The sequence below is a fragment of the Pseudomonas crudilactis genome (assembly GCF_013433315.1).
Lineage (GTDB): Bacteria > Pseudomonadota > Gammaproteobacteria > Pseudomonadales > Pseudomonadaceae > Aquipseudomonas > Aquipseudomonas crudilactis.
In genome coordinates, this window is the sequence record NZ_WXVV01000006.1 from 113,419 (window position 1) to 171,089 (window position 57,671).

Annotated in this window: 52 protein-coding genes (2 of these 52 only partly in view); 19 read left to right on the forward strand and 33 right to left on the reverse strand. The window is 55.0% G+C overall.

All coding sequences use genetic code 11. The features are described 5' to 3' along the window. The 3 genes from GTU76_RS08645 to GTU76_RS08655 all read right to left on the reverse strand — a co-directional run. Nucleotides 1-700: the 5' portion of a dCTP deaminase gene (locus GTU76_RS08645; protein WP_180698439.1), read on the reverse strand. Its footprint begins 179 nt before the window's first position; the window shows 700 of its 879 coding nt (coding positions 1-700); its start codon is at nt 698-700; the stop codon falls past the left edge of the window. Between the two features lie 381 nt (nt 701-1,081). Then, nucleotides 1,082-2,038: a putative 2-dehydropantoate 2-reductase gene (locus GTU76_RS08650; protein ID WP_180698440.1), complete on the reverse strand. Its 957-nt coding sequence runs from the start codon at nt 2,036-2,038 to the stop codon at nt 1,082-1,084. Then, nucleotides 2,035-2,421 (reverse strand): thioredoxin family protein, encoded by a 387-nt coding sequence (locus GTU76_RS08655; RefSeq protein WP_016985503.1) that lies wholly within the window; start codon nt 2,419-2,421, stop codon nt 2,035-2,037. The genes GTU76_RS08650 and GTU76_RS08655 overlap by 4 nt, the downstream gene beginning before the upstream one ends. Here GTU76_RS08655 and GTU76_RS08660 point away from each other — a divergent pair. Together GTU76_RS08660 and GTU76_RS08665 are read left to right on the forward strand one after the other, a co-directional pair. Next, a complete protein-coding gene (locus GTU76_RS08660; protein ID WP_016985504.1) occupies nt 2,420-2,863 on the forward strand; it encodes a PilZ domain-containing protein in 444 nt (147 codons plus the stop codon). The genes GTU76_RS08655 and GTU76_RS08660 overlap by 2 nt on opposite strands. A 130-nt stretch (nt 2,864-2,993) precedes the next feature. Then, the gene (locus GTU76_RS08665; protein WP_016985505.1) at nt 2,994-4,070 is read left to right on the forward strand and encodes a 3-deoxy-7-phosphoheptulonate synthase; all 1,077 of its coding nucleotides are present in this window, start codon (nt 2,994-2,996) and stop codon (nt 4,068-4,070) included. Between the two features lie 60 nt (nt 4,071-4,130). On the opposite strand, the gene GTU76_RS08670 is transcribed toward GTU76_RS08665, so the two are convergent. After that, nucleotides 4,131-4,412 carry a GNAT family N-acetyltransferase gene (locus GTU76_RS08670; protein ID WP_003226804.1) on the reverse strand — a complete coding sequence of 94 codons (282 nt, stop codon included), beginning with the start codon at nt 4,410-4,412 and terminating at the stop codon, nt 4,131-4,133. A gap of 638 nt (nt 4,413-5,050) precedes the next feature. Between GTU76_RS08670 and oprI the strand changes: the two genes are divergently transcribed. Then, nucleotides 5,051-5,302 carry an outer membrane lipoprotei OprI gene (oprI, locus tag GTU76_RS08675; RefSeq protein ID WP_003199355.1) on the forward strand — a complete coding sequence of 84 codons (252 nt, stop codon included), beginning with the start codon at nt 5,051-5,053 and terminating at the stop codon, nt 5,300-5,302. Between the two features lie 126 nt (nt 5,303-5,428). Here oprI and GTU76_RS08680 read toward each other — a convergent pair whose 3' ends face one another. The 3 genes from GTU76_RS08680 to GTU76_RS08690 all read right to left on the reverse strand — a co-directional run bounded on the left by GTU76_RS08680 (nt 5,429) and on the right by GTU76_RS08690 (nt 7,555). Beyond that, nucleotides 5,429-6,400, reverse strand: coding sequence for a L,D-transpeptidase family protein (locus tag GTU76_RS08680; protein WP_016985506.1), 972 nt, complete (start codon nt 6,398-6,400; stop codon nt 5,429-5,431). Nucleotides 6,401-6,598: 198 nt separating this feature from the next. After that, nucleotides 6,599-6,892: a hypothetical protein gene (locus GTU76_RS08685; RefSeq protein ID WP_007908575.1), complete on the reverse strand. Its 294-nt coding sequence runs from the start codon at nt 6,890-6,892 to the stop codon at nt 6,599-6,601. Nucleotides 6,893-6,949: 57 nt separating this feature from the next. After that, complete coding sequence (locus tag GTU76_RS08690; RefSeq protein WP_016985507.1) at nt 6,950-7,555, reverse strand: arylesterase; 606 nt, start codon at nt 7,553-7,555, stop codon at nt 6,950-6,952. Nucleotides 7,556-7,565: 10 nt separating this feature from the next. Between GTU76_RS08690 and GTU76_RS08695 the strand changes: the two genes are divergently transcribed. From GTU76_RS08695 to greB, 3 genes are read left to right on the forward strand one after another with little or no spacing between them, the layout of a single operon-like run. Next, nucleotides 7,566-8,249 carry an ABC transporter ATP-binding protein gene (locus GTU76_RS08695; protein ID WP_007908572.1) on the forward strand — a complete coding sequence of 228 codons (684 nt, stop codon included), beginning with the start codon at nt 7,566-7,568 and terminating at the stop codon, nt 8,247-8,249. Next, the gene (locus tag GTU76_RS08700) at nt 8,249-10,753 is read left to right on the forward strand and encodes an ABC transporter permease (RefSeq protein WP_180698441.1); all 2,505 of its coding nucleotides are present in this window, start codon (nt 8,249-8,251) and stop codon (nt 10,751-10,753) included. The genes GTU76_RS08695 and GTU76_RS08700 overlap by 1 nt, the downstream gene beginning before the upstream one ends. A gap of 34 nt (nt 10,754-10,787) precedes the next feature. Next, complete coding sequence (gene greB / locus GTU76_RS08705) at nt 10,788-11,285, forward strand: transcription elongation factor GreB (RefSeq protein WP_016985509.1); 498 nt, start codon at nt 10,788-10,790, stop codon at nt 11,283-11,285. A 6-nt stretch (nt 11,286-11,291) separates the two neighbouring features. On the opposite strand, the gene GTU76_RS08710 is transcribed toward greB, so the two are convergent. From GTU76_RS08710 to GTU76_RS08720, 3 genes are all read right to left on the reverse strand, one after another. Continuing rightward, a complete protein-coding gene (locus GTU76_RS08710) occupies nt 11,292-11,600 on the reverse strand; it encodes a hypothetical protein (RefSeq protein WP_016985510.1) in 309 nt (102 codons plus the stop codon). Nucleotides 11,601-11,848: 248 nt separating this feature from the next. Further along, entirely contained in the window at nt 11,849-12,283 is a 435-nt protein-coding gene (locus GTU76_RS08715; protein ID WP_003226822.1) for a DoxX family protein, read from the reverse strand. Nucleotides 12,284-12,394: 111 nt separating this feature from the next. Beyond that, complete coding sequence (locus GTU76_RS08720; protein ID WP_180698442.1) at nt 12,395-13,816, reverse strand: MltF family protein; 1,422 nt, start codon at nt 13,814-13,816, stop codon at nt 12,395-12,397. Nucleotides 13,817-14,052: 236 nt separating this feature from the next. On the opposite strand from GTU76_RS08720, the gene GTU76_RS08725 reads away from it, so the two are divergent. From GTU76_RS08725 to GTU76_RS08735, 3 genes are all read left to right on the forward strand, one after another. After that, nucleotides 14,053-14,859: a TatD family hydrolase gene (locus GTU76_RS08725; RefSeq protein ID WP_180698443.1), complete on the forward strand. Its 807-nt coding sequence runs from the start codon at nt 14,053-14,055 to the stop codon at nt 14,857-14,859. A gap of 214 nt (nt 14,860-15,073) precedes the next feature. Continuing rightward, nucleotides 15,074-16,555, forward strand: a complete 1,482-nt coding sequence (locus tag GTU76_RS08730; RefSeq protein WP_016985513.1) for a methyl-accepting chemotaxis protein — start codon at nt 15,074-15,076, stop codon at nt 16,553-16,555. Between the two features lie 213 nt (nt 16,556-16,768). Continuing rightward, nucleotides 16,769-17,134: a DUF962 domain-containing protein gene (locus GTU76_RS08735; RefSeq protein WP_016985514.1), complete on the forward strand. Its 366-nt coding sequence runs from the start codon at nt 16,769-16,771 to the stop codon at nt 17,132-17,134. Nucleotide 17,135: 1 nt separating this feature from the next. Here the strand turns inward: GTU76_RS08735 and GTU76_RS08740 are convergent, their stop codons facing one another. From GTU76_RS08740 to GTU76_RS08750, 3 genes are all read right to left on the reverse strand, one after another. Beyond that, nucleotides 17,136-17,930 carry an acyl-CoA thioesterase gene (locus tag GTU76_RS08740; protein ID WP_180698444.1) on the reverse strand — a complete coding sequence of 265 codons (795 nt, stop codon included), beginning with the start codon at nt 17,928-17,930 and terminating at the stop codon, nt 17,136-17,138. A gap of 237 nt (nt 17,931-18,167) precedes the next feature. Continuing rightward, nucleotides 18,168-18,938 (reverse strand): CHAD domain-containing protein, encoded by a 771-nt coding sequence (locus GTU76_RS08745; RefSeq protein WP_180698445.1) that lies wholly within the window; start codon nt 18,936-18,938, stop codon nt 18,168-18,170. Nucleotides 18,939-19,017: 79 nt separating this feature from the next. After that, nucleotides 19,018-19,296, reverse strand: a complete 279-nt coding sequence (locus GTU76_RS08750; protein ID WP_064120270.1) for a hypothetical protein — start codon at nt 19,294-19,296, stop codon at nt 19,018-19,020. Nucleotides 19,297-19,512: 216 nt separating this feature from the next. On the opposite strand from GTU76_RS08750, the gene GTU76_RS08755 reads away from it, so the two are divergent. Then, the gene (locus tag GTU76_RS08755) at nt 19,513-20,550 is read left to right on the forward strand and encodes a patatin-like phospholipase family protein (RefSeq protein WP_016985518.1); all 1,038 of its coding nucleotides are present in this window, start codon (nt 19,513-19,515) and stop codon (nt 20,548-20,550) included. 123 nt (nt 20,551-20,673) lie between these two features. On the opposite strand, the gene GTU76_RS08760 is transcribed toward GTU76_RS08755, so the two are convergent. The 6 genes from GTU76_RS08760 to kdpF form a co-directional block, all read right to left on the reverse strand. Continuing rightward, complete coding sequence (locus tag GTU76_RS08760; protein WP_180698446.1) at nt 20,674-21,372, reverse strand: response regulator; 699 nt, start codon at nt 21,370-21,372, stop codon at nt 20,674-20,676. A gap of 48 nt (nt 21,373-21,420) precedes the next feature. Continuing rightward, the gene (locus GTU76_RS08765; protein WP_180698447.1) at nt 21,421-24,072 is read right to left on the reverse strand and encodes a sensor histidine kinase; all 2,652 of its coding nucleotides are present in this window, start codon (nt 24,070-24,072) and stop codon (nt 21,421-21,423) included. A gap of 130 nt (nt 24,073-24,202) precedes the next feature. Then, the gene (gene kdpC, locus GTU76_RS08770; protein ID WP_026000637.1) at nt 24,203-24,748 is read right to left on the reverse strand and encodes a potassium-transporting ATPase subunit KdpC; all 546 of its coding nucleotides are present in this window, start codon (nt 24,746-24,748) and stop codon (nt 24,203-24,205) included. Nucleotides 24,749-25,094: 346 nt separating this feature from the next. Then, entirely contained in the window at nt 25,095-27,152 is a 2,058-nt protein-coding gene (gene kdpB / locus GTU76_RS08775; RefSeq protein WP_016986923.1) for a potassium-transporting ATPase subunit KdpB, read from the reverse strand. A 10-nt stretch (nt 27,153-27,162) separates the two neighbouring features. Beyond that, the gene (gene kdpA / locus GTU76_RS08780; RefSeq protein WP_016986924.1) at nt 27,163-28,857 is read right to left on the reverse strand and encodes a potassium-transporting ATPase subunit KdpA; all 1,695 of its coding nucleotides are present in this window, start codon (nt 28,855-28,857) and stop codon (nt 27,163-27,165) included. A gap of 8 nt (nt 28,858-28,865) precedes the next feature. Further along, complete coding sequence (gene kdpF, locus GTU76_RS08785) at nt 28,866-28,955, reverse strand: K(+)-transporting ATPase subunit F (RefSeq protein ID WP_007899818.1); 90 nt, start codon at nt 28,953-28,955, stop codon at nt 28,866-28,868. 399 nt (nt 28,956-29,354) lie between these two features. Between kdpF and eat the strand changes: the two genes are divergently transcribed. From eat to GTU76_RS08800, 3 genes are all read left to right on the forward strand, one after another. Continuing rightward, entirely contained in the window at nt 29,355-30,719 is a 1,365-nt protein-coding gene (eat, locus tag GTU76_RS08790) for an ethanolamine permease (RefSeq protein ID WP_160058933.1), read from the forward strand. Nucleotides 30,720-30,848: 129 nt separating this feature from the next. Continuing rightward, a complete protein-coding gene (locus GTU76_RS08795) occupies nt 30,849-31,016 on the forward strand; it encodes a DUF2897 family protein (RefSeq protein WP_007908505.1) in 168 nt (55 codons plus the stop codon). 137 nt (nt 31,017-31,153) lie between these two features. Then, the gene (locus tag GTU76_RS08800) at nt 31,154-31,708 is read left to right on the forward strand and encodes a TetR/AcrR family transcriptional regulator (RefSeq protein ID WP_180698448.1); all 555 of its coding nucleotides are present in this window, start codon (nt 31,154-31,156) and stop codon (nt 31,706-31,708) included. On the opposite strand, the gene fabF is transcribed toward GTU76_RS08800, so the two are convergent. The 4 genes from fabF to GTU76_RS08820 all read right to left on the reverse strand — a co-directional run bounded on the left by fabF (nt 31,705) and on the right by GTU76_RS08820 (nt 36,459). Then, on the reverse strand, nt 31,705-32,979 hold the full coding sequence (gene fabF, locus GTU76_RS08805; RefSeq protein ID WP_180698449.1) for a beta-ketoacyl-ACP synthase II: 1,275 nt from the start codon (nt 32,977-32,979) through the stop codon (nt 31,705-31,707). The two genes, GTU76_RS08800 and fabF, sit on opposite strands and share 4 nt — an antisense overlap. Before the next feature lie 22 nt (nt 32,980-33,001). Further along, complete coding sequence (locus GTU76_RS08810; protein ID WP_180698450.1) at nt 33,002-33,805, reverse strand: SDR family NAD(P)-dependent oxidoreductase; 804 nt, start codon at nt 33,803-33,805, stop codon at nt 33,002-33,004. A gap of 211 nt (nt 33,806-34,016) precedes the next feature. Beyond that, nucleotides 34,017-34,352, reverse strand: coding sequence for a ComEA family DNA-binding protein (locus GTU76_RS08815; RefSeq protein WP_016986929.1), 336 nt, complete (start codon nt 34,350-34,352; stop codon nt 34,017-34,019). 112 nt (nt 34,353-34,464) lie between these two features. Continuing rightward, a complete protein-coding gene (locus GTU76_RS08820) occupies nt 34,465-36,459 on the reverse strand; it encodes a polysaccharide biosynthesis protein (protein WP_016986930.1) in 1,995 nt (664 codons plus the stop codon). A 311-nt stretch (nt 36,460-36,770) separates the two neighbouring features. On the opposite strand from GTU76_RS08820, the gene cysC reads away from it, so the two are divergent. From cysC to GTU76_RS08850, 6 genes are all read left to right on the forward strand, one after another. Further along, entirely contained in the window at nt 36,771-37,361 is a 591-nt protein-coding gene (gene cysC, locus GTU76_RS08825; protein WP_016986931.1) for an adenylyl-sulfate kinase, read from the forward strand. Then, nucleotides 37,358-38,746 (forward strand): FAD/NAD(P)-binding protein, encoded by a 1,389-nt coding sequence (locus tag GTU76_RS08830; protein ID WP_180698451.1) that lies wholly within the window; start codon nt 37,358-37,360, stop codon nt 38,744-38,746. Before cysC ends, GTU76_RS08830 begins: the two co-directional genes overlap by 4 nt. A gap of 314 nt (nt 38,747-39,060) precedes the next feature. Beyond that, nucleotides 39,061-40,038, forward strand: coding sequence for a glycosyltransferase family 2 protein (locus tag GTU76_RS08835; RefSeq protein WP_246376023.1), 978 nt, complete (start codon nt 39,061-39,063; stop codon nt 40,036-40,038). A 279-nt stretch (nt 40,039-40,317) separates the two neighbouring features. Beyond that, complete coding sequence (gene gmd, locus GTU76_RS08840) at nt 40,318-41,349, forward strand: GDP-mannose 4,6-dehydratase (protein ID WP_175553544.1); 1,032 nt, start codon at nt 40,318-40,320, stop codon at nt 41,347-41,349. 85 nt (nt 41,350-41,434) lie between these two features. Continuing rightward, nucleotides 41,435-42,409: a GDP-mannose 4,6-dehydratase gene (locus GTU76_RS08845; protein ID WP_016986935.1), complete on the forward strand. Its 975-nt coding sequence runs from the start codon at nt 41,435-41,437 to the stop codon at nt 42,407-42,409. Between the two features lie 59 nt (nt 42,410-42,468). After that, complete coding sequence (locus GTU76_RS08850) at nt 42,469-43,887, forward strand: mannose-1-phosphate guanylyltransferase/mannose-6-phosphate isomerase (protein ID WP_180698452.1); 1,419 nt, start codon at nt 42,469-42,471, stop codon at nt 43,885-43,887. Nucleotides 43,888-43,971: 84 nt separating this feature from the next. On the opposite strand, the gene GTU76_RS08855 is transcribed toward GTU76_RS08850, so the two are convergent. The 10 genes from GTU76_RS08855 to rfbA all read right to left on the reverse strand — a co-directional run. Continuing rightward, nucleotides 43,972-44,964 (reverse strand): glycosyltransferase family 2 protein, encoded by a 993-nt coding sequence (locus tag GTU76_RS08855; protein WP_016986937.1) that lies wholly within the window; start codon nt 44,962-44,964, stop codon nt 43,972-43,974. A gap of 32 nt (nt 44,965-44,996) precedes the next feature. Further along, nucleotides 44,997-47,129, reverse strand: coding sequence for an ArnT family glycosyltransferase (locus GTU76_RS08860; protein WP_175553543.1), 2,133 nt, complete (start codon nt 47,127-47,129; stop codon nt 44,997-44,999). A 76-nt stretch (nt 47,130-47,205) separates the two neighbouring features. After that, nucleotides 47,206-48,342, reverse strand: coding sequence for a glycosyltransferase family 4 protein (locus GTU76_RS08865; protein ID WP_180698453.1), 1,137 nt, complete (start codon nt 48,340-48,342; stop codon nt 47,206-47,208). Nucleotides 48,343-48,358: 16 nt separating this feature from the next. Further along, nucleotides 48,359-51,784: a glycoside hydrolase family 99-like domain-containing protein gene (locus tag GTU76_RS08870; protein ID WP_180698454.1), complete on the reverse strand. Its 3,426-nt coding sequence runs from the start codon at nt 51,782-51,784 to the stop codon at nt 48,359-48,361. Continuing rightward, the gene (locus GTU76_RS08875) at nt 51,781-53,127 is read right to left on the reverse strand and encodes an ABC transporter ATP-binding protein (RefSeq protein WP_175553542.1); all 1,347 of its coding nucleotides are present in this window, start codon (nt 53,125-53,127) and stop codon (nt 51,781-51,783) included. Before GTU76_RS08875 ends, GTU76_RS08870 begins: the two co-directional genes overlap by 4 nt. Continuing rightward, complete coding sequence (locus GTU76_RS08880; RefSeq protein WP_175553541.1) at nt 53,117-53,935, reverse strand: ABC transporter permease; 819 nt, start codon at nt 53,933-53,935, stop codon at nt 53,117-53,119. The genes GTU76_RS08875 and GTU76_RS08880 overlap by 11 nt, the downstream gene beginning before the upstream one ends. A gap of 255 nt (nt 53,936-54,190) precedes the next feature. Beyond that, nucleotides 54,191-55,201 carry an MraY family glycosyltransferase gene (locus GTU76_RS08885; protein WP_016986944.1) on the reverse strand — a complete coding sequence of 337 codons (1,011 nt, stop codon included), beginning with the start codon at nt 55,199-55,201 and terminating at the stop codon, nt 54,191-54,193. After that, on the reverse strand, nt 55,198-56,202 hold the full coding sequence (locus GTU76_RS08890; protein WP_343057472.1) for a UDP-glucose 4-epimerase family protein: 1,005 nt from the start codon (nt 56,200-56,202) through the stop codon (nt 55,198-55,200). The genes GTU76_RS08885 and GTU76_RS08890 overlap by 4 nt, the downstream gene beginning before the upstream one ends. Then, a complete protein-coding gene (locus tag GTU76_RS08895; RefSeq protein ID WP_180698455.1) occupies nt 56,157-57,080 on the reverse strand; it encodes a glycosyltransferase in 924 nt (307 codons plus the stop codon). The genes GTU76_RS08890 and GTU76_RS08895 overlap by 46 nt, the downstream gene beginning before the upstream one ends. A gap of 52 nt (nt 57,081-57,132) precedes the next feature. Beyond that, nucleotides 57,133-57,671, reverse strand: partial view of a glucose-1-phosphate thymidylyltransferase RfbA gene (rfbA, locus tag GTU76_RS08900; RefSeq protein WP_180698456.1) — the 3' portion only. 352 nt of this gene lie beyond the right edge of the window; 539 of the gene's 891 nt are visible here — the last part of the coding sequence; the start codon falls outside the window, past its right edge; the stop codon is at nt 57,133-57,135.

Sequence of the window (57,671 nt, forward strand, 5' to 3'; positions counted from 1 at the left end):
TTTTGATTGCTTCACCATTTTTGGACTCACTATGCTTCGATTCTAATACATTTGTTAAAACCGTAGCCACACCCGGAACAGCAATAGCCAGTACAGCGATCACCAATGATACGAAGGTAAGAGCAGTAGCGAAATGGGCCCATATAGCTTTCTTTATATAACCATAAGACCTTTCCGACATATTGGCAAAATCTTTCGACAGCCTGGACAGCTGTGTTAGATTAGCCCCTCCACCTGCACCTTTCTGATATCCGGAAGAATGAGAGTTCAGCCTGAAAAGAAGTAGCGTCGCAACGACAGACCGCGACTCCATTGTAATTGCATATTTACCCATGTTTATGAGGCAAACAGTGAGCTTCCCGCTGTACCCTGGATCTATATGACCTGGATTGGTCATAATTATACCATTTTTTGTCAACGAATTTGGCGGTAAAAGTATCCCCCCAATATCCTTACTTAACTGCACCTCTTCCGCCAACTCAATAATAATAGTTTCTCCCGGATCAATATTACACTGATGCGCCGCCAAATCAGAGAAACGCTGAACCTTACTGATATCTTTTAGTTTTTCAGGAACATATATCCCCCCGACAGTCAGATCGACAGAAGATGATTGAATCTGTTTATAATTGAAATCTCCGCCAAAAATTATTTCCCCAGAGAGTTCAGCTGTTCGTATCTCAGAATCAGTTAGCAGCAAAGCACGTCCCCTAAAAACAGTTCAAGACATTGGCATGGTAGGTGAATGTTGATTATTTAAAAAGGTTTGCTTAGGCTTCATCTTCAGTTTCAGCCCCCTCTGAACCAGCGCTATCAAACCTGCCACGACCTAGGTTGGGATTTGCGTTAGCTGAGGCGACCAACGCTGCGAACTCATGAGCAGGATAAAGTAGCAATGGGATGACTGGGGCATCCGTGACTGCCGATCAGCGCAGTCCACTACCTGTCCTGCGGAACCATCACCTACATCGCTGCTGGTGACATCAGCGACACGTCAAGATGAATTTTCGTAAAGCCATTCGCGATGTGGGCTGTGGCAGGCGCGGTAGCTCCATACCTTTCTAATTTTCTCAAAACCGACTCAGACGTTGCGTCGGTCGATGAATCCCAGATTGCGGTACAACGCTTCGATACGCGGCAATTCACAGCCTGCCGCTTTCGCTGCCGCCAGTGGTCGAGCGTAGATCGCTTCGAGTTCCAGCGGACGCTTGTGTAAAAAATCGTGGTACATGCTCGGCCAGTAGTCAGGCATTTCCTCGGTCATCGTGAACAGAAACCCGGCGTAACCGGGCGGCATGTCGTGGCCGCAGGCTTTGGCGCCCTCAACTACTTCGGCCATCAATGCCTGGATGTGCGCGCGGCTGTCGGCATCTGCCATCAGCGGCATGGTGCCCGCGCCGAGCAATACCGAGAGACCGTTGTAAGGGATATTCCAGACCAGTTTTTGCCAGCGCGCCTGGTGCAGATTGGGCATCGCTTGCGAATCAAGACCGGCGGTACGGAACAGCTCTGCGCCCTCCTCGACGATCGCCATGCGCGCGACATCATCAATGGCCGAACCGCTGTGATAACCGACGTTGACTGCGCCGAGCGCCTCATGCGTCACCAGCCCCGGCCCCTCGCGATGCACGCAGATCAGGCACAGACCGCCGAGCAAATGCAGCGAATCAGGCAACAGCGCACGCAAACTGTCTTCGACATCCAGACCGTTTTGCAGCAACAGCACTTTCGCATCCGGCTTGGCGGCTTGAATGATTGCCGGCGCCAGATCAGCGTTGCTGGTGGTTTTTGCGCCCACCAGCAGCCAGTCGCACTTGGGCATGTCTTCGGCGGACGAATAGGCCTGCGCTGGATGCAACGTCAGCGGGCCATGCACCGCGCTGTTGATTTGCAAACCACGCTCAGCCACTGCCGAAAACTCGCTGCGCAACAGAAAGTGCACGTCGAAACCGGCACGCGCCAGCATCACACCGTAAAAACCACCAATCGCGCCGGTGCCGATAATTCCTACGACCGGTTTATTCACTACCCCCATCATGGCAACTCCTCTGCAATTCGACCCAGTGCCTGCGCCAGCGCTGCGTTCAGCGCAGCGGCCGTCAGGCGCGTGTGCAATGCCCCAAAGAACTCGCCGTCGCGCACCACAAACAGCGCCGGCAAATGAAAGACCTGATAGCGCTCCACCAACCCGCCGTTGTCGCCGGCATCGATCCAGCACAGGCGATCGATGGCCAACGCCATATCCGGCAACACTTCGCGGGCATAACGGCAACTGGCGCAACCGACACTGGTGAAAATCACCAGCGAAACGCCGCTCATCGCCAATAGCCGTTGATCGGCGTCGAAATCGGTCAGTTCGGATTCGACCACTATACTGGGGGAAACAATGTCAAATGGCCGACACAGGGAGTCTGTGCTCATGGGACGTTTCATTCCTCATCCGGACGAGGTGCCGGTTGAATTAACCTTGCTCAAGCCTGAGTGTATTTCCAGGCAACAGCTGCACACTATCAGCCTCGGCGGCATCGCTTGCAATTACCACCGTGCCTGGCGCCATGGCACAGCGCTGCAAGTGCGCATGCCGTCACTCAACGCCGACATCTGTTATCCGGGCTATGTGGCGTGGTGCCTGCGGCGCAAAAAAGGCTACCTGGTGGGCATCGCCTTCACCGATGAGCAGACGCTGTTCAGTGCGCGAATGGGTGAGCAGGTGTGTCAGATAGAGCGCTATTGCCGCATGCATGACACCCACGATGACCTGCAAGAAATTCAGGCGGTGGCCCTGCAATGGGTCGAGCAACACGCCGACGAGTTCTCCCACGACAGCGTGCGCAAGGCTTTTGCGCAGCCAGCGCTGGACTAAAGCACCTTTTGCCCATTGTCGAGCAGGCGCTTTACGCGCTAAGGTTCCGCTCCCCGACGCGCTTAAATCTGCTGTGCTCCGCCGCGCGGGGATCGCTGGCGGCCGGCACCCGTGACCTGACGAGTAAACGATGGCTGATTTACCGATCAACGACCTAAACGTCGCCTCTAACGAGACCCTGATCACTCCCGATCAGCTCAAGCGTGATATCCCTCTGAGCGATGCTGCCCTGCGCACCGTCACCAAGGGCCGCGAAGTCATTCGCAACATTCTTGATGGCACCGACCACCGTCTGTTCGTAGTGATCGGCCCGTGCTCGATCCACGACATCAAGGCTGCCCACGAATACGCCGATCGCCTCAAGGTGCTGGCTGCGGAGGTCTCCGACACTCTGTATCTGGTCATGCGCGTGTATTTCGAGAAGCCACGCACCACCGTCGGCTGGAAAGGCCTGATCAACGATCCGTATCTGGACGACTCGTTCAAGATCCAGGACGGTCTGCACATCGGTCGTCAGTTGCTGCTGGATCTGGCCGAAAAAGGCCTGCCGACCGCGACCGAAGCCCTCGACCCGATCTCCCCGCAGTACCTGCAGGACCTGATCAGCTGGTCGGCCATCGGCGCTCGTACCACTGAATCGCAGACTCACCGGGAAATGGCCTCCGGCCTGTCCTCGGCCGTCGGCTTCAAGAACGGCACCGACGGCGGCCTGACCGTGGCGATCAACGCTCTGCAATCGGTCTCCAGCCCGCACCGCTTCCTCGGCATCAACCAGGAAGGTGGCGTGTCGATCGTCACCACCAAAGGCAACGCCTACGGTCACGTGGTGCTGCGCGGTGGTAACGGCAAGCCGAACTACGATTCGGTCAGCGTTGCCCTGTGCGAACAGGCGCTGGACAAGGCGAAGATCAAGCCGAACATCATGGTCGATTGCAGCCACGCCAACTCCAACAAGGACCCGGCCCTGCAACCGCTGGTGATGGAAAACGTCGCCAACCAGATCCTCGAAGGCAACCAGTCGATCATCGGCCTGATGGTCGAAAGTCACCTGAACTGGGGTTGCCAGGCGATTCCGAAAGACCTCGCCGACCTGCAATACGGCGTGTCGATCACCGATGCCTGCATCGACTGGTCCGCCACCGAGAACACCCTGCGCAGCATGCACGCCAAGCTCAAGGACGTGTTGCCGAAGCGCCAGCGCAGCTGATACACGTTTTACAGGCATAAAAAAACGCCGGGCAATGCCCGGCGTTTTTCTGTGTGCGATTCAGATCTTGGCGGCGCGGCGCTGATGGCGCTCCATGTAGCGCTCGACGTAAGAGCATGACGGGATCACCGTGTAACCCATCTCTTCGGCGTACTGCAACGCACTCTCGGTCAGCGCTGCGGCAATGCCACGGCCACGCAGGGCGTTGGGCACAAACGTGCGATAGATATCCAGGGTCTGTTTTCCCAGATCCATATAGGTCAGGTAGGCACGATGACCGTCCACATTGGTCTCGAACTGATGACCAGCCTGGTCATGGTGGATGGACAACGCCTCGCTCATCACTACTCCTCGCGGGTCTTGAATTCTGACCCCTACCTTACCGATGTTTTTCCGGCGAAGGAACATCTACGCCACCCCGTGCCTGATGGACACCGAGAAGAGCCACACCGATCTCGCGCAACCTGGCACCTGATAAATAGTAGGCACCATTGGCAAAAATGCTCAAGGTACGCTCGTCATCAAGCGGGTTGACGGGGGTTGCTCCGATGGACGCAGAGGTGATTGGGGAGAAGATCTTCCCGGACCACTCACCTGAACATTGCCGGATGTTGAGACTTAAGACGTGCAGCCTTTTTTAAAGTCACCTCAACATGCACAAAGATAAGCGAAGCAGCGCGCAAAATCGGAACAAAAGTGTGGACGAATTCATCTAGACAGACTTTAGCCAAGACTGCAAAAACAGCACGTGGCAACGGGAACTTTTTCTCATTAACTCGCTCAGCTCGGGGCTTGCAGCTGGGTATTTTTTAAGCAGCGCAGTTAAAAGTTGCTCGAAAAAGAATCAACGCCTACAATTTTTTTTGCTTCTTGCCTTACGTCAGTTTACTTACTACAAGTAATGGGTAGTATGTACGCCGGCTATTTCCTCAATCGTGAGGAGACAGCCACTTAATTGAAAGTCCTTGAAGGGGAACACGATGAACAACGTTCTGAAATTCTCTGCTCTGGCTCTGGCCGCAGTTCTGGCTACCGGTTGCAGCAGCGCATCGAAAGAAACCGAAGCACGTCTGACCGCTACTGAAGACGCAGCTGCTCGCTCCCAGGCTCGTGCAGACGAAGCTTACCGTAAAGCTGATGAAGCTCTGGCTGCTGCTCAAAAAGCACAACAGACTGCTGACGAAGCTAACGAGCGTGCTCTGCGCATGCTGGACAAAGCTAGCCGCAAGTAATAATCCCTCGGGATTGTTATCGAGCCGGCCCGATTTATCGGGTCGGCTTTTTTATTGCCCACCGTTTTGTTCAGGCAATAAAAAACCCGCCGACGCTTCACGCATCGGCGGGTTCCGGGGTACGACTTACTGCTGAAGGTCGATCGGTGTATTGGCAACAATCGGTGCCGAAGTATTCGGCGTGCCGATTTCCGTTGGCAGACCATCTTCGGCCGCGACCACATCACGCACCACATCCCAGTTCACGCGCAGGTTGCTGGTGACGTCTTCACGCTTGAGCATCGCGTTGATCACTGCAGTGTGCTTGTCGACCACCGAAGGGTTGCCCTTGTCGTCGATCGGCGTGTGCGCTTCCAGATAAACCTTGCCGCCACTGCTGCCGAACTTGTACGCATCGTTGAGGATACGCACCGACGTCCCGACCGGGACCATGCTGGCCATTTCCAGTACGTTGTTGTTGAACATGCGGAAGCAGCCGTGGCTGGTGCGCATGCCGATACCGAACTTCTTGTTCGAACCGTGAATCAGGTAGCCCGGCGTACCCAGAGTGAACTTGAACGGGCCCAACGGGTTGTCCGGGCCGGCCGGTACTACGTTTGGCAGAGGATCGCCATCAGCGGCGTGTTCAGCCTTGATCGACGCGGGAGGCGTCCAGGTCGGGTTAGGCGTTTTGGCGGTGATCGAGGTGTGTGCGATCGGTGAACCCCAACCCTCACGACCGATACCCAACGGGAACGTGTACACCACGTTGCGGCCTTTCGGGAAGTAGTAGAGGCGGTATTCGGCAAGGTTGATGACGATGCCTTCACGCGGGCCCGGCGGCAGAATGAAACGGGTCGGCAAGACGATTTCGGTGCCGGCGCCCGGTAACCAGGCATCGACGCCCGGGTTGGCCGCGACCATCTCCGAGTATCCCAGATCGTACTTCGTACCCAGATCGGCGAAGGTGTCTTCGTACTTGGCTTTGATCACCTGCACCTGGCCGATGATGTCTTCACCGGGTGGTGGCAGGGGAAACTCCAATGCAGCAACGGGACCGGCCACACACAGGGCGGCAAGTGACAGGCAGCGGGTGACGGCAGGAAAGCGCGGCAACATCCGGAAAATCCTTCGCATGATCAACAAGGGTATAAGAGCGCGATTGTACACCGCACTTTGAATATTCGGGGAGATCACCCCTATGCAGGCGACAAGGTGTTCCAGGTGGGAGCGAGCTTGCTCGCGAAAGCGGTGGGTCAGTCGCCGAAAATGTTAACTGACATGGCCTCTTCGCGAGCAAGCTCGGCTCCCACAGAATCAGAGCTCGAAACGCAGCTCCGGCCAGATCGGCGAAGTCCCACGCTTCTGCGATTCCAGAATCGCCCGGCACAACGAACACAGGCGCTGATCCTGAAACACCCGACGATCCACGCTCGACCAGCGCGGTTGCGCCGGCAGCAGGCTGCCGCACAGGGTACGATCAGCCGAGCCACCGAGTTCGAGTTGCCGCGTCACCAGATGCACCCGCACTTCCTGGCAGGCGAACAGATCCAGCTGCTCGTCAGGCTCGATCAGTTGGTAGGCAAACAGGGACCAGGCAGAACGCGACATCGGGGGCTCCAAATAAGGGGGCGCCACATTAGCCGAAAGCCTGCCCTTAGAAAAGCCTCATAACAGCGGTTTTAGCGTCGGCCAGACATTTTCCAGCAACTTGCCCTGAGCCCCGGCCGCCGGGTGCAGACCATCGGCCTGCATCAGGTCCGGATGACCGCCCACGCCGTCGAGGAAAAACGGTACCAGCGGGATCTTTTTATCGTCAGCGAGTTTGCCGTACACCTCGGCAAAGGCATCGGTGTAACGCTTGCCGTAGTTGGGCGGCAATTGCATGCCGAGCAACAGCACCTTGGCACCGCTCTGGCGGGAGCTGTCGATCATCGAGGCAAGATTTTGTTGCAATTGAGTTGGCGGCATTCCGCGCAAGCCATCGTTGCCGCCGAGTTCGAGGATCACCAGTTCCGGCTTATGCTCTGCAAGCAGCGCCGGCAGCCGCGCCTGGCCTCCGGCACTGGTGTCGCCGCTGATCGAGGCATTGACCACTTTGTCGTCGAAACCCTCCTGTTTGAGCCGTTGTTCGAGCAACGACACCCACCCCAAGCGGGTATCCAGTCCGAAACCGGCGCTGATACTATCGCCAACGATCAGGACAGTACCCGCCGCTGCGTTCTGGGCCATGCACATCAAGGCCAGGCCAGCACTCAAAAACCACACACGCATCGGATTCTCCATGGGCGCAAGCATTCTCACCGCGAAGAACCTCAGCAAAGTGGTTCCCAGCGCGGAAGGTGAACTGACTATCCTGCACGAACTCAGCCTGGAACTGAACAAGGGCGACAGCCTGGCCATCGTTGGCGCGTCCGGTTCGGGCAAATCCACCCTCCTCGGCCTGCTCGCCGGCCTCGACCTGCCGAGCAGTGGCGAAGTCATTCTCGCCGGCCAGGGCCTGAGCAATCTCGATGAAGACCAGCGCGCACGCATTCGTGCCGAGCACGTGGGTTTCGTCTTCCAGTCGTTTCAGTTGCTCGACAGCCTCAATGCACTGGAAAACGTCATGCTGCCGCTGGAGCTCGATGGCCGCAAAGACGCCCGTGAGCGAGCGACCGAACTGCTTCAGCGCGTCGGCCTTGGCCAACGTCTGACGCACTCGCCACGTCAACTCTCCGGTGGTGAGCAACAACGTGTGGCGATTGCCCGTGCGTTTGCTGCCGAGCCTGACGTGCTGTTCGCCGACGAACCCACCGGCAACCTCGACAGCCACACCGGTGAGCGCATCAGCGATCTGCTTTTCGAATTGAACAAGGAACGCGGCACCACCCTGGTGCTGGTGACCCACGACGAACGCCTGGCCCATCGCTGCCGGCGCCTGATCCGTCTTGAAGCCGGGCTGTTGGTCGCCCCTCTGGAGCCTTGATGGCACGTTTGCCGCTGTTGCGTCTGTTCAGCCTCGCTCTGCGCCAACTGATGCGCGATGCCCGCGCCGGCGAATTGCGCGTGTTGTTTTTCGCCTTGGTCGTTGCGGTCGCGGCGAGTACCGCCATCGGTTACTTCGGTGCTCGCCTGAACGGCGCCATGATGCTGCGCGCGACCGAGTTTCTCGGTGCCGATCTGGTTTTGGAAGGCAGCTCTCCGGCCCGTGAAGAACAGATTCGCAGCGGCACCGAACTGCGCCTGAATCATGCGCAGGTGGTGGAGTTTTCCAGCGTCATCGCCACCGACAACGGCATTCAGTTGTCGAGCATCAAAGCCGTCGACCGCGCCTATCCGTTGCGCGGCGAACTGAAGAGCGCACCTGCCCCGTTCGCCACCGAAGAAACCGGCGGCGAACCGCAACCGGGCGAAGCCTGGGTCGAGGCGCGCCTGCTGACCGCACTGGATCTGAAGATCGGCGACAGCATCGATGTCGGCATGAAGACATTGAAACTGTCCCGCGTACTGACCTATGAACCGGACCGCGCCGGCAACTTCTACAGCCTCACGCCACGGGTGATGATCAACCTCGATGACCTCGCCGCTACCGGCGTGGTGCAACCCGGCAGCCGCGTGAGTTATCGCGAACTGTGGCGCGGTGAACCGCAGGCGCTGGAAACCTATCGGCAACTGATCAAACCCGGGCTCGCCGCCAATCAGCGGATTCAGGATGCGCGCGATGGCAACCGGCAGATTGGCGGTGCACTGGGCAAAGCCGAGCGATATCTGAACATGGCCAGCCTGGTCGCCGTGCTGTTGGCCGGGGTGGCGGTGGCGTTGTCGGCCAACCGTTTTGCCAGTCGCCGCTTCGATGCCAGCGCCTTGCTACGCTGCCTCGGATTGTCGCGGCGGGAAACCATGGCGCTGTTCAGTTTGCAATTGACCGTGCTCGGGCTGCTCGCCGCGCTCAGCGGGGCTTTGCTCGGCTGGTTGGCGCAACTGGGTTTGTTCGCACTGCTGCATGATTTATTGCCAAGCGACGTTCCTCCCGGCGGGCTGTTTCCAGCCATCGCCGGGATCGGCACCGGGCTGGTAGCTTTGGCGGGGTTTGCGCTGCCGCCACTCGCTGCACTGGGCCGAGTACCGCCACTGCGTGTATTGCGCCGCGACATGCTACCGATTCCGTCGAGTACGTGGATGGTTTATGGCGCAGCTTTGGGTGCGCTCGGCCTGATCATGTGGCGCCTGAGTCTGGACCTGCTGCTGACCTTCGCCCTGCTCGGTGGTGGCGTGGTCGCCGCGTTGGTACTGGGTGGCCTGCTGTTGTTGCTCCTGCAAAGCCTGCGGCGGATGCTCGCCCGTGCTTCGCTGCCATGGCGCCTGGGCCTGGGCCAGTTGCTGCGTCATCCGTTGGCAGCGGCCGGTCAGTCGTTGGCGTTCGGCCTGATTCTGTTGTCGATGGCCTTGATCGCCCTGTTGCGTGGCGAACTGCTCGACACCTGGCAAAACCAGCTACCGAAAAACGCTCCCAACTATTTTGCCCTGAACATTCTGCCGGCAGACAAACAGGCCTTTACAGATCACCTGATCAAAGTGTCCGCGCAAGCGGCGCCACTGTATCCGGTGGTACCGGGACGGCTGATCAGCATCAACGGCGACGCCGTGCAGCAAATTGTCAGCAAGGATTCGGCGGGCGACCGCGCGGTTCAAAGAGATTTGAGTCTGACCTGGGCCGCTGACTTACCGGCCGGCAACAAGCTTACTGCGGGTGAATGGTGGAAAGATCAGCCAACCGACGGTGTTCCCGGTGTCTCAGTGGAAGGCAAAGTCGCCGAAAGCCTCAAGCTCAAACTCGGCGATCACATGGTCTTCAGCGTCGGCGGGGTCAATCGCGAGGCGAAGGTCACCAGCCTGCGCGAAATCAACTGGGACAACTTCCAGCCGAACTTCTTCATGATCTTCCAGCCCGGCACGTTGAAGGATCTGCCAGCGACCTACCTGACCAGCTTCTATCTGGCGCCAGGTCATGACCAGCAGATCGTCGAACTGTCACGCACCTTCCCGGCAGTGACCATTCTTCAGGTCGAAGCACTGCTGGAACAATTGCGCAGCATCCTCGCCCAAGTCACCCTGGCGGTCGAATATGTGCTGTTGTTTGTTTTGGCGGCGGGGATGGCCGTGCTGTTTTCCGGTTTGCAGGCAACGCTGGATGAACGCATTCGCCAAGGTGCGCTTTTGCGTGCACTGGGCGCAGAGCGACAGTTGCTGATCAAGGCGCGGCGCATCGAGTTCGGCTTGCTTGGTGCGGTCAGCGGCTTGCTCGCAGCGATCGGCTCGGAAGTGGTGAGTCTGGTGCTGTATCGCTACGCCTTCGATCTGCCGTGGCACCCGCATCCATGGCTGCTGGTACTACCGTTGATTGGCGCGGCGCTGATTGGTGGTGCGGGTGTGTTCGGCACGCGCCGGGCACTCAATGCAAGTCCACTGACAGTGTTGCGCGAGGGTTGATAGACTCAAGCGGTCTTGATCACAAGAAGTTGCCATGAGCCGTTATCGCCCTCCCCGCCCCGCCGGCACCGCGCTGATCACCCCTGAGGGTGAAGCGCGGATGCGCGCCGAATTCCATGAGTTGTGGCATGTGCGCCGCCCGCAAGTCACGCAATCGGTCAGCGAGGCGGCGGCTCAGGGCGATCGCTCGGAGAACGCCGAATACACCTACGGCAAGAAGATGCTGCGCGAGATCGACAGTCGCGTGCGCTTTCTCACCAAACGCCTGGAAGCATTGAAAGTCGTCAGTGAAAAACCCAGTGACCCGAACAAGGTCTACTTCGGCGCATGGGTGACCATCGAAGACGAAGACGGCAAGCAATCGCGCTACCGCATCGTCGGCCCGGATGAACTGGATCTGAAACTGGGTCTGATCAGCATCGACTCGCCACTCGCCCGCGCCTTGATCGGCAAGGCGCTGGATGCAGAAGTCAGGGTGCAGACACCGACGGGTGAGCAGTTCGTTTACATCGTCGCCATCGACTATCCGTAAAGCCTGTCAGCGGCGAGTGATCAAACCCTGGCGCGCAACGCGGACCAGTTGCTTGATCATCTCCGGCGCATCCTCAGCGCTCGGCGCCTGAATCACCGCCAGATCAAAACTGTCACTGGCAAAACGTGCCAGCGACTCGCCGTCTTCGACAAACTGGATGAGGAACGCGGCAGGACCGCCGCTGCGACGTGGCCAGCCATCGAGATAACGCAACAGCGTCGGCTGATGTTTGCCGCCAAGGAGAATTTTCGGGTTGCGTTGAGTGATATGCGCAGTGATCGGCGCGGGACGTGCTGGAGGGCGTAGTGCATTCATCGTGTCGTGTCTCTGCCTCAAAAGTCTGCATGGCAGGTGAGAGGCAACACCGAACCAGCGCTTTAGCGGTATTTCGAAGCCCTGTTCCGGCTTCTGACGGCAACTGTTGAAGTCACCTGGCGCCCCGCAAGTAGCTGTTTAAATCGGCGCATGGGCAACATCCTAGAGAACGTGACCGATCAGTGTCAAGAATCAGCCGCAACAAAAAAGGCCCGCACAATGCGGGCCTTTTCCTTGAGCCAGAGCGGTTAACCGGCGATGGCGCGATCCACCGAGAGCTTGCCGGCGCCTTCGATCATTACGGCAAGGCTGCCTCCGAGCAGGGCCAGAGCGAACTCGTAACCGTTGTTGGCCATAAACAAACCGTTGCTGATGTGTACGGTGAAGATCGCCACCAGCGACAGAAAGGTCAGACCCAACGCCGCCGGACGCACCAGCAGACCGATGATCAAGGCCAAGCCGGCGAAGAATTCAGTACCGCCCGCCAGCGTCGCCATCAGGTAGCCCGGGTGCAGGCCAAGGCTGTCCATGTACTGCGCCGTGCCCGCCAGACCATAACCACCGAACAGACCGAAAAGCTTTTGCGAACCGTGCGCAGCGAAGATTACGCCGACCGCAATGCGCAGGATGGTCAGACCGTAGCCAGCGCGGGTGAACAGTACTTTGTTGATCAGAGAGCTCATGGGGCATTCCTTGTTTTGCGAGAAGTTTTGTGTGTTGGTTGGCCGCTATATTAATCAGTAAATCTCATGTTAAAAGCGCAAATATTCCGCCATAACAATCAATTTATTAGATCATTTCCGTGAGACGACTTTTTGCGCCCCGGGCTCCAACGACTCCCGTTCCCGGTCGAACGCCAAGTAATACTTGTTCACGCTATTAACATAGCTGACCGGCCCCATTCCTACCTGCTCCATGGCAATGCGCTCGACCTGGAAGAACCACTGGTTAGGATTCAGCCCGCGCCGCCGGGCCTCTGCGCGCATGCCCTGCACGCGTTCGGGGCCAATGTTGTAGGCCGCCAGTGTGAACGCCATACGCTCGCGCTCATTGAGCTTGGGGCTGTTGAAGAACTTGCGGCGGATCATCGCCAGATATTTGGCCCCAGCCTGCACATTCGCATCGAGATTCTGAATGTTGTTCACGCCGACACGCTGCGCGGCGGACGGGGTGATCTGCATCAGCCCGGTCGGACCACTGCCGCTGCGGGCATTGGGTTGCAGGCGTGATTCCTTGAACGCCAGCGCGGCCAGATTCAGCCAGTCCATGTTCTGCGCGGCGGCGTGCTTTTGCAGAGTCGGGCGCAGTTGTTCCAGACGTTGGCGATCAGCCTTGGCCAATGGATAGTGGACTTGATAGAGGCGTCGATAAATACGCAGAAACGCCACGTCTTCGTTGGACGGCTTCTTGTAACCGCCAAGGAAGCGATCGATGCTCGCCCGTAGCATGGAAGCATCACGGCGTACGAACCAATACTCCTCGCCCGGTTCGCTGATCATCAGTTGCCGGTCAAAACGCAGCTTCGGCAGGATCTTGCCCCAGCGCTCAGCGATGGGTTGCTCGACGATGCTCAGGTGAAAAATCCCGCCTTGAACCATCTCCAATACGTCTTCGACGGCCAGTGTCGGATCGACCCATTCGATGTTGATCGGCGCCAGTTTGTGCAACGCAAGTTTCTGATTGAGCTGACTGACCGCCTCCCCCGCCGCACTGCCGGTGGGCAACGCCAGGGTTTTGCCGGAAAGCTGCTCGACCTTGGTATAGCGCCGCTCACCTTTGATCCCGACCAACACCAGCGGTACGTTGCTGGCGATCGGTTCGCTGCTGGCCACGGCATAGCCCGGTTGCAGATCGAGCAATTCGCCCGGCGCCACCAGATCACCCTCGCCACGCTGCAAGGCGCCGAGCAGTTGATCCTTGGCTTTGGGAATGATCTTGAGGGTGATTTCCTGGCCGTCGCGGGCGTGGCCGTTGAGGTATTGCTCGAAGGCGCGCAGGCGATGGTATTCGACGCCGATGGCCTGGCCCTGAACTTCACCGGAGCTGTTGCGGCTCTGATTGACCAGCACGCGCAACACGCGGCTGCTGCGGATCTCGGACAAGTCCCGCACCTTGGCGGCCGGCACGGCTTGCAACGGCCCGGGCAGGCGCGCAACCGCCGTCATCGGCAGCAGTAACGATCCACACAACAGGAGCAAAACCGAGGGACGAACCATCCACTCTCCGGAAAGAATACGGGGCGATTTCATCTTTAAAATGTCGAAATCACCGACGAAAACAGAGCGCCATGAGCGCTGGCAACGTGCGAGAGACTGGCACAGTAATGGCACTTCTACCAAACCGGTCTGCGTCGCGGCATCAACAGACAGCTATAACTCGTTGTAGTTCTTGGCTTTTCTTATGAATCTACAGCTCTGGTATGCTTTCCGGCCTTCGGCCCGAGGTAGCAACCATGCAACTCATCGATATCGGCGTCAACCTGACCAACCCCAGTTTCGCCGACAAACACCAGGCCGTACTCGAACGCGCCTATGCCGCCGGCGTGTGCCAATTGGTGCTGACCGGCACCAGCGTCGAGGGCAGCGAGCAAGCCCTGGAGCTGTGCCAGCAACTCGATGACAGTGGCCAGCGGCTGTTCGCCACCGCCGGTATTCACCCGCATTCGGCCAGTGACTGGAACGCTGACAGCGCCCGTCGTTTGCGCAGCCTGTTGCAAGAAAAAAACGTAGTCGCCGTGGGTGAATGCGGGCTGGATTTCAACCGTGACTTCTCGCCACGCCCGCAGCAGGAAAAAGTCCTCGAAGAACATTTGGCGCTGGCCGTTGAACTGCAATTGCCGGTGTTCCTGCACGAGCGCGATGCCAGCCAGCGTTTGCTGGAAATATTGAAAGACTTCCGCGATCAATTGCCCGCCGCTGTGGTGCATTGCTTCACCGGCGAGCAAAAAGCCTTGTTCAGCTACCTCGATCTGGACCTGCATATCGGCATCACCGGCTGGATCTGTGATGAGCGCCGGGGCACGCATTTGCATCCGCTGGTCAAAGAGATCAAACGCGGGCGCTTGATGCTGGAAAGTGACGCGCCTTACTTGCTGCCGCGCACTCTTCGACCGAAGCCGAAGAACGGCCGCAATGAGCCGGCGTATCTGACTGAAGTGCTGCGTGAAGTGGCGTTGCATCGTGGCGAAACCGAGGAGGATCTGGCGGCACACACCACCGCGTGTGCCCGTTCGTTCTACAACCTCCCCACGCTCTCCTGACACCCCATAATTGCCCCCTGTAGGAGTGAGCCTGCTCGCGATAGCGGTGTGTCAGTCGCCTAAATGTCGAATGGGCTGCCGCCATCGCGAGCAGGCTCACTCCTACAGGGGGGAACCGCTTCGTCTGTTGACTCATATCAAGATCTTCCGACCTGCATAGCGGCACAATAATGGCACCTTGCCAAAACTGTTTCCGCTATCAGAGAAGACCTCCATGGGTGCCTGGCTTAGCAATATCTCGCTGAAATACAAATTCTGGGCGGTCAACGCGGTCGCCTTCGTCACCACCTTGCTGTTGGTGCTGTACGCCGTGCAACTCGAACAACAGGCGCGCAGTCACGCCGCGCAAGTGTCTGCCCAGACGCAGGCGCAATTGCTCAAAGCCTGGCCGGCCGGACAGGCGCTGCCAAAAACCGACCAGGTGCTGACCTTCAAACGTGGTGAAGCCCCGCGCCTGAATGATCAACCACTGCTGGAAATCACAGAAAGCAACGGCTGGAACGAAATCAATCACCTGCCGCTGTTCGGCGACAACCCGTTGATGGGCGCCGAAGTATTCAGCCGCGCCGATGGCCAGCAAGTCGCAGTGATTGCCTTTGGCCCGAGCCTGGCACAGGTGTTCAGCGAACGTTTTGCCAACTATGCAGTGGCAGTGTTCATTCTGATGTTCGCCATGCTGTGCGCCTCGCAGTTGCTGATCCGCTTCCTGCTCACCCAGCTCAACACGCTGAAAGACGTGATGCTCCACGTCGAAAAAAGCGGTGATCTTTCGGCCCGTGTGCCACTGGCCGGCAAAGACGAAGTCGGGCAGATGGCCAATGCGTTCAACGCGATGCAGGCCGGTTATCAACGCGTGGTAACCACGGTAGCCAACACGGCGCGGCAACTGGATGTCGGCGCGGCGCGGCTGGCGTCGAGCATGAACGAAGTGCGCCACGGCATGCTCGGTCAGCAGAGCGAAACCGATCAGGCCGCTACCGCGATCAACGAAATGACCGCCACGGTCTATCACATCGCCCAGCACGCCGGCGCCACCCGCGACTTGTCGCAGACCGCCGATGGCCTCGCCGGCAGTGGTCAGCAAGTGGTCGCCCGGGTGCAACATTCGATTGCCGGACTCTCCAGCGGAGTGCAGCAGACGGCCGAGATGATCCAGCGCCTGGCCGAGGACAGTCAGAAGATCAATGGCGTGGTCAGCGTGATTCACAGCATCGCCGAACAGACCAACCTGCTCGCCCTGAACGCGGCTATCGAGGCCGCTCGTGCCGGTGAGATGGGCCGCGGTTTTGCAGTGGTCGCCGATGAAGTGCGCAATCTGGCCAAACGAGTACAGACTTCGACTGACGAGATCACCACCATGGTCTCGGCGTTGCAGGCCGGCACCCGCGACGCGGTGGACTTCATGCAGGAGAGTTCGTACAAGGCCGACGATTGCGTGCAGCAAGCGCAAGAGGCCGGTGCGGCACTGGCGGAAATCACCGGCGCGGTGGCGCAAATGCGCGAGAGCAACACGCAGATTGCCGTGGCGGCGGAGCAGCAGAGCCAGGTTGCCGAAGAGATGAACCGGGCGGTGGTGAGTATTCGCGATGTGACCGAGAACACCGTGCAGCAGACCGTGGATTCGGCGACGACCAGTAATGAGCTGGCGACGCTGGCTGGAGAGTTGAGCAAGGCCATAGGTCAATTGAAACTCTGAAGGCCCTTTCGCGAGCAAGCTCGCTCCCACATTGGATCTGGGGCGCTCATAGATCCTCTGTGGGAGCGAGCTTGCTCGCGAAGGCGTCAGGCCATTCAGCATCGAATCCGGCGATGACGCCTATCGCTGCAATAGCCAACCTTGATTCGCCGGCCCCCCTGCCCGGGCCTATTCTTCAAGCATGTGTTCAACATGGATCAAGGAGTAGTCAACATGGGCAAACGTCACCCCAATCTTCCTGCGTGGCAGTGGCGCGCATACCCGGGCAATCATCAGCATCCGGCCAATCTGGTGTTGCACCTGATCGCCGTACCACTGTTCATCGTGGCGTTTCTGCTGATCGTGTCCGGGGTGTTCAGCCTGAGTCTGGCCAGTGTGGCCATCGGTGTGATCGGTATCGTTGCGGCGCTGGCTTTGCAGCGCCACGGCCACAGCCTGGAGGCGCAAGCCTCAGAGCCATTCAGTGATCGCAAAGATGCCATCTCGCGCTTATTGGTCGAGCAGTTCCTGACCTTTCCGCGCTTCTTGCTCAGTGGCGGCTGGTGGCGCGCCTGGCGTGAGCGCCACCGTCGGCATTGAGTCAGGCGAAGATCGTGACGGTCTGGCGACTCATCGCAATCAACTCGCCTTCTGCGCTCCACAGCTTGGCGGCGACATGGCCGTAGCCGTCGGCGGCGTATTCGATGTCGGCCAGGTATTGGCACCAGTCCAGCGTGCTCAAGTCGCGTAGCGGCTGAACGAATTCGATCGTCCAGGTCAACGTGCTGCCGGGTGCAGGCTTCTTCAGATACGGCAACAGCGCCGGCGGCCATGCATCCACCAAGGCCAGCAGATGCGCCTCTTTGACCGGCTCTTCTTTGACATCACCGCGTAACCGCACCCAGCCGCCCATCAGTCGCGATTGATTGCCGGTGAACGGCATGCCGCCGACGCTCCAGCGCATCGCCAGATGACGCATGAATTCCGGGGTCACGCCTTTGATGTACGGCAACTCCTGGCATTCGTCCCAGTGCTTCATTGATGGGGCCGGATACGCTTCGACTGCGACCTCAGAAGGCCGCGAAGCACCGAAGCTGCCCTGAACGATGGTTACCACCTGACCATTCTGCATCGCCCGGCCCATGACCTGGCTGACGGCTTTGCCTTCACGCAGCACATCCACTTCGAAGCTCACCGGGACTTCAGGCTCGACCGGGCCGACAAAGGTGATCGCCAGCGAACGCACCGGGCGATCCGCCGGCACTTGCGCGCGCATGGCTTCATATTGCAGCGCCGCCACCAGACCACCGAAACTGGCACGGCCCTGGCCCCATTCAGCGGGAATCGTCAGTTCCGGTAGGCGGCGGACCGCATCGAGCAGATCGCTAAAGCGCATGGGGCAACCTCAGAAAGCGAGAAAGGAATGCAGGGATCTTAACCAGACCTGCACAGCGCTGCAGCGTCTATTCCGGTCAAAGAGACTGACAGAAAGGCCTTAAACCTATATCCGCCACATTGAAGATCCCTTGTAGGAGTGAGCCTGCTCGCGATAGCGGTCTGACAGCCAACACATTTGTTGAATGTCTTACCGCTATCGCGAGCAGGCTCACTCCTACAGGGGATTTGTGGTGATTCAGGATTGTTTGAAACAGGCCGAACTGAGTTTTTCCAGCACGCGATCAGCCTTGCTTTCGGCCTTGATCATGGTCGCCTGCCATTTCGCGACACAGGGCTGAAGATCCGCCTCCAGCTCGGCTTTCGCCAGCCACTGCCAGCAATCGTGCCAGTCACCCAACGCACCTTGCGCGGACTTCAATCGTGCCAGTGCAGGCTCGGGCAAGCGATCCAGTTCGGGATAGGCTTCGATGCCATAACGCACGCGCTTGATCAACAAACGCAAGCGATGGCGGTCGTGAGCGGGATCGTGCAGCGCCTCATCAAGTTTCTGCCATTGCTTGCCCAAACGTTTTTCGATGCGTTTGGCCAAGCCCTTGAGCAAGCCCTGACGCTGTGAGGCACGCAGGAAGCGCGGGAAAGCGTCGAGGATCATCAACAGCGAAGCCACCTCGGCACTCGCCGCCAACGCCGGATAGGCTTCGGCCATTTGCGCCATGCGCCGTTGCGCCGCGTCGGGTTGATCATGCTTGAGCAGATAAGCTGCCAGTACCTCGCGATCACGCCATGGCGTGGTCAATTGGCCGACCGCCGAGGCGGCGTCTTCCAGTTGCTCGACACCGGGCAAACCGCGCAATGGCCGCAACAGGCTGCGCAAGCGCCGCACCGTGGTGCGAAGATCATGCAGCGCTTCGGGGTCGGTGCGCGCAGTCAATCGCGCCTGACAGGCCAGCAGCCGCACCTCCAGACTCAGGACATGAGCCACCAACCGGTCAACCAACGCAGACATCACTTGCTCCTGATTCAAATGGCTGTGAAGAACATGCTGCCGTCCCGTGAACGCAGCCTCCTTGCTTCACGTCAGCAGCTTAGCGGCCGGCGCGGGATTCGCGAATGTAGAACCGCGCTTTCTCGGCTTTGTTGCTGCAACCTTCAAAGCCCTCGAATTGTTGCTGAGTCTTGGCAGCGGTCAGCAACGACAGGGCTTTGGAATAGCTGACCGTGCCGGCAAAACCTTCGGCCTTGGCCAGATCGAGCTCGTGCCACGCCGCATCGAGCTGGCTGCCGCAGCTGTCGCGGTAAGCGGTTTTACCGGCGCAACCGGCCAATGCCAAAGCCATCAACGGCACACAGATCCAGGCTTTCATCACTCACACCTCAAAATAGGTCAACAGTCGTGCAGGTAAGACGGTAAGGCTGCGAAAAAGTGCCTTGCCGGCGGGTGAAACCGCGCAACTGAGAAGGATAGCGCTGAAGGGTCATGCAGTATCGAAAAAACGACGTCACCGCCGCACTCAACGACCTCGGCGATTGAGCCAGCCCGACGATGGGTGCATTGTGCAACCTTGTCGGGAGGAAGTTTGATGAAAAAGCGTGTCGCACTGGTGCTGGGCTCCGGTGGCGCCCGGGGTTATGCCCATATCGGAGTCATTGAAGAGATCGAACGACGCGGTTATGACATCGCCTGCATTGCCGGATGTTCGATGGGCGCGGTGGTTGGCGGGATCTATGCCGCCGGCAAACTCGACGTCTACAAGAACTGGATCGAAAGTCTCGACTATCTGGATGTGCTGCGGCTGGTCGACGTGAGTTTCCGACTCGGCGCGATTCGCGGCGAAAAGGTCTTCGGGCAGATCCGCAAGATCGTCGGCGAGATCAACATCGAAGACTTGCGCATCCCCTACACCGCCGTCGCCGCCGACCTTACCAACCAACAGGAAATCTGGTTCCAGGAAGGCTGCCTGCATCAGGCGATGCGCGCCTCGGCGGCGATTCCGAGTCTGTTCACGCCGGTGATGCAAGGCAATCGCATGCTGGTCGACGGCGGTATTCTCAACCCGCTGCCGATTGTGCCGGTGGTGTCGAGCCACTGTGATCTGATCATTGCGGTCAACCTCAACTCGACCAACCAGCGTCACTACAAATTGCCGGTGATCCAGCGCCCGGCCGCGTTTCGTTCGCGCTTCGACAGCCTGATCAGTTCGCTGGGGTCGAAGATGCCGTTCCGCCGAACACAGGCCGAGCAACTGTTACGGCTTGAGCAGGAAGCGCTGCGCGCCGAGGCGGCGGATATCAATCCATGGCTTGAAGGCGCCGAGCCGGAGAGCCAGCAACCCGCCGCCGCACCCGAACGTGAAGGCGCACCGAAATCGGCGACCGGTTCGTTCATCATCGATAACGTCGGGCCAGCCTCGCTGCTGGATTTGATCAACCAGAGTTTCGAGGTGATGCAGACCTCGCTGGCGCAGTACAAGATTGCCGGGTATCCGCCGGATATTCTGATTAACGTGCCGAAGCGGGTGTGCCGGTTTTTCGAGTTTTACAAGGCGCCGGAGTTGATCGCATTGGGACGGGAGATTGCGCGGGATACGCTGGATCGGTATGACAGTGAGCAGGGATGACTGGCTAAAATTCTTCATTGAATTTGAGGGCCTCTTCGCGAGCAAGCTCGCTCCCACAATTGGAATGCACTCCCCTGTGGGAGCGAGCTTGCTCGCGAAAGCGCCAGATCGGCCAATACAAAACTACAGGCCGTTCTCGCTCAACAGCCGATAGCCAACCCCCGCCTCAGTCACGATAAATCGCGGCCGCGTCGGATCATCCGCCAGTTTCTGCCGCAAATGCCCCACCACAATCCGCAGATAATGGCTGTCTTCGGTATGGGTCGGCCCCCAGATATCCTTGAGCAATTGCTGTTGGGTGATCACTCGCCCCGGATGCCGCGCCAGTTGCGCCAGCACCGCGTATTCCTTGCGGGTCAGCGCCACTTCGATACCGTCGAGCAACACCCGCCGATAGGCCAGATCCACCGTTAGCGGACCGAAATTCAACGCGGCTTGCTGGGCCTCCCCCGCGGGGGCCTGACGCAACAAGGCGCGAACCCGAGCGAGGAACTCCTGAATGCCGAACGGCTTGGTCACGTAGTCATTGGCGCCGCCATCCAGCGCCTGGACTTTCTGCCCTTCGCTGGCGCGCACCGACAGCACCAGTACCGGCGCCGTGGCCCATTCGCGAAACTCGCGCAGCACTTGCTGGCCGTCCATGTCCGGCAAGCCGAGGTCGAGCACCAGCAAGTCCGGTTTGTTCAGCGCCGCCTGCGCCAACCCCTCGGCACCGGTGCCAGCCTCGAGCACTTTGTAGCCTTGGGACGCGAGGCTGATGCGCAGGAATTTGCGGATCTGCGGTTCGTCGTCGATCACCAAAATGGTCGCGGTCTGGCTCATGAATTCACATCAACATAAAAGAGTGGCAAGAGAGTAGCGCAGTCGCCATCAGGCTTCATCGTCCATCCCCGGTTGCGTCTGCAAGGGCAAATGCAGGGTGATGCAAGTGCCGCGTCCGTCGATGCCGTCGGCGACGCTGATGCGCCCGCCGTGCGCGCCGACCATGCCCTGACAGATTGCCAGCCCGAGGCCGGTGCCCTGACCGCCGCGATCACCCCGGGCAGCGGTGTAGAACATGTCGAAAATCTTCGCCCGCTCGTCCTCGGGAATCCCCGGCCCTTCATCGCTGGCCGAGAAGAAAATCTCTTGGTCACTCGCGCCTGCGTTCAGTTGCAAGCGACCGTGAGCGGGTGAGAAACGTGCGGCGTTTTCCAATACATTGACCAGTGCCTGTTCGATCAGCGCCGCATGCACGAACAACAGCGGTAACTCGGCCGGCACATCAGTGCTGACCTGCAACGGCGCGAGCACCGCGCGCAGGCGATTGAGCGAACTGCCGACGATGTCGGCGGGCGACACCCAGTCCCGCGCGAGCTTCAGCGCACCGTGGCCAAGGCGCGTCATGTCGAGCAGATTCTGGATGTAGCGGTCGAGGCGCTCGGCTTCATCGCGAGTGCCTTCGAGCAGTTCACGCCGATCTTCCAGCGGGATTGCTTCGCCGAGGGCCAACAGGCTGTCGATACTGCCGCGCATGGCGGTCAGCGGCGTGCGCAAGTCGTGGGATACCGACGCCAGCAACGCACTGCGCAGTTGTTCGGTTTCACCGTGCAGGCGCGCGGCTTCCAGATCATCGGCCAACTGCGCGCGCGCCAGCGCCTGGGCGAGCGGCTGACTCAACGCGGTGAGCAAACGCCGACGCTGGCCACTCAAAGTCTGGCCTTCTTTGGCGCAGACACCGAGCAGCGCCAGCGGCCCGTCCTCAACCGATAACGGCCACCACCACCAGCGCCCGAACGGCAGCGTGCCGGTGCCCATGCCCGCCGGTTGATCGTGTTGCCAGGCCCAATCGGCGGCGGCACGCTCGGCCTCGGTAAACTGCAGCGGCCCGCCGGTCTCGACCTTCCAGCCGCCCTGCCCGTCACGATTGAGCAGACACAATTGCAGATCGCTCCAGCCGTTGAGGTGTTGCGCGGCGGCGCTGACCACGGCTTGGCGATCGGTAGCGGCAGTGAGTTTGCGCGACAGGTCGAGCAGCTCGGTGGTTTCTTCCTGGGTATCGCGCAAGGCCTGCAATTGCCGACGCTGACGCGCCGCGAGGTTACCGGTGAGCGCCGCCATCAGCAGGAAAAACAGCAAGGTCAGCACGTCTTCTTCGCGCTGGATGCTGAAGGAAAAATTCGGTGGAATGAACAGAAAATCGTAGGTCAGAAACGACAACGCCGCACAGGCCAGCGCCGGGCCGAGACTGCTGCGCACCGCCACCAGCAACACCGCCGCGAGGAACACCAGCGAGATGTTCGGCAGCGGCAGCACACTGGACACCGCCCACGCCAGAGCACTGGCCAACACTGTGGCAACCAGCGCCAGCGCATAGTCGAACCACACCAGTGTCAGCGGGTTTCGCGGCCGCGATTGCGGGCGTTCATGATCATTGTCGAGGACATTGATTTCCAGACCATGTGCCTGACGCAACAGACGCGCGGCCAAGCCACCACCGAACAGTCGACGCCGCCAACTCGGCCGGGACTGGCCGACCAGCACCAGACTGGCACGGCGCTCGGCGGCGTGCTGGACCAAGGTTTTCGCGACTTCACCGGCGCGTAGTAAAACCACTTCCCCCCCGAGGCGCTCAGCCAGTTGCTGAGCACTTTGCAGACGCAGACGTGATTGCTCGTCGCGCACCGCGCCGTTATCGACGTGCACCAGACTCCACGGCAGATGCCGGCGCTGAGCAACTCGACAGGCATGCCGAACCAGGCGTTCGGCCTGTGCATCGCCATCGACGCCAACCAGCAATCGGCCACGCACCGCCGGGGCAGCCTGACCGAGCTGGCGATAGCCTTGGGCGAGATCGTTATCGACCTGCGCGGCGGCGGTTTGCATCGCCAGTTCGCGCAATGCGGTGAGGTTGGTCTGGGTAAAAAATGCATCGATCGCTGCACGCGCCTGCTCCGGCACGTAAACCTTGCCTTCGCGCAGACGCTCGAGCAATTCGCGTGGCGGCAGGTCGATCAGCAGCAGCTCGTAGGCTTCTTGCAGGACCCAATCCGGCAGGGTTTCGCGCACTTGCACACCGGTGATGCCGCGCACCTGATCGTTGAGACTTTCCAGGTGCTGGACGTTGACCGTGGTGAACACGTCGATGCCGGCGGCGAGCAATTCCTGAATGTCTTGCCAACGTTTCGTGTGACGACTGCCGGGGGCGTTGCTGTGGGCCAGTTCATCCACAAGCACAAGCTTCGGCCTGGCCGCGAGAATGCCGTCGAGGTCCATTTCTTCGAGCATCACGCCACGGTATTCGGAGCGCACCAGCGGCTGCTGCGGCAAGCCACCGAGCAACGCTTCGGTTTCGGCGCGGCCGTGGGTTTCGACCACGCCGGCGAGGACTTTCACGCCTTGGCGAAGCTGCGTGTGGGCGGCTTGAAGCATGGCGTAGGTTTTGCCGACACCGGGGGCGGCGCCGAGGAAAACCTTCAGGCGGCCACGGCCGTCACGGGGCAGGTCTGCTAACAGTGCGTCGGCGCGGCCGGAGTCGCTCATGCTTGATGTTCTCTCTTGCTGATAGTTATGCGGTGTTCTTTCGGCCCTATTCGCGAGCAGGCTCGTTCCCACATTTGGAACGCATATCCCTGTGGGAGCGAGCCTGCTCGCGAATGGCCGCGCCGCCGATCTACAATTTTTCCAATGCCATGTTCAGCGCCAGCACATTCACCACCGGCGGCCCTACCAGCGGCTGTTCGATATGCGCATCGAGCAGTTGCTGCAAGGTCGACACTGGCAGGTTTCGCGCCTGCGCGACACGCGCCAGTTGATAGGCAATTGCTGCCGGTGGCAAGTGTGGATCAAGGCCACTGCCGGAGGTGGTCAACAGGGCCAATGGCACCGGACCTTGCCCCGGAACCTGCAACTTGTTGGCGTCATCGATCACCCGCGTGGCGAGTGCCGGATTGCTCGGCGCGAGGTTGCTGGCGCTGCTGGAAACGGTAGCAAACGCACCGGCGGAAGGACGTGGGTGGAACCATGCATCGCCGACGAAATCCTGGGCGATCAGGGAGGAACCACGGACTTTGCCATCGGCGTCGTGCACCAGGCTGCCGTTGGCTTGTTCGGGAAAGGCGACTTGTGCGACACCGGTTACCACCAGTGGATAGGCGACGCCGGTGACCAGGGTCATCAGCACCAGCAGGCTCAGGGCCGGACGTATCATTGTGGACATTTCAGGATCCTCGAATTCGTTGGGCAAACTTTTGCGGGGTGTCAGGAAGATCTTTTCCCCCTCACCCCAGCCCTCTCCCCCGAGGGGGCGAGGGGGAAAGGGAGCCGATCTTTGTGCAGTTCAAACCTGAGTTCGACTCGGGATTTCAGGTCGGTACAGCTTCCGTAAACACCTAGGTCAGTTCCCTCTCCTCCAAAAGTCGCCAAGGGGATAGGGAGCCGATTTCTGTGCTTTTCAAAACCTGAGTTCGGCTCGATATTTCAGGTCGGTGTAGCTCTCGTAAACACCTCGGTCAGTCCCCTCTCCCCCCGGGAGAGGGTTAGGGTGAGGGGCTGCGATATCAGCCTCACACCAGATGCAGCGCCGTGAGCAGCATGTCGATCGCCTTGATCCCCACGAACGGCACCAGAATCCCGCCCAACCCGTAAATCAACAGATTGCGTCGCAGCAACGCCGCCGCACTCGCCGCCTGCACGCGAACCCCGCGCAGCGCCAGCGGAATCAACACGACGATGATCAAGGCGTTGAAGACGATGGCCGAGAGAATCGCGCTCTGCGGACTGGTCAGCTGCATGATGTTCAGTACGCCCAGTTGCGGATAAATCGAGGCGAACAATGCCGGCAGAATCGCGAAGTATTTGGCCACGTCGTTGGCAATGGAAAAGGTCGTCAGCGCACCACGGGTCACCAACAGTTCCTTGCCGATCTGCACCACGTCGAGCAGCTTGGTCGGGTCGCTGTCGAGGTCGACCATGTTCGCCGCTTCGCGTGCTGCTTGCGTGCCGTCATTCATCGCCATGCCAACGTCAGCCTGAGCCAGCGCTGGCGCGTCGTTGGCGCCGTCGCCGCACATCGCAACCAGACGACCATCGTTCTGCTCGTGACGAATGCGCGCGAGTTTCTTCTCCGGCGTGGCTTCGGCGAGAACGTCATCGACGCCCGCTTCTGCAGCGATGGCAGCCGCAGTCAGCGGGTTGTCGCCGGTGACCATCACGGTGCGAATCCCCAGCTTGCGCAGCTCGGCAAAGCGCTCGCGAATACCCGGTTTGACCACGTCCTTGAGGTGGATCGCGCCAAGCAGTTTGCCGTCGGCACAGACCAGCAACGGCGTGCCGCCGCTCTGGGCGATCTTGTCGATTTCCCGCGACAGGGCCGGGGCCAGATCCGAACGTTTCTGGCCGAGGAAACTCAACAGCGAATCCACCGCACCTTTGCGATAGACACGACCTTGATAGTCGACGCCGGACAACCGCGTTTCAGCGCTGAACGGCACCGCGGTCAGGGTTTCCAGCGCCGGCTCAGGCTGCGGGTGCAGACCGCGCAGGTATTCAACGATGGATTTACCCTCAGCGGTTTCGTCGGCCAGCGAGGCAAACAACGCACCTTCAGCCAGATCACGACCATTCACACCCGGCGCGGCATACACCGCGCTGCAACGACGATTACCGAAGGTGATGGTGCCGGTCTTGTCCAGCAACAACACATGCACGTCACCCGCCGCTTCCACTGCGCGACCCGACTTGGCGATCACGTTAAGGCGCACCAGACGATCCATCCCGGCAATACCGATCGCCGACAGCAGACCGCCGATGGTGGTCGGAATCAGCGTAACCAACAGCGCCACGAGGAACACCAGCGGCAGGCTGCCGTTGGCGAAATGGGCGAATGGTTGCAGGGTCACGACCACCAGCAGAAAGATCAGGGTCAGACCGATCAGCAGGATATCCAGCGCCACTTCGTTCGGGGTCTTCTGGCGTTTGGCGCCTTCGACCAGTGCGATCATGCGGTCGAGGGTCGACTCACCGGGATTGGCGGTGATCTGCACCAGCAGCCAGTCGGACACCAGTCGTGTGTTGCCGGTGACGGCCGATCGGTCGCCGCCGGACTCACGAATCACCGGCGCCGATTCACCGGTGATCGCCGCTTCGTTGACCGCCGCGATGCCTTCAATGACTTCGCCGTCACCGGGGATCATCTCCCCCGCTTCGACACGCACCACATCACCTTTGCGCAGACTCGCGGCTGGCACCACTTGAAAGCTGCCATTGGCCAGTTTGCGGCGGGCGCTGAGGCCTTCACTACCCGCCTTGAGGCTGTCGGCGCGGGCCTTGCCACGACCTTCGGCCAAGGCTTCGGCGAAGTTGGCGAACAGCACGGTGAACCACAGCCACAAGGCGATTTGCGCAGCGACGAAGGTCGGCACGTCGGCATCGGGAATGAAGCACAGCACGGTGGTGAAAATCGCCGTCAGCTCAACCACCAGCATCACCGGCGAGCGCTTCAGTTGCCGAGGGTCGAGCTTGACGAAGGCTTGCACCAGCGCCGGCCGCCACAGGGCCGAGATCGCGGTTTTCGCTTGTTCCGGCGCCTTGACGGCGGCGGGTTTGATTGCGGGCATATTCATCATTCAGTCCTCAGAAGCCCATGCTCAGGTGTTCGGCAATCGGGCCGAGCGCCAGGGTTGGCAGGAAGGTCAGGCCGCCCACCAGCAAAATGGTCACGGTCAACAGGGTCACGAACAGCGGGCCATGAGTCGGGAAACTGTTCTGCCCGATCGGCGCGGTTTTCTTCATCGCCAGGCTGCCGGCCAAGGCCAGAACCGGAAGGATGTAACCGAAGCGACCGATCAACATGCCCAGGCCCAGCATCAGATTGTGGAACGGGGTGTTGGCGCTCAGACCACCGAATGCCGAGCCGTTGTTGGCGCTGGCCGAGGTGTAGGCGTAGAGCAATTGACTGAAACCGTGTGGACCAGGGTTGCTGATGGTCGCCGCAGCACTGGGAACCGCTGCAGCAATCGCACCAAGCACCAGCACGCCGACCGGCATGACCAGCAGGGTCACCACCAGCAATTGCACTTCCCGCGCCTGGAGTTTCTTGCCGAGATATTCCGGCGTACGGCCGATCATCAGACCGGCGAGGAACACCGCGATCAGCACGTTGAGCAACATGCCGTAGAGCCCGGCACCAACGCCGCCGAAGATCACTTCGCCGACCATCATGTTGACCAGCGCGACCATACCGCTGAGCGGGTTGAGGCTATCGTGCATGCCGTTGACCGAGCCGTTCGAAGCCGCCGTCGTCGTCACCGACCACAGCACGGTGGCGGTGGTGCCGAAGCGCGCTTCCTTACCTTCCAGCGGTGCCGTCTGTTCAACGGCAGCGTTGTTCAGGGTCGGATTCGGCTGATACTCGGCCCACAGCGAGGTCGCGCCGCCGATCAGGAACAGCGCCAGCATGCAGGCGATGATCGCGCGGCTCTGACGCAGGTCCTTGACGTAGTGGCCGAAGGTGAACACCAGCGCCACCGGAATCAGAATGATCGAAGCGACTTCGAACAAGTTGCTCCACGCGGTCGGGTTCTCGAACGGATGCGCCGAGTTGACGCCGAAGAAACCGCCACCGTTGGTGCCCAGTTGCTTGATCGCAATCTGACTGGCCGCCGGGCCGAGCGGGATCACTTGATCGACACCCTGCATCGTCACGGCATTCACATACTGTGCGAAGGTCTGTGGCACGCCCTGCCAGACCAGATACAGCGCCAGCAACAGGCACAGCGGCAACAAGCCATAGAGGGTGGCGCGGGTCATGTCGACCCAGAAGTTGCCGAGGGTTTTCGTCGACTTGCGGCCGATGCCACGGCACAGCGCAACCAGCACGGCGAGGCCGGTAGCGGCGCTGACGAAGTTCTGCACGGTGAGGCCGACCATCTGGCTCAGGTAGCTGAGGGTCGCTTCACCGCTGTAGGACTGCCAGTTGGTATTGGTCATGAAACTGACCGCCGTGTTGAACGCCTGCGTCCATTCCTGGCCCGGCAGATTTTGCGGGTTCAGCGGCAAGTGATCCTGAAACAACAGGATCGCGAACAGCAGCAGGAAACCGGCGAGGTTGAACGCCAGCAGTGCCAGCGTGTACTTCTGCCAGCTCTGTTCAGTCTGCGGATCGACTCCGGCGATACGGTAGCAACCGCGCTCGACCGGGCCGAGAATCGGGGTCAGCCAGGTGCGCTGGCCTTCCATCACTTTGTAGTAGAAGCGCCCGAGGAACGGCGCCGGCAGCAAGACCAGCGCGAAAAACGCGAGGATCAGCCAATAGTCATAACTGTGCATAGCCGCTCCTAGTTCCGATCCGCGCGCAACAGCGCAACCAACAGATAAATGAACAGCCCCACTGCCAATAGCAGTGACACCCCGTCCAGAACGCTCATGGAAGATCTCCGTGTTACGGCGTATTGCCGCGTGTGGAGGCATTGTCGGAAAGGAGGCTGTAAAGGAACGAGAGCGAGGGTGTTGGCTGGGCATAAAGAAAGCGTAAAGAGTGAGTTTATGCGGGCGTTACAGCAGGTTTTTGCGCCGTCAGGCCGGGCCTCTTCGCGAGCAGGCTCGCTCCCACAATTTGAAATGCATTCCCCTGTGGGAGCGAGCCTGCTCGCGAAGACGGCATAACGAGCAACATCGCACTCAACTGGCGCACAAAAAGCAGCGATTCCCCCGCGAACATCCCCGATACGACAGCTTTCAACTCATTACGACTTGTTTCACCGCAATGGCACGCCCGCTGCAAACGCCCTCCCCTGAGCTTTCCAAACCGTTCAGGGAGCAAACGCATGAACACACAACTCAAACCCACGCTGGGCACGTTGCACCTGTGGGGCATTGCGGTGGGGCTAGTGATTTCCGGGGAGTATTTCGGCTGGAGTTACGGCTGGGGCGTCGCCGGGACATTGGGTTTCCTGGTGACCTCGTTCATGGTCGCGACCATGTACACCTGTTTCATCTTCAGTTTCACCGAACTCACCACCGCGATTCCTCACGCAGGCGGGCCGTTTGCCTACAGTCGCCGCGCCTTTGGAGAAAAAGGTGGATTGATCGCGGGCCTGGCAACGCTGATCGAATTCGTCTTCGCGCCCCCGGCGATTGCTTTGGCCATTGGCGCGTATCTCAATGTGCAATTCCCAGCACTTGATCCGAAACACGCAGCCGTCGGCGCCTACATCGTGTTCATGGGACTGAACATTCTTGGGGTGAAACTGGCGGCGACCTTTGAGTTGATTGTTTGCGTGCTGGCCGTGGCTGAATTGCTGGTGTTCATGGGCGTGGTCGCCCCTGCGTTCAGCTTCAGCAACTTCGCCCTCAATGGCTGGGCGGGATCTGACGTGTTTGGCGCGCCGGCGATTGCCGGGATGTTCGCGGCCATTCCGTTTGCAATCTGGTTTTTCCTCGCCATCGAGGGTGCGGCAATGGCTGCCGAAGAAGCCAAGGATCCGAAACGCACGATTCCCAAGGCGTACATCAGCGGCATTCTGACGTTGGTACTGCTGGCGATGGGCGTGATGTTCTTTGCCGGTGGTGTCGGTGACTGGCGCACTCTGGCCAACATCAACGACCCGCTGCCGCAAGCCATGAAAACCGTGGTTGGCGACAACTCCGGCTGGTTGCACATGCTGGTGTGGATCGGCCTGTTCGGGTTAGTGGCGAGTTTTCACGGCATCATCCTCGGCTACTCGCGGCAGTTCTTCGCTCTGGCCCGCGCCGGTTATCTACCGGCCTCGCTGGCGAAACTCTCACGCTTCCAGACGCCGCACCGCGCCATCATTGTCGGCGGCATCATCGGCATCGCCGCGATTTACAGCGACGGTCTGATCAACCTGGGCGGCATGACCCTCACCGCCGCGATGATCACCATGGCCGTGTTCGGCGCCATCGTGATGTACATCATGAGCATGCTCAGCCTGTTCAAACTGCGTAAATCGGAACCGAATCTGGAGCGTACTTTCCGCGCGCCGTGCTATCCGTTGATTCCAATGATTGCATTGGTGCTGGCGGTGGTGTGTCTGGTGGCGATGGCCTGGTTCAACGCGTTGATCGGCTTGATCTTCCTTGGCTTCATGGCGGTGGGCTTCGGTTACTTCCTGCTGACCGGACAACTGCGTGCCAACGCACCGGCCGATGCGATGCTGACAGGTAATTGAGGGATTTCGGGTGTACCGGGTGCAAGCGGCCTAGAATGGAACCACTGCGAAGTCACTTCGCTCAAACGTGGTATGCAGCGTCGCACGGCGAAATCCTCGCCCGTCGACCTGCCCTTAAGGAGAGCCGTTATGCCTTGGTATGCCTGGTTGATTCTGGTGGTTGCAATCGGCTCGATCGTCGGCGGATTGATGATGTTGCGCGACACCGCCAACAAGGTCGATCTGACCGATGAAGAACGCCGACGCGTTGCCCAACGCAATGCCGAAGCTGATGCCAAAGATGCACAAGACCGCTGAACACAACCCCGCCTGATTGGCGGGGTTTGTGCTTTTTATAGCCATTGGACCTATCTGCACGCTTTTAAGAAGTAGAAGTACAGTCACCATCTAATTTTCCTTGGTTAAGATGGGGACATTGTTGCGGAGAGTTTCAAATGCGTTATTCGCAGGATCATAAAGCCCAGACCCATCAGCGCATCATCAAGGAGGCTTCGGCACGCTTTCGCAAGGACGGAATCGGCGCTACCGGTCTGCAACCCCTGATGAAAGCGCTGGGCTTGACCCATGGCGGTTTCTATTCACATTTCAAATCCAAGGACGAGTTGGTCGAGAAGGCTTTGCAAGAAGCCGGCAACCAGGTCGACGGGTTATGTGCGGAGATTTTTTCACAGGACAACCCGCTTGATGTGTTCATCGAGACGTACCTGTCCGAATGGCATCAAACGTCGCCCCATGAAGGCTGTCCGTTACTGACCATTTCTTCGGAGCTGGGCCTGCGCGGCCAACCGAGTCCCACCAGTGACGTGGTCCTCAACGCACGGCTGGAGCAGATCGAGAACAGCCTCGAAGGTAAGAACAGCGCTGACCGCGCCATCGTTATCATGTCGACACTGGTCGGCGCGCTGCTGCTGTCACGCAGCGTCGCGGATGCCGAGTTTGCGCAACACATCCTCGATGTCACCCGCGATCACCTCAAGAACCGGGACTAAGCCTGCCAGCGCTTGAACAATACGCTGGCATTGACCCCGCCGAAGCCAAAACCGTTGGACAGTGCATATTCGATCGGAATTGACCGCGACTGGCCATGGACGATATCCACACCGGCACTCGCCGGATCCGGATTGTCGAAATTGAGCGTCGGTGGTACCACCTGATCACGAATCGCCAGTAGCGTGAAAATTGCTTCAAGCCCGCCTGCAGCGCCGAGCAAATGACCGGTGGCTGACTTGGTCGAGGTCACGGCGATTTTATTCTGCGTGCCGAACAACGCTTTGATCGCCGCCAGTTCGCCGAGGTCGCCCACCGGAGTCGAAGTTGCGTGAGCATTGAGATGCTGCACCTGATCCGGCGCAATAGCTGCCTGCGCCAGCGCCAGCGTCATCGCCCGCCGCGCCCCGCTGCCATCTTCAGGCCCGGCGGTCAGGTGATAGGCGTCAGCGCTGGTGCCATAACCGACCAGTTCCGCCAGCGGTGTCGCACCACGAGCCAGGGCATGCTCAAGGGATTCGATCACCAACAGGCCCGCGCCCTCGCCCATGACAAAACCGTCACGCCCGCTGTCGAACGGCCGCGACGCGCGCTCCGGGGTGTCGTTGTAACCGCTCGAGAGTGCCCGCGCTGCCGCAAAACCGGCCAGACTGACGCGGTCGATGCAGGCTTCCGCGCCGCCGCACACGGCAATATCCGCTTCGCCGGCGCGGATCAATCGCGCCGCATCGCCAATCGCTTGAACACCCGCAGCGCACGCCGTCACCGGCGCACCCAAAGGCCCCTTGAGGCCGTGTTGAATGGACACGTGCCCTGCCGCGAGATTGACCAGAAACGACGGAATGGTGAACGGCGACAAACGCCGAGGACCACGGCTGTCGGTGGTGCGTACAGCGTCGGCAATCGCACCGAAACCACCGACACCGGAACCGATGATCGTTGCGGTACGCTCTTGGTGTTTGCTCTCTGACGGATGCCAGCCAGCCTGCTCCAGCGCCTGCCGGGCAGCCTCCATGGCGAACAGAATGAAGCGGTCCATCTTCTTCTGTTCCTTGGGTGGCGTGGCGCGATCCGGATCAAATCCTGCTTCAGCGTCCTCTTCCAGCGTCGGCACCGCGCCGCCGACTCGCGTGGGCAAATCAGCGACCACTGCTTCAGGCAGGTTACGCAAACCAGAACGCCCGGCCAGCAAACGCTGCCATACGACTTCAAGATCGCTGCCCAAGGGTGAAACCAGGCCCATGCCCGTGACGACTATTCGACGCGAATCCATACCGTGGTGACCTCTGATCAATTCAATTTCCGGACTTGTAACGTTGAGCTGCCGAGCTGCGGGAAAGGTTCGGCGCCATGACATGGCGAGCAGCAACAAAGGCGTGCCATTCGCCTGCATCAGGCAGCGAAGGAATGGTGATCAACTCGCCCTGATCCAGACCGGCCAGCGCCGCATCGACCATTTCGTCCGGGTCCATGACCATTTCTGCCGGAATAGCACTGGCATCGATACCGGAGCGTTCCCAGATTTCGGTGCGGGTCACACCCGGCAGCACGGCCTGGACCTGTACTCCGGTGCCTTCGAGTTCGCTGTTCAGTGATTGGGTGAGGCTCAGTACATAAGCTTTACTGGCGCTGTAGGTAGCGTTGAAGCGCTCCGGAAACAGCGCCACCACAGAGGCGATGTTGATGATCGCGCCGCGACCGGCTTTGGCAAAACTTGCCGCAGCAGCCGATGCCAATCGGGTGACCGTGGTGACATTGAGCTGAATCAAACGCTCCAGCTTCTCTGGATCGGCATTGGCCAGCAGACCATCCGCGGCAACACCCGCGTTGTTGACCAACAAACTGATACTCGAATCGCTGCGCAGACGCTGCTCCAGCCTGACCACGTCATCCTTGTGCGTGAGATCCGCCTTGAGTACCTCAACCTGAACACTGTGGGCATCACGCAATTGACTCGCGGTGTTGTCCAGACGCTCCTGATCACGAGCGACCAGCAATAGATCAAAACCGCGTGCGGCCAACCGCTGAGCGTAAATCGCACCGATACCGGAAGATGCCCCCGTTACCACTGCCGTACCTTGAGACTGGACAGAATTCATGACAATGCTCCTGAAATACCTGAGAGGACAAACAATCTCTGATGTGTAATCGATGCAGAAGACGCCAAATTATTATAGGCATAATCTCAGCTCAATATGATAGCCGTAATTTTTAATGATCCGACCAACATCCGCTTGTCTTCCCGTTGTGCCCTTCAGGCAAAACAAAAAGGCCGGTCAATGACCGGCCCACTGGCGTTGAATAATCAGCTTAGTTGACTTCCAGCTTCTCGCGATTGCGATCCAGAATGGCCTTGCCGATCCCCTTTACTTCCAGCAACTCATCCACCGAGGCAAAGGGACCATTTGTTTCGCGATACGTAACAATCGCCTTCGCCTTGGCCTCACCTACGCCGGACAATTCTTTCTGCAAGGTTGCCGCATCGGCGTCGTTAAGATCGATTTTTGTACTCTGTGAAATCGCGGCAGAATGCGTAACCAAAGGCGCCTTTTCAGATACCAAAGGTGCGACAGGCGCCGCAATAGTGGCGATTGAAGCACTGCTGAGAAAGGCAAAAATCAGCGAATAAAAGTAACCCGTACGCATTGATGAAGCTCCATGTCATCGTTTGAGAAAGCAGCTTTTCCGAAGCTGCTCCTCAAACTTAGGTCATGGCAGGCGCATGTCAAAAATGCGTGAGTTACAGAATGTGAAACAATCAAGGCTCCAGCCGGCGCTGCTGATGGATCCAGTCGACGATTTCACCGTCAGGCGTGTAGCCACTGACCGTTTCGCGCAGAAGCTGACGGACCCTGGCGTAATCATCTTCCTCAACCGCCATAAGCAGTTCGCTCAACCGTGCTTTCAATATTTCCCACGGCAGGTGATCTTCATTGGCAGTCATGATCATTGGGTGGGGTGTGGCGGCAACGTTGTCGCCGATCAACAGCTCCTCGTAGAGCTTTTCGCCAGGACGCAGCCCTGTGAACTCAATGGAGATATCACCCTGTGGATTGCGATCGGAACGAATGCTCAGACCAGACAGGTGAATCATTTTCTCGGCGAGTTCAACGATTTTCACCGGTTCCCCCATGTCCAACACGAAAACATCTCCACCCTGCCCCATCGAACCGGCCTGGATAACCAGTTGTGCGGCCTCCGGAATGGTCATGAAATAACGGGTGATTTTCGGGTGGGTGACGGTCAGCGGACCACCTGCTTTGATCTGGCTGTGAAACAGAGGGATCACTGATCCGGAGGAACCCAGCACATTGCCAAAGCGCACCATCGTGTAACGCGTTTTATTCACTCGCGAGACATTGGCCTTGTCACCGAATAGCACCGGTGCGACTTCGCGACTGAGCGCCTGAAGCGTGAGCTCCGCCAAGCGCTTGGTACTGCCCATCACATTCGTCGGCCGTACCGCCTTGTCGGTCGAGATCAGGACAAAGTTGGCAACCCCGGACTGCAAAGCTGCCTGCGCAGTATTGAGGGTACCTATCACATTGTTCAGTACGCCTTCAGCAACGTTGTGCTCAACCATCGGCACATGCTTGTAAGCGGCGGCGTGATACACCGTTTCGACCTGCCAGGTGGCCATCACATCGAGCAATTTGTGCTGATCACGAATAGACCCGAGAATCGGCAGCAACCTGACAGGCGTTGACTCCCGACGCCCACGCTGTTCGAGCTCGGAAAGAATGCTGTAGAGGTTGAACTCGCTGTGATCGAATAGAATCAGTGTGGTCGGATTCAGCGCGAATATTTGCCGACAGAGTTCGGCACCTATCGAACCGCCAGCTCCCGTAACCATGACGGTCTTTGCTTTGATGCAACGCTCAAGCAGATCAGGCTGCGCAGGGACTGCATCGCGACCCAACAAGTCGGCAATATCAACTTCCTGGATGTCTTCGACCTTTACCCTGCCGCTGGCCAAATCAGTGAAGTTGGGAACACTGCGCACATGGAGCGGAAAACTCTCCAGCAGATTCAGAATCTCCCTGCGGCGTGCTCTTGTCGAAGACGGTAGAGCCAGCAGTATTTCCTGCGCCCCCGTTTCATCGATCATTTGTTGAATATGCTTGGGTTTGTAGACCTGAAGTCCGGAAATGGACCGATCGGCAATCCCGGCATCGTCATCGATAAAAGCTACGGGGCGCATGACACGCCCCATTCGCAACGCCGCGACAAGCTGATTCCCGGCCACACCCGCGCCGTAGATAGCGACTTTGATAAGCCCGTCATCCCGACTCGTGAACGGAACGTGTTGAGCGGCATCGAACCAGTCGCCCATGAAATACTGGCGCATGCACAAACGCAATCCGCCGATGATGACAAGGCTGAGCCACCAGTAATTGAAAATGATCGAGCGAGGAATCACAGCCTGATGATTGCTGTACCAATAAACCACCAGGGCGAGAATCAATGAAGACAGACTGACCGCTTTGATAATGGCAATGAGCGCATCGTTACCGAAATAACGCATGACCGCCCGGTACATGCCGAACCGGATGAAAAGAGGCACTGCAATGACCGGCGCACAGACAAAAAGCCAGAAGTGGACCTTCAACGGGTTGTACATATCGTCGATGCCGAGACGTACGATAAAGGCCAACCACAGCGCGAGCCATACGAGCACGACATCCGTCGCGACCTGAATCAGCCTTTTCTGCCTGCGAGGCAGGCCAAGCAACAAAGTCCGTACCTTATCCATTACCCCTCTCTGAGCGTGACGCCCACTCCTTAATCACAGCGACCTTCATTGTACTCACCTCGCTGGAACAAGCAGAAACGAATAAAGCACTATCCGGACAAGCGCGCTGGCCGGTACGCTTTTTGCTTCATCCAGCGAGCGAGCATTTTACGTAAAGCCTCGCTACAATCGTAACCTAAGCGGCACAAGGAAATTGTCGTAAAATTGACGCGTCGGGCAGTACTTCGGAGTTTCCGCTGACGAGTTTCGCTGACATTTATGACCGCCCCGTCGCACTTCAATTGAAAACCCAATCGAATTCACGAGCCAAAATGTCCAAAAATATTACCGTTCATACACAGTCTGTGGACGCGGCGCGTCGAAGCTCATTAAAAAATCAGCGCCCTGTCGTAATTTGGCTGACTGGACTGAGTGGAGCCGGAAAATCCTCAGTGGCCAATGCACTGGAGCTGGCGCTATGTGAAGCAGGCAACCACACCTATCTGCTTGACGGGGATAATCTGCGCATGGGGTTGTGCAGGGATCTGGGATTCAGCGACGACAGCCGAGTGGAAAACATCCGGCGAGTTTCCGAGGTTTCCAAGCTCTTCATCGATGCCGGCCTGATTGTCATCACTGCATTTATTTCTCCATTCCACCGAGACAGGCAGTTGGCGCGGGAAGTAGTCGGCAATGAGTCGTTCATAGAGGTTTTCGTCGACGCTCCGCTGTCCGAGTGCAAGAGAAGGGACCCCAAGGGGCTCTACAAAAAAGCAGAGCAAGGATTGATCAAGAACTTCACCGGCATCGATTCTGCTTACGAGGCCCCTGAAAATCCTGAAATTCGCATCAACACACTCGAACATGATGTGAATACTTGCGTAGCGCAAATCCTCAAGTATCTGAAAGAAGTGTACATATGAAGTCTCTCGTAATTATCGGAGCCGGTTTTAGCGGGACCGTGGCAGCGATTGAATTTTTACGTACAGCACCTGAGGGTTCCACACTCCTTATTCTCAATCGTTCAGGACAATTGGCCAGAGGCCTTGCTTATGGCACTAACAGTGCGATACATCTTCTGAATGTACCTGCTGGCAATATGTCAGCAATTGTCACCGAACCTGACTCCTATCTTGATTACTGCAAATCTCAGGACAAGGACATCACTTCGAACTGCTTTACGCCCAGAAAAATGTATGGCGAGTATTTGGAGTCTTTGCTGACCAAAGCGGAGTCAGATGCGCGTGGACGCGTTGATTTCAAGCAGATCACCGGCAATGCCAAGCGCATTTCCGCGTTTGAGACAGGCGCCAGGATCGAACTGGATACCCGGCAAGTAATACTTGCGGACCAGATCATTCTTGCGCTCGGGCATTTTCCGCCACTGTCACCCGCAGCATTGCGTCCGCTACAGGATTCTCCGTGCTTCATCAAAGATCCTTGGTCGAACGATATATCGAAGCTCCGGGACAGTGACGCGCCAGTCTTGCTGGTCGGTGGAGGACTGACGGCGCTGGATGTGATCTCGAGTTTGAAAAAATCGAACCACACAGGCGAAATAACAATGCTTTCCCGGCGTGGTTTGCTCCCCATTCCACACAGAGTCAGCAGAGGTTCGACACACTCGCATCCTGAACTTATTCTGGAACTGACGCAAAAAGTCCCCGACATTCTGGGTTATTTCCGCACGATCAGAAGTTATATAAGCAGCAACCCTGAAATGAATTGGCGGGATGTAATCGCGGCGATTCGTCCTATAACGCCCAAACTCTGGCTGAACCTTCCCGACAAGGAGCGCCGTAGATTCTTACGCCACCTTCAACCCTACTGGGATGTTCACCGCCACCGTGTGGCGCCTGCGACATATGAGGTATTTGATGCGAGCCTTAAAGTAAAAAAAATAAGGACTCTCGCAGGCCGCTTGCATTGCGCTGAAGAGATCGCATCCGGTGCCAAAGTATCGGTCAGATTACGAGGTGAGCAGCATCTGACAGATATGACCTTTAATTACATCATCAACTGCACCGGCCCGAATTCAAACCCTTCGCTTATAAATGAAGAGTTGATCAAAAACCTGGTGCTTGAAAACCTGATCAGCATTGACGCATACGGACTCGGAATCAACGTAACTCAGGATCTGGCAGTCATTGATCAGACAGGAAATGCTTCTTCCTGGCTGAGTTATGTAGGGCCGATGCTGAAAGCGAATCTATGGGAAGCGACCGCCGTCCCTGAGCTTCGTATCCATGCGTCGGAAGTAGCGAAAAAAATTGTTAGATTATTCAATGAAGAAGCATTGAAAGCCTAGTCTGGTCAATTTCACACATCAACCCTCCCCGAGCGTACTGCCACCACAAGCATGGTATGCCAGGGGGAGGACTCGCTACTTCTGCTCAAGCGTCACTGGGGGCAGTTGTATAATAAACAGGAGAATCATTGGTAAAGATGGCACTCCAACGCAGGAACATTAATTTATTCAAAGCTGTGTCTACCCGTCCCCTATAGATACAACCATTACATTTTGCAGTGCGGTGCGTGGGAGCAATCAGACCTGTATAATCACTAACCATGCCGTTTAAACAAGGCCAATCTCCATAAAATTCAGGGACAACGGACTCACCTTTGGAAAATCAGTCATTTCTAAACGCCCCCGACCGCAAGCCACCTCCTCAGCGCTCTAAAGCAGTAATCGGGGTGTTGCTCTGCACATACAATGGTGAGCAATATCTTTCTCAGCAAATCGACTCGATCATCGATCAGTCCCATGAGAACTGGAAGATATACGTCTCTGATGACGGCTCAACTGATGATACTCTCCAAATACTTGAAAGCTATAAAAAGCAACTAGGCGAAGAGCGACTGCAAATCTTCCAGGGCCCTCAAGACGGTTTCGCCAAGAACTTCCTGTCATTGATCAATCGCGAAGAAATTGACGCAGATTATTTTGCATTTTCCGATCAGGACGACATTTGGCTCAAGGACAAACTCGAAAGAAGCTTACATCTCCTCTCAAACACTCCTGGCAATGCACCCAATTTATACTGCTCACGCACGTTATTATTTGGAAGCACGCAAACCAAAAGCGAAATGTCTCCGCTTTTTCAAGCCTTACCGAGTTTCAAAAATGCTTTGGTACAAAGCCTGGCCGGTGGCAACACCATGCTCATCAATCAACAAAGTCGTGAATTGCTGAAGCGTATCGACAGCAACCAGAAGATCATCTCCCACGACTGGATTACTTATCTGGTCGTAAGTGGATGTGGCGGCCATGTGGTCTATGATCCCGAGCCTACTGTTCTCTACCGGCAACACGAAAACAATTTGATAGGCGGAAACATGAACCTGCGCGAACGTGTGAGCCGATTGAGAAAGGTGCTGAGTGGTAGTTTCATCGAATGGAATGATCACAATCTGGTCATAATAAATTCCTTCAAAACATTATTAACCGAGCAGAACAAAGCCACACTTGAGATTTTTGAACAAGCAAGAAACAGCCATTTATTTGGGCGGATCGCACTCATCGTAAAGTCCGGTGTATATCGACAAACCGTGGCGGGCAATATCAGCCTGGCCCTTGCAACGATCTTGAACAAACTCTGACAGAACCTGCTGACAGAACGGGCTGTAACGCCTCCAGAACAGCCCTCTCCCTTCAGAAAAACAGCCTCGTTCGCCGCCGAAAATTTGACATCACTTGCACAGGTCCGAAACACCTCCCTCCGTTAGCCTCCTGAAGGCTAAAAATTCATTCGAACAGTGCAATAGCCTCCTGCATATCGTAAAATCGAAGGTCGAGTCGGATTGAACCGATGAACATTTTAGCTAACGCGATAATGTTAAAAAAAGCTTTGGAAAGTACCTCGTGTCTGGAGACCACAAATGAAAGCCGTTATTACAGGAATCACTGGTCAGGATGGCGCCTACCTGGCGCAGCTCCTGCTTGAAAAGGGCTATACCGTATTTGGCACCTATCGCAGGACCAGTTCTGTCAATTTTTGGCGCATTGAAGAACTAGGCATCGAAAATCATCCGAATCTGCATTTGGTCGAATATGATTTGACTGACCTCTCCGCAAGCATTCGCCTGCTGGAATCCACCGAGGCTGTTGAAGTTTACAACTTGGCGGCACAAAGTTTTGTTGGAGTGTCTTTCGACCAGCCTCTCACTACAGCAGAGATTACAGGCTTGGGCGCAGTGAATTTGCTCGAAGCTATCCGTATCGTTAACAAGAAAATTCGCTACTACCAGGCGTCGACATCGGAGATGTTTGGTAAAGTTCAAGCTATTCCGCAAAAAGAAGACACGCCTTTCTATCCAAGAAGCCCGTATGGCATTGCCAAACTATACGCACACTGGATGACCATCAACTACAGAGAGTCGTATGATATTTTTGCGACAAGCGGAATATTGTTCAATCATGAATCCCCGCTTCGTGGCAGAGAGTTCGTGACTCGAAAAATTACCGATGCCGTTGCTAAAATCAAACTTGGTAAACAAAAAACTCTAGAACTTGGCAACATGGATGCCAAGCGCGACTGGGGTTATGCCAAGGAGTATGTCGAAGGCATGTGGAGAATGCTCCAGGCGGAGACACCGGACACATTTGTTCTGGCAACTAATCGTGCAGAAACGGTCCGTGACTTCGTTTCTCTGGCTTGTAAAGCCGTAGATATCAATCTTGCCTGGGAAGGAAACGGCGAGCAGGAAAAAGGTATCGATACAGCTACAGGCAATACGATTGTATCGGTGAACCCGAAGTTCTACCGCCCTACCGAGGTAGATCTGTTACTGGGCGACGCCACCAAGGCCAAGGAAACCCTCGGCTGGGAAGCAAAAACATCTCTGGAAGAACTGTGCCGCATGATGGTTGAAGCGGATATGAAAAGAAATCAGATAGGATTTTCGTTCTAAGAGAAAACCGTGCCCTCTTCTGGCTCATCACTCCTGGAAAGGTCATGAGGTGAGCCAGCCGGCTTTAATCCAGAGGTGACAAGCATTGAAAAAGCTACTTTTAACGGGCGCCAACGGATTCGTCGGTAACGTTTTACTTGAGCACCTGCTCAATGCGGGATATCAGGTAACCTGCACGACCACATCACCTGCTAAATCACAGTCAGGCGATTACGAATCCATCAATCTTGACATTCGTGACGGTAAAGCAGTCGAGGCTGCCGTCAGAAAAGTAAAGCCGACACACCTTATCCACTTAGCAGCCATTTCCAATGTCGCCACCAGTTTCAGTGCCCCCTATCTGACATGGGAAACAAACGTCCTCGGCACAATTAACATTCTGGAAGCGATCAAAACCCAAGCGCCAGATTGTTTTTCGCTATTTGTAAGTTCTTCAGAAGTCTATGGATCAGCATTCAAAAGTAACATCCCCTTGAATGAGGAGAGCAAATGCCTGCCACTCAATCCATATGCGGCTAGCAAATTAGCCACTGAAGCGGCGATTGGTCAATACTTCGCAACATCCCTGAGAGGGATAATCGCGCGCCCTTTCAATCATATCGGCCCAGGGCAATCCCCCGAGTTTGTGACGGCTTCTTTCGCCAAGCAAATCGCCATGATTGAAAACTCCAAACAAGAACCAGTCATCCACGTAGGAAATCTCGATGCCAATAGAGATTTTCTGGATGTACACGATGTCTGTCGTGCATATATCAAGTTGTTAGAGTCGAAGCAAAACGACCTGCCGCACAATACTTACAATATATGCTCAGGAAGGGCTTACAAAATCAGAGAGCTGCTTGAAATGATGCTCAGCCAAAGCGATGCAAGTATTGATATTAGACTTGATCCCGCAAGGCTTCGTCCTTCCGATATACCGTTTGCCGTGGGCTGCAACAACAGGATAACCACTGATATCGGTTGGCACCCAGAGAAGTCGATTGAGGATGCGCTAGGATCGCTTCTAAACTATTGGAGGGAGCAATCGAAAAACGCCGCCCTTCGCAACCGTGCGCTTTAATGGTACGCGCAACCTCCGAAGCTTTTTCTGCTAGAGAAGCAAATCTCAGGGATAAATAGATGTTAATTCCAATAATTTTGAGTGGCGGAAGCGGAACGCGGCTTTGGCCACTGTCCCGCAGGGACTTACCAAAGCAGTTTCTGGCACTGGTTGATGAAGAGCAGACGCTCTTTCAGCAAACGTTGGCAAGAGCGTCCCGTCTCCCTGAAGCGCAAGCGCCTATTATTGTTTGCAGTGAAACGCATCGCTTCGTAGCGGCCGAACAAGCACGGGCTCAACTGGAAGGCAAACCAGCTGCCATTATTCTGGAGCCTGTTGCAAGAAATACCGCGCCTGCAATCACCGCGGCTGCGTTGTTGGCACAAGAAATCGACAGCAACGCCAACATCATCGTTTTTCCGGCCGACCACATAATCTATGACAGCGACAGCTTCATAAAGGCAGTAACAGATTCATATCCACTGCTTGAGAAAGGGCATCTATTAACTTTCGGTATACGCCCGCAAGCTCCAGAAACAGGATTTGGATACATTCGTCGCGGAAAAACCATTGGCTTTTCGGCTTTTGCAGTTGATAAATTTGTAGAAAAACCCGACTTGCCCAAAGCCATTGAATACCTCGAATCCGGCGATTATGACTGGAACTCCGGAATATTCATGTTCAAGGCTGCTGATTTCATAAGTGAAATTGCACGCTATGCGCCGGATGTATTAACCAATGTCAGCAATGCGGTAAAGAATTCCGACAAAGACATGGACTTCATCCGGCTGGAACAAGCCTCTTTTGAGTGTTCGCCAGACGTATCCATCGATTACGCGGTGATGGAAAAAACAAAGAAAGCGGCAGTTATTCCAGTTGAGTGTGGCTGGAATGATATCGGATCTTGGTCGGCTCTTTGGGAAGTTCTACCAAAGGACGAAAACCAGAACCACATCAAGGGTGACGTTATCACTATTGATACCCAAGCCAGTATGATCATGAGCCATGACCGTCATGTGATCGCCACTGTGGGAATTGATAATTTAATCGTTGTGTCGACACCTGATGCGACACTGATCGCTGCCAAAGACAAGGTGCAGCACGTCAAGTCAATTGTAGACAAACTTAAAGCATCGAGTCGTACCGAGCATCTTTCTCACCGAATCGTCTATCGCCCTTGGGGATGTTACAACTCAATCGACTCTGGAGCGCGATTCCAGGTGAAGAGAATCATCGTCAAACCTGGTGCCTCTCTGAGTTCGCAGAAACACTATCATAGGGCTGAACACTGGATAGTCGTCTCAGGCACTGCAGAAGTCACTTGCGACGACAAAGTGCTGTTACTATCAGAGAACCAAAGCACGTACTTACCATTAGGCTCTGTACATCGCCTTCATAATCCAGGAAAGCTACCGCTGGAGCTAATTGAAGTACAATCCGGAAGTTATCTCGGAGAAGATGATATCGTTCGGTTTGATGATATATACGGAAGAAAGTAAAAGAATATTTAGTTAGCCCGGGTTTCCAGGGCTAACTAAATAACAACAGCCTACCTGCACGCCATCAGCAGCACCTGCAACCCATTATTTGGCATCATCTGTTTTATATCGATCCAGCAATCTGCGATGCCAAGGTTTTTTAGGGACTGCTGCAATATCATAAGAAATGAATGCCAGTATCAATTGCAAGCCCGTCAAGATTGGAAGGGCAGAAAGCATAACCGTCCCTGCTGGCGTGACCGTTCCCTTATTGATCGACGAGATCCACTCCCCTAGACCGAACACAACACCAAACACCATCAATGCGACACCGATGGGTAGCTCGAAAGAAGCTATGGACAAATCCCTCAGGTAGTAATTGTAGAAAATTCGCTTGAAAAAATTTCGGCAATGCTTCATCAAAAACTCGCCAACAATTTTCGATATTTTCAAATTACTGACTTCATCGCCGTAAGTCGCATCCATCGGAACATCTTGAACTACCGCCCGAAGAATATTCAGACGGAACAATATATCCGTTTCAAAAAAATAGCGTTTGCTGATTTTTTCAAACGGCAGGTGTTTAGCAACATCAGCATGGATAGCGGTATATCCATTGGTAGGATCGAATAGATCCCAGTAGCCCGATGAGAACTTCGTCATAAAAGAAAGGACAGCGTTACCGAAAATCCGGATACCCGGCATAGCCCGCAGTTCTTCAAGGTCATAGAAGCGGTTACCTTTAGTGTAATCCGCTTCACCTGCGAGGATAGGTTCAGCAAAGAACGATACAAGAGACGGGTCCATCTGCCCATCACCATCAACTTTTACTATTACCGCCGCGCCATCAGCAATCGCCTGCTTATAGCCGGTCATTACAGCACCACCAACCCCTTGGTTGATTTCATTGTATAAAACAACTACGCGTGGATCTGTACATATTTCTTTGATGTAATCGCCGGAACCTTCCGGGCATTTGTCATCTACTGCGTAAATCCGCCAGACCTCATCACCAAAACCGGCAATGACTTTTTCAATATGCGCTCGCACCTTATAGCAAGGAATAACGACAGCTATTTTATCTCGATTTTTGCTCATGACACTCTCATCATCTAAATATACAAGTGAGTTTAGTGCACTGAAATCACTTCTACTGAAAGCGAGGAGAGTGCTACACCTAACGCTCTGGTCGACCCGAGCGGTTTCAAGGGTTTTGACGACACCAAAATATGTTGTGTCGGCTCCTTAACATCAACGGAGAACTCATAATCTTCCCGGACATCACTCATCTTTATAGGAGTTACCGTTCCACCGATCCTGATCTCAACTGGCTCCACGGTATTCTCCTTGAGGGCCCATCCGGAAATTTTGACCTTGAGCTTTCCAGAAACCTCTTTGGACAGTTTGATCGAAGCTTCCCGCTCCGATGTCCATACCCCCCATTCTTCAGCCTCGTTGAACCCGCGGAATACGCTTCGGTTGCCGGCTTTCTTGAGGTCTATCGAGATTTTCTCGCCTGCGGCAAGAGTTCCTTCACTTTCAATCAAATAAAATCTCAGTGGCTTTAGATCCGCGATTAACGTGGTTTTCATTTGCAGATCATAATCCCCATCAACCACGAGCCAGTCTGCCCCTGCGATGTCCTGACCGGTAATTACACTCCCTGGTAACCGATCAAGAGGCCGAACTGCTTTCCCTAGATTAAACAGCGCGTAGGACTCTCGGCCGAACCTTTCTTGAGATACCAGCACGCCATCGCCATAATCACCGGCATTTATCAATTGACCTAATACCCGGGTTTTACTCGATACATCTTTATTATTTGATAAGTGCTTAACAAGCCAAGAGTAATTCTGCAACAAGCCGACAACCAATATTGCAAACAAGAATATTGTGTAGCCTCGAAAAAACAGTCGCGTCCGGCTTACACAATAAACAATTCCAGCAAGCAGGCCCGCGTACAGCACATACCCCCAATGTCCAAACTGAGAGTTATAGTTCCAGAGATACCAGTTCTTGCTATTAAAGAAAGCAAAGAGCAGCGGGTTATCCCACGGGTAGATCTTGATAAGCCCATTGACCAAGAACAACGACAGAACTACTGCCAATAACGAAATGCCAAGCATTAATTTCCGATTTTTTTCGGGACATTGAGCAACCGCATAAAAATAAAGTCCCGGCAGTAACACTATTGCGGGCCCTAAGTAACGTCCGTGCAAACGAAAGGCTTCACTATCCTTTAACAAGGCTGCGCCGGCGGTGAACCACGCCGTCATCGCCACGTGCACCCCGATCAGAGCCAGAGCAAAGACTGCCAGCATCAGCTTTGCAGATTCTGAGGATAGCGAATCGGCCGGTCTGGATAATCCTCGAAAAGTACCGGCTACCGCCCAATAAATCACCGGCGCAAAAACCATGCAAATAACAACTGCATGCAGCGAAAAATACAAACCGAAAAGAATAATTTTTCCTAGGAGGGTGACTTTTCCAGATGCGGGCTCGATATACTGCCCATAAAACGAAAGCCCCAGTGCGTTGGATGGATTGAAACTCCACACCCCGCTTAGCATTCCCCATATAAGAACAGTCGTTAAATAAGCGAACACGATAAAAATCAGCACATGGAACGCACTGCGTTTCAGGTAACCGATTTTATCAATAGAGATCCGGTATACCGCTATAGCCCCGATTACGGCAAGCATAATCGCCAGAGCATGGGGTTTAATCAGAATCGCAACCGCCACCAGGACGCCCGCCAGCACACATGCCAGATATGGACGACTTGTGTAGCCACGTACCATCACATATCCGAGAATCGAAGAAAGCAGTACCAGTTCGACTTCGGGCATTACGGCGTAAATGTATATCTGGGACGGTAGCAATAAAAATGCGCACACTCCCAACACACTATAATTGCGACCTAGAGTCGGTGACACCGTCTTGAACAAAACAACCGCGGCAGTCAGATACTCTGCGATATGTACAAGCCTGTAACCAATAACAAACTGTTCATTGAAAACATTATAAAAAAAACGAACGATCGAAAAATACAGTACATTTGTTAGTTGTTGGAGAGATGGATCTCTTTCATGAATCATTTGAAGATCAGAGGAAAATTTCCCGCTGATAAAGTAAACATACTCATCAGATGCGAATATCGGTGTGCCCGCGACAACCGAGAAACCAAAAAACAGCATTGCTGCAATCAGCAATAAATATGGCAAGGAAATACTGAACCTGTCGCCAAACGGATTTACTATCATCACCCTTCTCTCAGCCTGATTATTTCTTTGTCATGTGCCTCTCGGCACATGACATCGGCAACCTGTACCAATCAGGTCAGGAGATTAATTTCCGAATCTGAGCCAGCCTTTCCGCATAGCGAAGACCGGTCTGTCGGTAACTGAAGTGAGTACGCATATGAGTGCTGGCTTTCTTGCCCACATCACGTCCAAGGCCGGGGTTATCAACAAGTTTCACCATGTAATCTGCTGCCTGCTCGATATCCGGGTCCGCCCAAACCTGATTCTCGTAAAAAGGATACTCTCCTTCGAGGACAGGAATTAGCGAATATTGAACCGGCAAAGAAACATCATCACTCATGAAATCAAGGTTCCCCGAGTATGAGGTGGCAATTACCGGCTTGCCCAGAACCATAGCTTCAGCAATTCCAAAGCCGTACCCTTCTGATCGATGCAGCGAAACAAAGCAGTCGCACGATCGGGCCAGATTCTTCACCTCGTTACTGCTCATACCGCGGTGAATCAGTGTGACTTGCTGGTGAAGGTCCTTGACCTGCTCGCTTAACTCCTTGAAAGCCTCCGGATTGGTTTCGACCCCATTAACCTTGATAACCAGATGAGCTTTGGAATAGGGACGTTGCTCGAGGAGTTTGCGGAACGCCGCCACCACGCCCTCTGGATTTTTTCGGGTCGAGTACGAGCGGAGGTCGTAAAAAAACAGAAAGGTGTAATCCGATTCAGGGATACCAAAATACCGCCGGCCTAGAAAGCCATCAAGGCTGATCTCACACGACAATGGCATGTGATAGACGTCCTTGGAACAAGCCTCTGACAATCCATCCAGGATAAACTTCGAAGGTGCCCAGATTTCATCGAACTTATCCAGGTAGTCAGCCCAGACTTTTGGATAATTGGGCAACTCCCAGAGCGGATAGATAACGTTGTATCCAGAGAGCTCATGAAGATTGGCAAGGTGCTTAAGAGCCTGCTCAACTTCGTTCCCATTGATATGAAAAATATTGATGGGTGCCAATCGTTTAGCGATAACCCCCGAAAATTCCTCCAACTCCACGTCAGAGGGCGTTTCAATCTGATATATATCAATCAGATTTGGAGTTTGATGAACTCGCTTGAAAGACCGGAAGGAAGCGCGAATATGCTCGCCCATACCAATAGGAGCATAGGGATGCCCCACCAGACATACATCATCTTTAACCACACTAGTACGCGTCATAATATTAACCAGTCTGTTATTTTTTCAACAAAAGCGATGCATCGGTAGCATTCTTCACAGCTTCAAGATATGTGTGCCCGTAGCGACGATCAGGTTCCAGATACGCACCTTCAGCCCATTCGTTCCAAGCGTTTACAAAAACGATCTGCTCATCTCCAAAATTCTGATGCCTGGTTTCCTCAAGTGCATCTTCAAGCCAGGCTTGGAATGCTCCCGGAGAGGCATTTTCGAAACAGAAGCTATTATCCTGACGACGTGCAGTGTTATCCCAACCCGGCATCACCCCTTTGAATCGGGTATAAGCAGGCGCTTGTCTGGTTGCGTACCTCACTGCCAAATCGCGATAATCCGCCGTGCTTCCCTTGAAATCCGGATTCAGCAACTTTCCTGAAGGTTTCTTCTGTTCGGCCAAGCCCTGAGGCGGAAACTCCACAGCGGAGTCACAACCAAATTGCGCAGGTGGCGTGCCGGCACTAACCAGTTCGAAAGACTCAACCATAGCGATATAGATTTCGCCAAGCCCCTGCTCTCGACATACCTGTCGCCATCTCGCAGCTGTTCCCGCGAAGTTAGGAAACAGCGTGACTCGGTACACCAATATCAGCGGGCGACCATCGATTTTTATGTAGCGTTCATCGCGGAAAAACCGGATCAAGTCACTGATAACTGCTTTGTCATCCTCTTCGGAATGTGCTTGCGCCATCAAGACTTCATTTTCTTGACCATCCCATCGACGTGTCCAGTTCTCGTTTGCCCAGCACAGGCAAAACGGAACATCGGCGGTTTTATCTTCAAGCAACTGTTCGACCGGACGTTCAAGCAAACGCTTTCCATCAAACCAGTAATAATAGAAGCAAAAACCATGCAGGCCGTATTTACGCGCCAGTTCAGCCTGCTGCTCCATAATTTCCAGCAAGCGCAGGTCGTAATAGCCGATATCAGCAGGTAATCGAGGTTGATAGTGACCCTCGAAGTTTGGACGAGCCTTACTTACGTTAGTCCACTCCGTAAACCCCTTGCCCCACCATTGATCATTCTCTGCTACCGGATGAAATTGCGGCAGGTAGAAGCTGATGATTCTCGGAGTCGAGTGCTGCTCGAGTGTTGGCCCCCATTTTGCCTGCAATGTATTGATATTGTTTGCAATGCAGGACCGCTTAAATTCTTCATTGACACTGTCAGTCGTTTTGGACAGGTGATGAACAATTGTTGCTAATGGATTGTAGTAAATATCATAGCCTTTAGCCCTGACACTCAAACAAAGATCACTGTCTTCACAATAGCAAGGCAGAAACTCTTCCGAAAATCCTCCAATCTCCTTCAGCACCGGCGTAGGTAACAGAAGGCAAGCACCAGAAACATAATCGACACGACGAATATAATTGTATCTCGGCAGACTCGCATCCTGATTCAAGCCCACCATCACCGAACTTCCGTCGGACATCAGTGCTGCACCGGCCTCTTGCAAATGGCCTGTCGGATATACGAATTTTGGCCCGACAACTCCGACATTAGGGTAATCAACAAAAGTCGCTAGCAGTGTGTCAAGCCAGTCTTTTGTTACCTGAACGTCGTTATTAAGAAATAGCGTGAATTCGCCCTTCACCATTTCAAGAGCGTTATTGCAGTTTCTCAAAAAGCCAAGATTACTTTCGTTTCTGACGTAACGAATATTCTTTATCAGTTCAAGTACCCGTGGCGTGTCATCTACTGACGCATCATCAGCGACTATGATTTCGTAGGAAACTTTAGAACCACTGTATTTGGCGATAGAACTCAAGCACTCCAAAGTAAGCGCAAGGTTGTTGAATACCGGGATAATGATAGAAATTTTCGGGTTTGCCACCAGCTCCGGAAACCGGAGGCCCGTCGCGACGCTGGCCAATGTAGAGGAATCAAGAGTGATCAGTTCGACCGGCTCAATCCGACGATCCTCCATGAACTTGCGCTTCTCAGCGACGATGCGTTGTTTAACCGAGTGATAGTCCTTCCACTCCCAAACGCCATCGGCACGTGGCAGGTCAACGCTCACGATAACGTTATCGCTAACCGACCCGGAACTGACGGGAGCCGGATTATCCCAATGCTTGTCAACTTTACGAAACTCTTTCCAGGTTTTGTACGCACCAAAACGCTGGAAAAACAAACCAAAATAGGTAAATGCAAAACTCTTCAGCTTTTGCTTACGATACTGGCTAACTGGCAAGGCACGGTAGCACCTCAGTATCAGTGTTCCTAACACCACAATGACCTTCCTTTTGAAAGTGACTATAGCTCTAAGTGGAGAAGTCAGACGCCAACTTGTAGACGCTCTGATCTCATCAACCATGCCTTGGTATAAATCCCGGCTATTGGTTAATTCTAGAACTTGATTATTCAGTTGTGCTTTTGCAAGTAAAAGTTTTTCAACTTCAATACGAGATTGTTGCTGAGCGGATATGAGTTGTTCACGCTCAATTCGAAAATATTCGTGCATTGAAAGAAAGAATTCCGTTTGAACACCGTTAGAACTATCGTCGTTTCCTTTGAAGCCCAATAAAGCTTCATAGGCTGAGGCCTGTACTTTTAGCTTCTCCTCCGCCAGATTGCTCAAGAACGTCGTAGATTGACTGCACAGACTAACCAGAGTCGACAATAGTCGGGTTCCCGCCTCGACGGAGACAATCGAGTAGATCTCGTTAGCAGGAACGGTGATTCGACCAAGCTCTTCCCAACTGCCAATATCCAATGCCAATACGACAGCGGTATCTAAGGAGAGCGCGTCAATGTTCCTGGATCGACTCAATCCCACATAGATCACGTTTTGCTTGACCCATATACCCCTTGTGTAGCCACCAAGATTCTTTGAGCGAACCAGAATACCTTCGGGGGAAAATTCACACAGTTCTTTCATCTCAGAGTTTGCAATCAGCAAATTCTGACCATGTTGAATCACACTGTGCGGCTGGGAAAGTCCTCGAATCAACACATCTCCGCTTTCAAGATCTTTTACAAAACCCTGTTCAAGGGTATTTCCCTTGTAGCCTCGATGCTCTGAAAACTCTCCGAACGCGGAGTAAACGATCTTACCATTCCATACTGCCAAACAATTAAGGTGCTGAGAGTCTTCTTCACCGGGCATCCGCCACCGGCGCAATTCGCGACCACTGGCATCGAATTTGACGACTTCATTTCGGGTTGTTCCGACAACATAAAAAAACCCGTTCAGTGCGATGACATCGTGAATATCACCAATATCAGCAACACTTTCATCGATAATAAAAGTCTTTTCACCAAGAGCCCACAACTGATCAGGCTGGACTGCTCTGAAGAAATAATCAGCACTGAAGCCCAGACCGACGGTATTGATACCGTCCAACTGAACAACTTTACCTTCGCAAACAAAAAACAACCCGCCGCCATTAGGCGAGGAAATAAACAAATCAGAAAATAATTCTTTCATATCTTTGCCACACCTGAAACACAGCCAAAATCGATAATTTCGGTCGCCAAGTTATCTTGAATAGGGGAAACTCTGAAAACGAACGCATCGACTAGCCGGTGGAGTACGGTCTCCTCTCCACTTGAGTCCACGCAGCCGAACACCCCTGCGTTTAGAAAGTACGTTCCAGGATTGAGCGAGCACGTAAAATCAAAAGTGACATTCAGCGTGGTACCTTGCTCTACTTTGGCCATGGAGTTCTTCATGGATGAACTATGAGCGCCGCCTAGTGAGAACCCCGTCGTTGTGCGAACCACCATACCGAACCGTACGCCCGTTGCCGCAAAATCGAACTTTACGTCAAACGAGTATCTGTAAACTCGCCCCCGGTGAAGGTTATTTACGACTTGTAAAGCATCGTTCGTAATATGCGGGTTTGAAATATAGGCACCATGGGATTCAAACTCAATCGTCGAAATTGACTTCAGGTGCGGATCGAAAAACTCCAGTTGGTCAGCTTCATTGCGCACCGCAACCTCAGCAGTGTGCGAGGCGGAGCTGCCGCTCTCCTTGCCCAACACCACCGATTGACGAATCTCATCGCAAATCTCATTGCGCTTTTCCGCAGGGGCATATAGCAATTTCTGATAGTTGGCGACGATCTCCTTTGGAGATCCCATTGCCAGCATCTCACCGGAGTCGAGGAGGATCGCACTATCACAGAGCTCTACAATTGTTGTCCCGGAATGAGATACAAAAAGAATTGTTGCTCCCTTATTCTTGATCTCTTCAATCCGAGCAAAACATTTCCTTTGGAATAACTCATCTCCGACGGAAAGCGCTTCATCGACGATCAGAATTTCCGGATCGACATTGATCGCTACCGCAAACGCCAATCTAACCAACATTCCGCTTGAATAGGTTTTAACAGGCTGGTCGATAAACAAACCAATGCCTGCAAAATCAACTATTTCCTGGAATCGGCTATCGACCTCGTTTTTTGTCAGGCCCAATACAGCTGAGTTCATGTAGACGTTTTCACGTCCGGTAAACTCTGGATTAAATCCGGAGCCCAACTCCAGCAAGGCAGCGATCCTGCCAACCGTTTTGATCTCACCCTCACTCTGGCTCAACGTCCCACAAATCAACTGTAGAATGGTTGACTTTCCCGAGCCATTTCTTCCGACGATACCAACGGTTGTTCCCCGTTTTATATCGAAAGAAACGGACTTTAGCGCCCAAAACTCGCGATAATATTTTTTGGTGTCGGGCGTAAGCATTTGCAGAAGGCGATCCCGCGGCTTGTCGTAAATATGAAAGCATTTACTGACTTCGCTAACCTTAATTGCGACATCAGAGCACATCGCCAAACCCCTTCCTTGTTTTTTGAAACCAGGCAAACCCCAAACATGCGATAACAACCGAGCCCAGCAGATAGATCGACCAGCTGATCACATTGGGAACTTGTCCCCAAAACATTACTGATCTGGCCATTTCGATAACAGGGGTCAACGGATTAAAATTCAACAAATAACGATATTCCTCAGGCAAGGCCTCTACTGGATAGAATATCGGCGAAAGGAACATCAACACTGTAATGATCAAGCCAATAAATTGGGAGACATCACGCAAATATACGCCTAGCGATGCAAGTGCCCAAGTCAAACCCAGAATCAGAAATGCCAACGGCAATATGACCATTGGCAATAACAGAATAGAAACGTGAGGTACTCCGAATAGAATGGCATATACAGACACCCATACTATTATGCTAACTGCTGCGTGAAACAACGCGGATCCCAGCGCGACCCAAGGAAGAATCTCCAGTGGGAAAACCACCTTTTTCACATAGTTTGCGTTCGCCAGAATCAAACTTGGCGCCTTGCTTACGCACTCCGCAAAAAGGTTGAACATTATCAGACCGGCAAAAAGAACCAATGCAAACTCGGTTTTCGAATCACTGCCCGAATTCCAACGGGCTTTAAAAACGAAGCTGAATACAAATGTGTACACTGCAAGCATGAAAATCGGATTAAAAAATGACCAGAGGATCCCTAAGAACGATCCTCGATAACGTCCAACCACCTCGCGTTCGATTAATGCTCTAATCAAACCACGATTCAGGTAAAGACTAAGGATCATCTGTTTAGGTGATGATGAGAAAGCTCGCATCAGTTACTGACCTCTATCATTTCTTACTCTCTAATATCTTCGACAACTCAGACCTGTTTGAAAAGCGAGCGCCATAAATCTTGAACCAGCCGAATCGACCTCTTAGGTTCGCATAATTAGGCCAAACACGCCACTTGGGCTGTGATTTCGAAACACATTCAAAGCCCGGCTAGCACTCGACAAGAAACGTGTCAACACAAACATCTGCCAATACCACCGTTCAAGAAGCATACTTGTGTGAAACCACCGAAACGATCACTCGCTCTTCCCTGCACGAAATCGAATAGCGAGGGTGCAGAGTGGCACCCAAGCAACAAGCACTCCCCAGAATCCGTCCAGGAACCCCTTCATTACGAAAACGGAAATAGGTAGCAGCCACAGGACATTTATGAGTAATACACCCATGGTAACCTTGAAGTGCGATCCTGCAGCTTTGGCTGCGTGCTGATAAGCGTGAGAACAATGCGCTTGATAGACTTTTTCTCCACTGACCAACCGCCTGAACAGCGTCCATGTTGCATCAATAAAGAAGACGCTTGTCAGGATGATCCAGCACCACATCAACTCGGGAGATGCCTGGGCAGCCTGAATTGCAAGAACACCCAGCATCATGCCGAGAAATCCACTCCCGGCATCACCCATGAATATTCTTGCTGGGGGAAAATTCCAATATAGAAATCCAGCCACTGCGGCAGATAAAACCAAGGGCACAGTCAGTAGATTTGCGTTTCCGCTAATCCAGTAATTAATGCACATCCCCAGACATACAAAAATTGCCTGCACACTGGCAATACCGTCGATCCCATCCATGAAGTTATAGAGATTGAGTACCCAGACCAGGTAGATAACGGCAAGGATATTACCACCCCATGCCAGATCGACATCTACCCCCAGAATCCTGATGGGTGGCAGGCCATTCAACCAGAAAAGCGCCCAGCTGGCCGACAGGAAATGCCCAAGCAGACGCCATCGAGCAGGAACATGCCCGTGATCATCCACAAACCCGACCAGCGCAACCAGCGCCCCGGCACCCAGGAGGCCATACACCACGTCATTGGCAATCAGACCCAAGCCATTCAAAACCGGCAGGGAAAGGAGAAACGCAATGACTATGGCTACACCACCCCCCCTAGGAGTAGGCACTGTATGTGAACTGCGCTCATTTGGCACATCCATCAAACTTTTCGATAACGCGTAGCGGCGCAGGACGTAGGTACCGCCCCAAGAAATTGCAAATACGATCAGCAATAACAATCCGGCTATCATCGAATTTTACTTTCCTTGTAGTGAGTGATGGTTTCTCGAAAGGCTGTCACTCTGTCTACTGAAGGTGTCCAACCGAGCAGTTCTTCATTCTTCCTGATATCAACTTGCAATGAGTCACATATGCGCTGAACAACATCTTCCTTTCGAAACAACCGACCGATTACCTTTAACAGAAATACGGGCACCGGTAGCAAATTTGCTTTCTTGTTCATCGCGTTCGCTAATTCGCACAGGAGCTCAGTGGTTGAAAGATCAGCACCATCACTCGCCAAAAATACTTGATTTCGCGCAGCCGGATGGGACATACAAACAAAAATGAGATCGACCAAATTTCCAACCGCAACCAAACTACGCTGGTTATGCAGAGCACCAAATGGTAATGGCACGCCCTTATCAAGCCACTTCAACATACTCAGGAAGTTTGCTTTCACACCCGGCCCATAGACCAATGGCGGCCTGATAATTACCAACTCCATTTCAGAAGCATCGCAGATTTCACGAAGCGCCAATTCAGCTTCGTACTTGGAAATGCTGTAAGGATCGACAGGACCGGGGGTGTCGCTTGCCTTGAAAGGGCTATTTGACTGAGTCCTTTCGCCATTTACTTTGATCGTGCTTATGAAAACAAAACGTTTGACGCCCTCCTCGCAAGCGCGTCGAGCCAATCGGAGAGTCCCTTCCAGATTAGCCTTTCGAAACTCATATAACGCGTCTGCAGCAGTCTCGTTCATTACATGCACCCGAGCGGCGGAATGAACGACTACATCGACGTCTTGCATGGAGGGTAATGAGTTCCGAGCACACAGGTCGAATGCCCGGACCTGGCATACGCCTTGAAATCCCTGTACGTCTCGCACAGCAGCAATCGGTATGTAGCCCTGATCAATTTCAAGCCTGGACAGCAGCGCGCTACCGACAAACCCACTTGCACCGGTCACCAGTACTTTTAGCATCGTCATTTTTCTTTGTTTCCAGCTACTGCTTTCATCCAGCAGATACAAAAGAAAAGCACCTTGTCCCTGACGCGACGGCGACAGCGCCAAGCATAAAATGAAAGTTTGATGAGCTGGATACGACGAAACTCTCGCCATGATCTGACAAACGGGTCTTTATCTAGCCCGACCAAATGCGCAATTAACTGCACCTGATTGAACCACCAGCCATTGTGGATGGTTTTATAGCGGGAGACGAGAGAGCTCAATCCGGTATTCGCCCCGACCTGATTACTCTCATGCTGTCGGTATCTCATCGACGATACGGGATCTATATACCAACGATAACCATGGCTTCGAGCATACGCATAGCAGAACCAGTCATGAAGACTGACATCTTGCAATTGCTGCCAGTTACTCAGGATCGAACTCTTGAGCGATTCGGCCAACTGCTTACCCATCACATAAGTACAGCCAGGGCCCGCCGCTTCGAAGAGAAAATCCCAAGCGACCTGAGGCTGCGCCTTATCGAGCAGGCAGTCACTCCTGTCGGGCCAGAAGGCGATTACGTTACTAGAATAAGCATCGAAGCCACGCGCTTGAATTACCAGCGAGGCTCGCTGCAGCTTATCCGTATCCCAAATATCATCCTGATCAGCAAAAGCTACGGCATCGAAATCGTGAAATTCGACATCCCGCATCAACCTGAAGAAGTTTCGAGATGCGCCACCAAAAGCACCAGCAGGAGGAAGCAGAACAACATTGGAATGCTGCTCTGCGTAAGCCTCGCACCACGCCTCGGTACCATCGGTCGATGGATCGACGCTAATGTATATAACGAGATCGACCCCAACCTGGGCCTGGATCGACAGCAACTGCTGCTCGATCCATTGCATACCATTATAGGCCGCGAGCAGGACCGCGACCTTTTGACGAAATACTGGCATGCTATTCCTGCTTGCACTGGTTAGACACTGCTGTCCGAAAGTGGCTTTCGAATCAGTGAGAAGGCGAACTCAGTAGTTTTTGCAAGTACTGACCGTAGCCAGTTTTCTTCAAGGCTTCGGCTTGCGCAGCAAGCTGTTGTGCAGAGATCCAGCCATTATGGTAGGCAATCTCTTCCAGGCAAGCCACTTTCAGCCCCTGACGCTGCTCGATGGTATGAACAAAGTGACTGGCTTCCAACAGCGAGTCATGAGTCCCGGTATCCAACCAGGCGAAGCCCCTGCCCAACATCTCGACGTTCAGACTCTGGTTATCAAGATAGGCCTGATTGACATCAGTAATTTCAAGTTCACCACGTTCGGATGGTTTGATATTTTTCGCAATCTCCACAACTTGGTTGTCGTAGAAATACAAACCGGTAACGGCATAGTTTGACTTGGGCTTGGCAGGTTTTTCCTGAATGCTCAGCGCCTTGCCGGTACTATCAAACTCAACTACGCCAAATCGCTCCGGGTCAGAAACGTGATACCCAAAGACCGTCGCACCCTGCGTTTGCGCGCTGGCAGAACGCAGATTTTCTGAGAAGTGCTGAC

Bases quoted from the DNA above. Each gene is read 5' to 3' on its own strand.
- GTU76_RS08650 (WP_180698440.1), bottom strand. From the start codon at position 2,038: ATGATGGGGGTAGTGAATAAACCGGTCGTAGGAATTATCGGCACCGGC.
- GTU76_RS08815 (WP_016986929.1), bottom strand. From the start codon at position 34,352: ATGCGTACGGGTTACTTTTATTCGCTGATTTTTGCCTTTCTCAGCAGT.
- GTU76_RS08855 (WP_016986937.1), bottom strand. From the start codon at position 44,964: ATGAGCAAAAATCGAGATAAAATAGCTGTCGTTATTCCTTGCTATAAG.
- kdpB (WP_016986923.1), bottom strand. From the start codon at position 27,152: ATGAATATGCCCGCAATCAAACCCGCCGCCGTCAAGGCGCCGGAACAA.
- GTU76_RS08690 (WP_016985507.1), bottom strand. From the start codon at position 7,555: ATGCGTGTGTGGTTTTTGAGTGCTGGCCTGGCCTTGATGTGCATGGCC.
- GTU76_RS08655 (WP_016985503.1), bottom strand. From the start codon at position 2,421: ATGAGCACAGACTCCCTGTGTCGGCCATTTGACATTGTTTCCCCCAGT.
- GTU76_RS08660 (WP_016985504.1), top strand. From the start codon at position 2,420: ATGGGACGTTTCATTCCTCATCCGGACGAGGTGCCGGTTGAATTAACC.
- GTU76_RS08735 (WP_016985514.1), top strand. From the start codon at position 16,769: ATGGGCAAACGTCACCCCAATCTTCCTGCGTGGCAGTGGCGCGCATAC.
- GTU76_RS08760 (WP_180698446.1), bottom strand. From the start codon at position 21,372: ATGAGCCAGACCGCGACCATTTTGGTGATCGACGACGAACCGCAGATC.
- GTU76_RS08745 (WP_180698445.1), bottom strand. From the start codon at position 18,938: ATGTCTGCGTTGGTTGACCGGTTGGTGGCTCATGTCCTGAGTCTGGAG.
- greB (WP_016985509.1), top strand. From the start codon at position 10,788: ATGAGCCGTTATCGCCCTCCCCGCCCCGCCGGCACCGCGCTGATCACC.
- GTU76_RS08895 (WP_180698455.1), bottom strand. From the start codon at position 57,080: ATGCCAGTATTTCGTCAAAAGGTCGCGGTCCTGCTCGCGGCCTATAAT.
- GTU76_RS08680 (WP_016985506.1), bottom strand. From the start codon at position 6,400: ATGTTGCCGCGCTTTCCTGCCGTCACCCGCTGCCTGTCACTTGCCGCC.
- GTU76_RS08870 (WP_180698454.1), bottom strand. From the start codon at position 51,784: ATGAAAGAATTATTTTCTGATTTGTTTATTTCCTCGCCTAATGGCGGC.
- GTU76_RS08685 (WP_007908575.1), bottom strand. From the start codon at position 6,892: ATGTCGCGTTCTGCCTGGTCCCTGTTTGCCTACCAACTGATCGAGCCT.
- GTU76_RS08865 (WP_180698453.1), bottom strand. From the start codon at position 48,342: ATGACGCGTACTAGTGTGGTTAAAGATGATGTATGTCTGGTGGGGCAT.
- GTU76_RS08860 (WP_175553543.1), bottom strand. From the start codon at position 47,129: ATGATAGTAAATCCGTTTGGCGACAGGTTCAGTATTTCCTTGCCATAT.
- GTU76_RS08730 (WP_016985513.1), top strand. From the start codon at position 15,074: ATGGGTGCCTGGCTTAGCAATATCTCGCTGAAATACAAATTCTGGGCG.
- GTU76_RS08725 (WP_180698443.1), top strand. From the start codon at position 14,053: ATGCAACTCATCGATATCGGCGTCAACCTGACCAACCCCAGTTTCGCC.
- GTU76_RS08795 (WP_007908505.1), top strand. From the start codon at position 30,849: ATGCCTTGGTATGCCTGGTTGATTCTGGTGGTTGCAATCGGCTCGATC.
- GTU76_RS08885 (WP_016986944.1), bottom strand. From the start codon at position 55,201: ATGATAGCCGGATTGTTATTGCTGATCGTATTTGCAATTTCTTGGGGC.
- GTU76_RS08750 (WP_064120270.1), bottom strand. From the start codon at position 19,296: ATGAAAGCCTGGATCTGTGTGCCGTTGATGGCTTTGGCATTGGCCGGT.
- GTU76_RS08670 (WP_003226804.1), bottom strand. From the start codon at position 4,412: ATGAGCGAGGCGTTGTCCATCCACCATGACCAGGCTGGTCATCAGTTC.
- GTU76_RS08830 (WP_180698451.1), top strand. From the start codon at position 37,358: ATGAAGTCTCTCGTAATTATCGGAGCCGGTTTTAGCGGGACCGTGGCA.
- GTU76_RS08740 (WP_180698444.1), bottom strand. From the start codon at position 17,930: ATGCGCTTTAGCGATCTGCTCGATGCGGTCCGCCGCCTACCGGAACTG.
- eat (WP_160058933.1), top strand. From the start codon at position 29,355: ATGAACACACAACTCAAACCCACGCTGGGCACGTTGCACCTGTGGGGC.
- GTU76_RS08850 (WP_180698452.1), top strand. From the start codon at position 42,469: ATGTTAATTCCAATAATTTTGAGTGGCGGAAGCGGAACGCGGCTTTGG.
- GTU76_RS08880 (WP_175553541.1), bottom strand. From the start codon at position 53,935: ATGCGAGCTTTCTCATCATCACCTAAACAGATGATCCTTAGTCTTTAC.
- GTU76_RS08715 (WP_003226822.1), bottom strand. From the start codon at position 12,283: ATGAGCTCTCTGATCAACAAAGTACTGTTCACCCGCGCTGGCTACGGT.
- fabF (WP_180698449.1), bottom strand. From the start codon at position 32,979: ATGGATTCGCGTCGAATAGTCGTCACGGGCATGGGCCTGGTTTCACCC.
- cysC (WP_016986931.1), top strand. From the start codon at position 36,771: ATGTCCAAAAATATTACCGTTCATACACAGTCTGTGGACGCGGCGCGT.
- oprI (WP_003199355.1), top strand. From the start codon at position 5,051: ATGAACAACGTTCTGAAATTCTCTGCTCTGGCTCTGGCCGCAGTTCTG.
- gmd (WP_175553544.1), top strand. From the start codon at position 40,318: ATGAAAGCCGTTATTACAGGAATCACTGGTCAGGATGGCGCCTACCTG.
- GTU76_RS08720 (WP_180698442.1), bottom strand. From the start codon at position 13,816: ATGGTTCGTCCCTCGGTTTTGCTCCTGTTGTGTGGATCGTTACTGCTG.
- kdpA (WP_016986924.1), bottom strand. From the start codon at position 28,857: ATGCACAGTTATGACTATTGGCTGATCCTCGCGTTTTTCGCGCTGGTC.
- GTU76_RS08820 (WP_016986930.1), bottom strand. From the start codon at position 36,459: ATGGATAAGGTACGGACTTTGTTGCTTGGCCTGCCTCGCAGGCAGAAA.
- GTU76_RS08665 (WP_016985505.1), top strand. From the start codon at position 2,994: ATGGCTGATTTACCGATCAACGACCTAAACGTCGCCTCTAACGAGACC.
- GTU76_RS08695 (WP_007908572.1), top strand. From the start codon at position 7,566: ATGGGCGCAAGCATTCTCACCGCGAAGAACCTCAGCAAAGTGGTTCCC.
- GTU76_RS08765 (WP_180698447.1), bottom strand. From the start codon at position 24,072: ATGAGCGACTCCGGCCGCGCCGACGCACTGTTAGCAGACCTGCCCCGT.
- GTU76_RS08810 (WP_180698450.1), bottom strand. From the start codon at position 33,805: ATGAATTCTGTCCAGTCTCAAGGTACGGCAGTGGTAACGGGGGCATCT.
- GTU76_RS08755 (WP_016985518.1), top strand. From the start codon at position 19,513: ATGAAAAAGCGTGTCGCACTGGTGCTGGGCTCCGGTGGCGCCCGGGGT.
- kdpC (WP_026000637.1), bottom strand. From the start codon at position 24,748: ATGTCCACAATGATACGTCCGGCCCTGAGCCTGCTGGTGCTGATGACC.
- GTU76_RS08800 (WP_180698448.1), top strand. From the start codon at position 31,154: ATGCGTTATTCGCAGGATCATAAAGCCCAGACCCATCAGCGCATCATC.
- kdpF (WP_007899818.1), bottom strand. From the start codon at position 28,955: ATGAGCGTTCTGGACGGGGTGTCACTGCTATTGGCAGTGGGGCTGTTC.
- GTU76_RS08710 (WP_016985510.1), bottom strand. From the start codon at position 11,600: ATGAATGCACTACGCCCTCCAGCACGTCCCGCGCCGATCACTGCGCAT.
- GTU76_RS08700 (WP_180698441.1), top strand. From the start codon at position 8,249: ATGGCACGTTTGCCGCTGTTGCGTCTGTTCAGCCTCGCTCTGCGCCAA.
- GTU76_RS08875 (WP_175553542.1), bottom strand. From the start codon at position 53,127: ATGTGCTCTGATGTCGCAATTAAGGTTAGCGAAGTCAGTAAATGCTTT.